This is a genomic window from Mesorhizobium sp. W067 (assembly GCF_054719525.1).
On record NZ_JBTTII010000001.1, the window covers coordinates 1 to 57671 of the forward strand.

At 63.9% G+C, this 57671-nt stretch carries 50 protein-coding genes and 3 pseudogenes; 30 read left to right on the plus strand and 23 right to left on the minus strand.

The features are described from left to right. On the minus strand, positions 1-322 hold a 322-nt coding region (locus ACYG97_RS00005; RefSeq protein WP_460221548.1), incomplete at its 3' end, for a helix-turn-helix domain-containing protein. A 166-nt stretch (positions 323-488) separates the two neighbouring features. On the opposite strand from ACYG97_RS00005, the gene ACYG97_RS00010 reads away from it, so the two are divergent. From ACYG97_RS00010 to ACYG97_RS00020, 3 genes and pseudogenes are all read left to right on the plus strand, one after another. Further along, positions 489-1937 carry an APC family permease gene (locus ACYG97_RS00010; protein WP_023732265.1) on the plus strand — a complete coding sequence of 483 codons (1449 nt, stop codon included), beginning with the start codon at positions 489-491 and terminating at the stop codon, positions 1935-1937. 764 nt (positions 1938-2701) lie between these two features. Next, a pseudogene (locus ACYG97_RS00015) lies at positions 2702-2995 on the plus strand (cytochrome P450); the annotation flags it as partial. Between the two features lie 195 nt (positions 2996-3190). Beyond that, the gene (locus ACYG97_RS00020) at positions 3191-4678 is read left to right on the plus strand and encodes an aldehyde dehydrogenase (RefSeq protein ID WP_023732264.1); all 1488 of its coding nucleotides are present in this window, start codon (positions 3191-3193) and stop codon (positions 4676-4678) included. Between the two features lie 175 nt (positions 4679-4853). Here the strand turns inward: ACYG97_RS00020 and ACYG97_RS00025 are convergent, their stop codons facing one another. Beyond that, positions 4854-7142 (minus strand): mechanosensitive ion channel family protein, encoded by a 2289-nt coding sequence (locus ACYG97_RS00025; protein WP_245260720.1) that lies wholly within the window; start codon positions 7140-7142, stop codon positions 4854-4856. A 282-nt stretch (positions 7143-7424) separates the two neighbouring features. Between ACYG97_RS00025 and ACYG97_RS00030 the strand changes: the two genes are divergently transcribed. From ACYG97_RS00030 to ACYG97_RS00065, 8 genes are all read left to right on the plus strand, one after another. Next, complete coding sequence (locus ACYG97_RS00030; protein ID WP_023667842.1) at positions 7425-8027, plus strand: ANTAR domain-containing response regulator; 603 nt, start codon at positions 7425-7427, stop codon at positions 8025-8027. Positions 8028-8029: 2 nt separating this feature from the next. Further along, the gene (locus ACYG97_RS00035) at positions 8030-9268 is read left to right on the plus strand and encodes a CmpA/NrtA family ABC transporter substrate-binding protein (protein ID WP_031261862.1); all 1239 of its coding nucleotides are present in this window, start codon (positions 8030-8032) and stop codon (positions 9266-9268) included. Positions 9269-9611: 343 nt separating this feature from the next. Further along, on the plus strand, positions 9612-10940 hold the full coding sequence (locus tag ACYG97_RS00040; RefSeq protein ID WP_031261860.1) for a CmpA/NrtA family ABC transporter substrate-binding protein: 1329 nt from the start codon (positions 9612-9614) through the stop codon (positions 10938-10940). Positions 10941-11032: 92 nt separating this feature from the next. Then, a complete protein-coding gene (gene ntrB, locus ACYG97_RS00045) occupies positions 11033-11923 on the plus strand; it encodes a nitrate ABC transporter permease (protein WP_023682697.1) in 891 nt (296 codons plus the stop codon). 10 nt (positions 11924-11933) lie between these two features. Continuing rightward, complete coding sequence (locus ACYG97_RS00050; protein WP_023732258.1) at positions 11934-12731, plus strand: ABC transporter ATP-binding protein; 798 nt, start codon at positions 11934-11936, stop codon at positions 12729-12731. A 4-nt stretch (positions 12732-12735) separates the two neighbouring features. Next, positions 12736-15186 carry a nitrite reductase large subunit NirB gene (gene nirB, locus ACYG97_RS00055; protein WP_023732257.1) on the plus strand — a complete coding sequence of 817 codons (2451 nt, stop codon included), beginning with the start codon at positions 12736-12738 and terminating at the stop codon, positions 15184-15186. Positions 15187-15191: 5 nt separating this feature from the next. Then, positions 15192-15521: a nitrite reductase small subunit NirD gene (nirD, locus tag ACYG97_RS00060; RefSeq protein WP_023686954.1), complete on the plus strand. Its 330-nt coding sequence runs from the start codon at positions 15192-15194 to the stop codon at positions 15519-15521. A gap of 3 nt (positions 15522-15524) precedes the next feature. Then, positions 15525-18362: a nitrate reductase gene (locus ACYG97_RS00065; protein ID WP_023732256.1), complete on the plus strand. Its 2838-nt coding sequence runs from the start codon at positions 15525-15527 to the stop codon at positions 18360-18362. 132 nt (positions 18363-18494) lie between these two features. Here ACYG97_RS00065 and ACYG97_RS00070 read toward each other — a convergent pair whose 3' ends face one another. From ACYG97_RS00070 to ACYG97_RS00090, 5 genes are read right to left on the minus strand one after another with little or no spacing between them, the layout of a single operon-like run. After that, complete coding sequence (locus tag ACYG97_RS00070; protein ID WP_023732255.1) at positions 18495-19790, minus strand: NAD(P)/FAD-dependent oxidoreductase; 1296 nt, start codon at positions 19788-19790, stop codon at positions 18495-18497. Further along, entirely contained in the window at positions 19787-20770 is a 984-nt protein-coding gene (locus ACYG97_RS00075; protein ID WP_023732254.1) for a branched-chain amino acid ABC transporter permease, read from the minus strand. The genes ACYG97_RS00070 and ACYG97_RS00075 overlap by 4 nt, the downstream gene beginning before the upstream one ends. Beyond that, positions 20767-21675, minus strand: a complete 909-nt coding sequence (locus ACYG97_RS00080; protein WP_023710022.1) for a branched-chain amino acid ABC transporter permease — start codon at positions 21673-21675, stop codon at positions 20767-20769. Before ACYG97_RS00080 ends, ACYG97_RS00075 begins: the two co-directional genes overlap by 4 nt. Further along, a complete protein-coding gene (locus ACYG97_RS00085; protein ID WP_023732253.1) occupies positions 21672-22421 on the minus strand; it encodes a branched-chain amino acid ABC transporter ATP-binding protein in 750 nt (249 codons plus the stop codon). Before ACYG97_RS00085 ends, ACYG97_RS00080 begins: the two co-directional genes overlap by 4 nt. Then, positions 22418-23218 (minus strand): ABC transporter ATP-binding protein, encoded by an 801-nt coding sequence (locus tag ACYG97_RS00090; RefSeq protein ID WP_023732252.1) that lies wholly within the window; start codon positions 23216-23218, stop codon positions 22418-22420. Before ACYG97_RS00090 ends, ACYG97_RS00085 begins: the two co-directional genes overlap by 4 nt. Before the next feature lie 123 nt (positions 23219-23341). Here ACYG97_RS00090 and ACYG97_RS00095 point away from each other — a divergent pair, with 123 nt between their 5' ends. The 6 genes from ACYG97_RS00095 to ACYG97_RS00120 are packed head-to-tail and all read left to right on the plus strand — an operon-like array spanning position 23342 to position 27681. Then, positions 23342-24064: a GntR family transcriptional regulator gene (locus tag ACYG97_RS00095; RefSeq protein WP_023732251.1), complete on the plus strand. Its 723-nt coding sequence runs from the start codon at positions 23342-23344 to the stop codon at positions 24062-24064. 1 nt (position 24065) lies between these two features. Further along, a complete protein-coding gene (locus ACYG97_RS00100; RefSeq protein ID WP_023732250.1) occupies positions 24066-24554 on the plus strand; it encodes a DUF3830 family protein in 489 nt (162 codons plus the stop codon). Then, positions 24555-24908 (plus strand): TIGR04076 family protein, encoded by a 354-nt coding sequence (locus ACYG97_RS00105; RefSeq protein WP_023732249.1) that lies wholly within the window; start codon positions 24555-24557, stop codon positions 24906-24908. Further along, a complete protein-coding gene (locus tag ACYG97_RS00110; RefSeq protein ID WP_023732248.1) occupies positions 24905-25960 on the plus strand; it encodes an aldo/keto reductase in 1056 nt (351 codons plus the stop codon). Before ACYG97_RS00105 ends, ACYG97_RS00110 begins: the two co-directional genes overlap by 4 nt. Then, on the plus strand, positions 25957-26385 hold the full coding sequence (locus ACYG97_RS00115; protein WP_023732247.1) for a hypothetical protein: 429 nt from the start codon (positions 25957-25959) through the stop codon (positions 26383-26385). The genes ACYG97_RS00110 and ACYG97_RS00115 overlap by 4 nt, the downstream gene beginning before the upstream one ends. A gap of 36 nt (positions 26386-26421) precedes the next feature. Then, positions 26422-27681, plus strand: a complete 1260-nt coding sequence (locus ACYG97_RS00120) for an ABC transporter substrate-binding protein (protein ID WP_023732246.1) — start codon at positions 26422-26424, stop codon at positions 27679-27681. A gap of 81 nt (positions 27682-27762) precedes the next feature. On the opposite strand, the gene ACYG97_RS00125 is transcribed toward ACYG97_RS00120, so the two are convergent. From ACYG97_RS00125 to ACYG97_RS00150, 6 genes are read right to left on the minus strand one after another with little or no spacing between them, the layout of a single operon-like run. Continuing rightward, complete coding sequence (locus ACYG97_RS00125) at positions 27763-28782, minus strand: LacI family DNA-binding transcriptional regulator (RefSeq protein ID WP_023686961.1); 1020 nt, start codon at positions 28780-28782, stop codon at positions 27763-27765. Next, on the minus strand, positions 28779-29570 hold the full coding sequence (locus tag ACYG97_RS00130; protein ID WP_023732244.1) for a transporter substrate-binding domain-containing protein: 792 nt from the start codon (positions 29568-29570) through the stop codon (positions 28779-28781). Before ACYG97_RS00130 ends, ACYG97_RS00125 begins: the two co-directional genes overlap by 4 nt. An 11-nt stretch (positions 29571-29581) precedes the next feature. Further along, positions 29582-30508, minus strand: a complete 927-nt coding sequence (locus ACYG97_RS00135; RefSeq protein WP_023732243.1) for an isoaspartyl peptidase/L-asparaginase — start codon at positions 30506-30508, stop codon at positions 29582-29584. A gap of 2 nt (positions 30509-30510) precedes the next feature. Next, on the minus strand, positions 30511-31245 hold the full coding sequence (locus ACYG97_RS00140) for an amino acid ABC transporter ATP-binding protein (protein WP_023732242.1): 735 nt from the start codon (positions 31243-31245) through the stop codon (positions 30511-30513). Between the two features lies 1 nt (position 31246). Next, positions 31247-31918 (minus strand): amino acid ABC transporter permease, encoded by a 672-nt coding sequence (locus ACYG97_RS00145; protein WP_023732241.1) that lies wholly within the window; start codon positions 31916-31918, stop codon positions 31247-31249. After that, on the minus strand, positions 31918-32589 hold the full coding sequence (locus ACYG97_RS00150) for an amino acid ABC transporter permease (protein WP_023695231.1): 672 nt from the start codon (positions 32587-32589) through the stop codon (positions 31918-31920). Before ACYG97_RS00150 ends, ACYG97_RS00145 begins: the two co-directional genes overlap by 1 nt. Positions 32590-32767: 178 nt before the next feature. Between ACYG97_RS00150 and ACYG97_RS00155 the strand changes: the two genes are divergently transcribed. Beyond that, on the plus strand, positions 32768-32944 hold the full coding sequence (locus ACYG97_RS00155; RefSeq protein ID WP_023692240.1) for a hypothetical protein: 177 nt from the start codon (positions 32768-32770) through the stop codon (positions 32942-32944). A gap of 12 nt (positions 32945-32956) precedes the next feature. Here the strand turns inward: ACYG97_RS00155 and ACYG97_RS00160 are convergent, their stop codons facing one another. From ACYG97_RS00160 to ACYG97_RS00175, 4 genes are all read right to left on the minus strand, one after another. Beyond that, the gene (locus ACYG97_RS00160) at positions 32957-34060 is read right to left on the minus strand and encodes an alcohol dehydrogenase family protein (protein ID WP_023732239.1); all 1104 of its coding nucleotides are present in this window, start codon (positions 34058-34060) and stop codon (positions 32957-32959) included. 8 nt (positions 34061-34068) lie between these two features. Then, positions 34069-35448 carry an aspartate aminotransferase family protein gene (locus ACYG97_RS00165; RefSeq protein ID WP_023726287.1) on the minus strand — a complete coding sequence of 460 codons (1380 nt, stop codon included), beginning with the start codon at positions 35446-35448 and terminating at the stop codon, positions 34069-34071. Between the two features lie 32 nt (positions 35449-35480). After that, a complete protein-coding gene (locus ACYG97_RS00170) occupies positions 35481-36974 on the minus strand; it encodes an NAD-dependent succinate-semialdehyde dehydrogenase (RefSeq protein ID WP_023732238.1) in 1494 nt (497 codons plus the stop codon). A gap of 129 nt (positions 36975-37103) precedes the next feature. After that, on the minus strand, positions 37104-37592 hold the full coding sequence (locus ACYG97_RS00175) for an Lrp/AsnC family transcriptional regulator (RefSeq protein WP_023732237.1): 489 nt from the start codon (positions 37590-37592) through the stop codon (positions 37104-37106). Positions 37593-37674: 82 nt separating this feature from the next. Between ACYG97_RS00175 and ehuR the strand changes: the two genes are divergently transcribed. The 10 genes from ehuR (at position 37675) to doeB (ending at position 47659) form a co-directional block, all read left to right on the plus strand. After that, entirely contained in the window at positions 37675-39060 is a 1386-nt protein-coding gene (gene ehuR, locus ACYG97_RS00180; protein ID WP_023732236.1) for a MocR-like ectoine utilization transcription factor EhuR, read from the plus strand. Positions 39061-39184: 124 nt separating this feature from the next. Further along, positions 39185-39970, plus strand: coding sequence for an ectoine/hydroxyectoine ABC transporter ATP-binding protein EhuA (gene ehuA, locus ACYG97_RS00185; protein WP_023682675.1), 786 nt, complete (start codon positions 39185-39187; stop codon positions 39968-39970). A gap of 63 nt (positions 39971-40033) precedes the next feature. After that, a complete protein-coding gene (gene ehuB / locus ACYG97_RS00190) occupies positions 40034-40885 on the plus strand; it encodes an ectoine/hydroxyectoine ABC transporter substrate-binding protein EhuB (RefSeq protein ID WP_023682674.1) in 852 nt (283 codons plus the stop codon). A gap of 206 nt (positions 40886-41091) precedes the next feature. Beyond that, positions 41092-41751 carry an ectoine/hydroxyectoine ABC transporter permease subunit EhuC gene (gene ehuC, locus ACYG97_RS00195; RefSeq protein ID WP_023732235.1) on the plus strand — a complete coding sequence of 220 codons (660 nt, stop codon included), beginning with the start codon at positions 41092-41094 and terminating at the stop codon, positions 41749-41751. 16 nt (positions 41752-41767) lie between these two features. Further along, the gene (gene ehuD / locus ACYG97_RS00200; protein ID WP_023732234.1) at positions 41768-42427 is read left to right on the plus strand and encodes an ectoine/hydroxyectoine ABC transporter permease subunit EhuD; all 660 of its coding nucleotides are present in this window, start codon (positions 41768-41770) and stop codon (positions 42425-42427) included. 8 nt (positions 42428-42435) lie between these two features. Next, the gene (gene eutA, locus ACYG97_RS00205; protein ID WP_023732233.1) at positions 42436-43215 is read left to right on the plus strand and encodes an ectoine utilization protein EutA; all 780 of its coding nucleotides are present in this window, start codon (positions 42436-42438) and stop codon (positions 43213-43215) included. Between the two features lie 5 nt (positions 43216-43220). Then, positions 43221-44207 carry a hydroxyectoine utilization dehydratase EutB gene (gene eutB / locus ACYG97_RS00210; RefSeq protein ID WP_023732232.1) on the plus strand — a complete coding sequence of 329 codons (987 nt, stop codon included), beginning with the start codon at positions 43221-43223 and terminating at the stop codon, positions 44205-44207. A 232-nt stretch (positions 44208-44439) separates the two neighbouring features. Further along, on the plus strand, positions 44440-45432 hold the full coding sequence (locus ACYG97_RS00215) for a cyclodeaminase (protein WP_023732231.1): 993 nt from the start codon (positions 44440-44442) through the stop codon (positions 45430-45432). 38 nt (positions 45433-45470) lie between these two features. Beyond that, complete coding sequence (gene doeA, locus ACYG97_RS00220; RefSeq protein WP_023732230.1) at positions 45471-46649, plus strand: ectoine hydrolase DoeA; 1179 nt, start codon at positions 45471-45473, stop codon at positions 46647-46649. 5 nt (positions 46650-46654) lie between these two features. Beyond that, the gene (doeB, locus tag ACYG97_RS00225) at positions 46655-47659 is read left to right on the plus strand and encodes a N(2)-acetyl-L-2,4-diaminobutanoate deacetylase DoeB (RefSeq protein WP_023732229.1); all 1005 of its coding nucleotides are present in this window, start codon (positions 46655-46657) and stop codon (positions 47657-47659) included. 24 nt (positions 47660-47683) lie between these two features. Here the strand turns inward: doeB and ACYG97_RS00230 are convergent, their stop codons facing one another. Then, complete coding sequence (locus ACYG97_RS00230; protein ID WP_023732228.1) at positions 47684-49180, minus strand: aldehyde dehydrogenase family protein; 1497 nt, start codon at positions 49178-49180, stop codon at positions 47684-47686. A gap of 542 nt (positions 49181-49722) precedes the next feature. Then, positions 49723-51240 carry a winged helix-turn-helix domain-containing tetratricopeptide repeat protein gene (locus tag ACYG97_RS00235; protein WP_031261859.1) on the minus strand — a complete coding sequence of 506 codons (1518 nt, stop codon included), beginning with the start codon at positions 51238-51240 and terminating at the stop codon, positions 49723-49725. A 252-nt stretch (positions 51241-51492) separates the two neighbouring features. On the opposite strand from ACYG97_RS00235, the gene ACYG97_RS00240 reads away from it, so the two are divergent. Both ACYG97_RS00240 and ACYG97_RS00245 read left to right on the plus strand, forming a co-directional pair. Then, positions 51493-51720, plus strand: coding sequence for a DUF1127 domain-containing protein (locus tag ACYG97_RS00240; RefSeq protein ID WP_023692229.1), 228 nt, complete (start codon positions 51493-51495; stop codon positions 51718-51720). A gap of 102 nt (positions 51721-51822) precedes the next feature. Next, positions 51823-53004 carry an MFS transporter gene (locus ACYG97_RS00245; protein WP_023732226.1) on the plus strand — a complete coding sequence of 394 codons (1182 nt, stop codon included), beginning with the start codon at positions 51823-51825 and terminating at the stop codon, positions 53002-53004. Here ACYG97_RS00245 and ACYG97_RS00250 read toward each other — a convergent pair. From ACYG97_RS00250 to ACYG97_RS00265, 4 genes and pseudogenes are all read right to left on the minus strand, one after another. After that, a complete protein-coding gene (locus ACYG97_RS00250; protein ID WP_023682661.1) occupies positions 52995-53129 on the minus strand; it encodes a hypothetical protein in 135 nt (44 codons plus the stop codon). The genes ACYG97_RS00245 and ACYG97_RS00250 overlap by 10 nt on opposite strands. Positions 53130-53341: 212 nt before the next feature. Beyond that, the gene (locus ACYG97_RS00255; protein ID WP_023667887.1) at positions 53342-53506 is read right to left on the minus strand and encodes a DUF3309 family protein; all 165 of its coding nucleotides are present in this window, start codon (positions 53504-53506) and stop codon (positions 53342-53344) included. Positions 53507-53873: 367 nt separating this feature from the next. Next, positions 53874-55759: pseudogene (locus ACYG97_RS00260) on the minus strand (ABC transporter ATP-binding protein). Next, positions 55759-57592, minus strand: a pseudogene (locus ACYG97_RS00265) (ABC transporter ATP-binding protein). Before ACYG97_RS00265 ends, ACYG97_RS00260 begins: the two co-directional pseudogenes overlap by 1 nt. Positions 57593-57671: the final 79 nt, after the last annotated feature.

The window sequence follows — 57671 nt, forward strand, 5'->3', positions numbered from 1 at the left end:
TCAGCCTGTCGACGCCGAATTCCGACAGATGCACCGTCTCGGTTGTCGAACCCGCCAAATCCTGCGCCACGGGAATTGCCGTTTGCAGGAACGGGAAGCAGGCTTCGCGGATACGCGCCAGCCGCGACAGGCCGGCGCCGAGGCGATAGTGCCGCGTGCCGGCATCCTGCTCGACGAAACCATGGCCGCCAAGCGCCACCAGCAGCCGCCGCGTCGTCGCCTTGTCGAACGCACACCGCCGCGCGAGATCGGAAAGTCCGAGCTCGGGCTCGTCCGCCGTGAACAGCTCCAGAAGTGAAATCGCCTTGCCGACCGTACCCATCCAGCCTCCCGCTCGGATAGAAACTTAATGTGTGAATTAACTTGACAGGCATCCGCATTCTTTGCAAGTCTATATTCAAAATAAGGGTTCAAATAATGAACCAATGGCATTCAGGGAACAGGCCGAGCGGCCGCGAACCCAGGGGTTCGTAAGACTGGAGGGACAAATGTCAGCAGTTTCGGAACAGGCGCCCGCCAACAGGCTGCGCAAGAACAGTCTTGGCGTCGGCGCTATCACCTTCATGGTGATTTCGGCGGCGGCGCCGCTCACCGCGGTCGCCGGCGGCACGCCGCTAGGCATGCTTATGGGCAATGGGGCGGGCTTTGCCGGCACCTATCTTATCGTGACCGTGTTGCTGCTGCTGTTTGCCGTCGGCTACGTCGCCATGTCGCGCCATGTCGGCAATGCCGGCGCCTTCTATGCCTATGCCGCGCGCGGGCTCGGCGGTTTTGCCGGCGGCGCAACCGCAATCATCGCGATCCTGTCCTACAACGCCATGCAGATCGGGGTCATGGGCCTGCTGGGGGCCGCGACCGCCGGCCTGTTCGCCGGCTGGGGCATCGACCTGCCCTGGTGGGTGTGGAGCTTCATCGCCGTCGCCATCGTCGCGGTATTGGGCTACCGCCAGGTCGACCTGTCGGCCAAGATCCTGACGTTGCTGGTGCTGTGCGAATACATCGTTGTGCTGGTGCTAGACCTCGCCATCCTCAAGACCGGTGGCGACAGTGGTCTCTCGGCGGCGCCGTTCAGCTGGAGCCAGATCGTCAGCGGCTCGCCCGCCATCGCCATCCTGTTCTGTTTCGCCGCCTTCATCGGTTTCGAGGCGACGACGATCTACGCCGAGGAAGCCCGCGACCCCAAGGTGACCATTCCGCGCGCCACCTATTTCTCAGTGTTGCTGATCGGCGTCTTCTACATGGTCACGGCCTGGCTGATGGCGGTCGGGGCCGGCGTCGACAAATTGTTGTCTGCACTGCAGGCGCTTCAGGATCCGACGACCTTCCTGTTCGGCCTGTCCGACCGCTACGCCGGAACCATGCTGTCGCACGCCATGGGCATCCTGTTCGTATCGAGCCTGTTTGCCGGCGTGCTGGCGTTCCACAACGCCGTTGCCCGCTACATCTACGTCTCGGGCCGCGAGAAGCTGTTGCCTGAAGCGATCGGCGTGACGCATTCAGTGCACCAGAGCCCGCATGCCGCTTCCGTCATCCAGAGCGTGTTGGCCGCGCTCGTCATCGGACTGTTCGCGATACTCGGCCTCGATCCGGTGCTGGCGCTGTTTTCCTGGCTGACCAATGTCGCGACGCTCGGAGTCATCGTGATGATGGCTGTGGCCTCGCTCGCCGTGGTGATGTACTTTCGCGCCAATCCGTCTGCCCAGGAAAACGCGCTGAAGACCACCATCCTGCCGGGGCTGACCTTCATCGCCTTCGTCATCATCATCTACCTGATCGTCATCAATTTCGGCAGCCTGTCCGGGGCCGGTGGCTTCCTTGGCGTGTTCCTTCCGGGACTGGTGCTGATCGCCGCGGTGGTCGGCCTGCTGCTTGCCGGTGCGTTGAAGAGCCGGGATCCGGTTGCCTTCGAAAATCTCGGGGTGCCGCTGAAGGACTAGGGACAAAGGACAAGGGGGTAGCGCGTTCGGCGCCGCCCCTTTCCATCGCAAAGGGAGTACCGGCGTTGAGCTTTGCCGAGAGCATCACCGTTGAGGCGCTGGAAGCCGATCCGTATCCGATCTATGCGGAACTGCGGCGCAGCGCGCCTGTCGCTTTCGTGCCGGCGGTCAATCTCTGGTTCGTCACCCGCTGGAAGGACGTCGAGACCGTCGCAAAGTCACCCGACATCTTCTCCGCCGTCGTCGGTACGTCTCCGGTCGAACGCTCGTTCGGCAAGCCGACCATCCTGACCACCGACGGCGAAACGCATAAACAGCTGCGCCAAGGCGTCGATCCGAAATACCGGCCGCGCACCGTCGCCGCCTATGCCGGCGACCTCGTGCGGTCTATTGCCGAACCTTTTCTCGACCGGATCGCCGAACAAGGCTCCGCCGAGCTGATGGCGGATTATTTCGAGCCGGTGTCGACGCTCAGCCTGGCGTGGTCGCTTGGCCTTGCCGACATCGACATGCCGACGCTGCGCCGCTGGTTCTATGGCCTTGCGCAGGGCGCCATCAATTTCGAGAACGACCCGAAGCGGCAAGAGATCGCCGACGCGATCAGCGCCGAGGTCGGCGCAGCCATCCGGCCGACTCTGGATAGACTGGCGCGCGCTCCCGACGACTCGGCGCTGTCGCATATGCTGCATGACGGCATGCCGGAAGGCACGACGCGGCCGATCGATTTCTTGATGCCGAGCATCAAGGTCATTCTGCTTGGCGGCATGCAGGAGCCCGGACATGGTGCCGGTTCGATCCTCGCCGGCCTGCTTGCGCATCCCGAACAATTGCGGCAGGTGCTCGCCGATCCCGAGACCTTTGTGCCCAGGGCTGTCGATGAAGGCTTGCGCTGGGTGGCGCCGATCGGAACCCAGACGCGGCAGACGACGCAGGCGGTCGAGCTTGGCGGCGTAACCATCCCTGCCGGCGCCGCGGTCGCTGCACTTGTCTCCTCGGCAAGCCGCGACGAGAGCCGCTTTGCCGATCCAGACCGCTTCGACATCAACCGCAGGGAAGGCAATCATGCCGCCTTCGGCTTTGGTCATCATTTCTGTTCGGGCCGGTTTTTCGCGCGAGCAGATGTGCCTTGCGTTAAGGCTGCTGCTCCTGCGCTTCCCCGATCTCAGCTTGGTGCCAGGCAAGGTGCCGGTGTTTCGCGGCTGGGAATTCCGCGCGCCAACCACGTTGTATGTTTTCCTGGGAGTCCGCCACCAATGATCAGCCAGAATGCCATCGACGCGCTGCGCAAGACGGAGATCGGCGAGCGGGGCTTGTTTATCGACGGCGTACAGACCGCAGCGACGAGCGGCGCGACGCTGGCGGTGATTTCGCCGATCGACGGCCGCCCTTTTGCCAGCATCGCTGACGGCAATGCCGCCGACATCGATCGCGCGGTCCGATCGGCGCGAAGAGCATTCGAGAAGGGTTTATGGTCGCGCGCCGCCCCTGCCTTTCGCAAGAAGGTGCTGACGAAATTTGCCGAGCTGATCGAAAAACATGTCGATGAGCTGGCCGTGCTTGGCGTGCGCGACAACGGCACCGAGATCGGCATGGCCTACAAGGCCGAGCCGCTGTCGGCGGCCGTCACCATCCGCTACTACGCCGAGGCGATCGATAAGGTCTATGGCGAGATCGCGCCGACGGCCGACAATGTGCTCGGGCTGATCCACAGGGAGCCACTCGGTGTCGTCGGCGTCATCGTGCCGTGGAATTTCCCGCTGATGATCGGCGCCTGGAAGATTGCGCCCGCACTGGCCACCGGCAACAGCGTCGTCGTCAAGCCGCCAGAGATCGCCTCGCTGACCTTGCTGCGGCTGGCCGAACTCGCAAGCGAGGCTGGACTTCCCGAAGGCGTGTTCAACGTCGTTACCGGGCATGGTGCTGTCGCCGGCGAAGCGCTTGGCCTCCATATGGATGTCGACGCCATCGCCTTTACCGGATCGGGGCCGGTCGGCCGGCGGCTGCTCGAATACTCCGCCCGTTCCAATTTGAAGCGGGTCTTCCTCGAGCTTGGCGGCAAGTCGCCCAACATCGTCTTTGCCGACGCTCCGGACCTGAAGCAGGCGGCGGTCGTCTCGGCCAACGGCATCTTTCGCAATTCAGGCCAGGTCTGCGTGGCGGGCTCGCGTCTGCTCGTCCAGTCGTCGGTCTATGATCTTTTCATGGACGAACTTGTCTCGGCAACCACGCGGCTCAAGGTCGGCGACCCGCTCGATCTCGCCAGCGATATCGGTGCGGTATCGAGCGCCGAACAGCTGGACAAGAATCTCGGCTTCGTCGCCATGGCGCAAGCCGAAGGCGCCCGTCTCGTCGCCGGCGGCGAACGGATACTGACCGAGACCGGCGGCAGCTACATGGCGCCGACGATCTTCGAGAACGTGACGCAAGAGATGCAGGTGGCGCGCGAGGAGGTGTTCGGACCGGTGCTCGGCGTGATGCGCTTCGAGACCGAGGAGGAGGCGGTGCATCTGGCCAACTCCACTGTCTACGGACTTGCCTCGGCGGTGTGGACCGCCAATCTTTCCACGGCCCATCGCATGGTGCGCGCCATCAACGCCGGTGTCGTCCACGTCAACACCTATGGCGGAGCCGATATCACCGTGCCGCTTGGCGGCGTCAAACAGTCCGGTTTCGGCCGTGACAAGTCGCTGCATGCGCTGGAGAAATTTGTCGACCTCAAGACCGCCTGGATTGCGCTCTGAGCCTCGCGGAAAGGCCAGCATATCTGCTCTTTTCGTCAAGCTTGGCCTCAGAACGCCACGCTGGTGCTGGTTGGCGGCGATCAGGTCGTCGCTATCGGCAGCTCGACTAGCGTGGTGTCGCGGGTCCAGGCTTTGCGCGGAAAGCCGTGTTGCGACCGGCGGGTATCACAGCGTCCTACTCCGTTGTGCCGGCTTTTTTTCTGCGCCGATTGGTGTGCGACTGGGCGACGGCCATTCGTAATTCAGGTGTGACCTCCAAACGCGCATTCTCTGTCCCATGCGGGTCTTGCAGCCTCTGGACGTGGACGGTCGGGAATGGGAGCTCGATGCCCTGCTCCTTGAAGGCCTGGCGGAGGCGCAAAAAGAATCTGCCTTTCATGCTGAAGGCGCCTCCAGGTCTGGTCGTGACCTTGACCCTCAAGACGATGCCGTACTCGCCGAACTCCTGCACCCCCTGCATCTTGATCGGTTCGATCACCCAGTGTTTGAACTCCGGATCTTCCGCCAGTTCCAGGCCAATTCGCTTGATCAGTTTGCGAGCAAAGTCGATATCGGTGTCATAGCCAACGGTGATGTTGAATTTGTCGGTGACCCAGTCACGGCTCTGGTTCTGCACGGCGCCGAGTTCGCCGAAAGGTATCGTGAACAGCGGACCACGATGGTGGCGCAGCTTCACCGAGCGCAGCGAAAAGCTCTCCACCGTACCCCTGTAGCTGCCCGATGAAATGTATTCGCCGACACGGAAAGCATCGTCGAGCAGATAAAACACGCCAGAGATCACGTCCTTGACGATGGTTTGCGCGCCAAAACCCACGGCGACGCCGACGACGCCGGCGCCGGCGATCAGCGGGCCGATCTGGATGCCGATCGAAGCGAGCATCATCAGCACCGCCATCACGATGATCACTGCTAGCAGAATGTTCTGGATGATCGGCAACAGCGTGTGCAGCCGCGCCTGATGCGGATCGAGGGTGAGGATGTCTTCTTCGCTCACCACCGCTTGCGGTATCGCGACGCCCAGCTTTCGTTCGATCAAGGCTTTGATGATCGACCAGCCGAAATCGGCAGCAAGGGCAATGACCACGACGTTGATCAAGCCGCGCAATATGAGCATGGTGGTCGTATCGCTGCCGCGCATGGATTGCATGTCCAGGCCCAGTACGCGTGCGAGAAGGTAAGCCGCCGCGAGGATGAAAATCATCCGGATACCGCGATCGATGACAGCGATCGTCACCGCCGGGATCGTCGGCCGGCCCGCATCTTCCGAACCGGGCCGCAGGACGAAATTAACCCCGCGCTCTGTCAGCACAATTGCCAAAGGCAGGAAGAATCCGGTGAAGGTAAACCAGAAGAATGTGTAGAGGCCGGCAATGCGTTCGAGGAACAGAACGACGAAATAAGCCGTCAACAACCATGTCACTGCCGTGTGACCGCTGTGGCGCGCGCCGTCTCGCTGCGTTCTTGGCCGACGCCAAATGGCCAGCAGGAAGAGCAACAGCAGGATGAAATCGGCGCCGACGGACAGGACCATCATTCCGTCCTGGTCTATGCCGAGACCCGGCAAGAGGACAAACGCGGCGGCGAAGAAGGCGAAAACGCCGACGATCCGGGGCAGCCAATAAGCCCAATGGTCAGCAGCTCCGTTGGTGATCGGCAGGGCACGAACCTCGATGGCGTGCTCGACCTCCATGAAAGAAGGGACGAGCGTGGCCATCACGTATAGGCGCACAGCCCACGTAAAGACCGCAGCCATCAGAAATGTCAGCACAATCTCGCGGATGAGCGCTGGCCAGTCGAACAGCATGAACGCACCGGCGCTGCCCAGCGCGAACGAGCCGATCATCATGCTGGAATAAAGCGTGCGGCCGCCGATCTTCTTGGCCCGCCCGATGGGCGTATCTCTGGGTTGCGCGATGATCCAAAGACGAAATGGACGGGTGAGCTTGTATATTGCCCAGGTGAGCGCCAGGCCCGCAGCGATAAAGATCGCAATCAGCACCAATATGCTGACGGGGCCCTTGCTGGACATATCGTCCATTGTCTGGGCCCTGACGCGCGCGAACTGGCCCGGCAGTGTGGGCACGGTTCGCACGATTTTCTCGATGTGATGCTTGATCCGATCGAGCGTCGAGGATGCCATTGTATTCATCTGGCTCGGTGCGGCCACGGCGTCGGCCGGCGGAGCGCCAGCCTCGGCAGGCGCTTCCGTTGATCCAGCGGCCGGATTTCGTTGCTCGGCCACCCAGGCCTTCACCGACGGATCGTCGAGAAGCTCGAACAGCTGTTTGACCTTGTCGGACGCGACGGCGGCCGGTGACTGCGCCTGTGCCGGGCCAGCCAGCAGGAGGGCGATGCCAAAGATGAGCGGCCCGGCAATCAGGGCAAACATCGTCGTCAGGCCTCCGGGACGCCGTGCCGGGCGCGCCAGCTTGCTGGCTCCCAATCGTCGTTTCATGAGCAGCATCGTGCGGTAACCTTCCGGTCAGATCGGCGAGCAAGGACAGCTATGTCCGTCGTTGCCCCCACCTTTAACAAGCCGATGTTGCGGTGCAAGTCTCATCGCACCTAGACCGTTGGGTAGGGCACCAGGCGACCGGCAAGGCTGTCATCACCAGCGCCAGCGTTGCGCTGCATTCCTTGTCCCGACCACCTAGACCGGGTCGTTGTCGGTCGTCGGTTGCTCCGCGGCGGGAGCCTGTGACCATGCCGCATTGCACAATTTTGCGACCTTGCCCACAATGCACGCATGGTCCGCAGCTCACTCGCCGTCCTGGTCATCGACGAAAACCGTATCCGCGCCGCGATCATCGAGGCAGGTTTGCGCGAGGCCGGCCATGAGCGGGTCACCGTCATCCACGACGTGACCGGCATTGCGCGGCGCATCGCCGAGATCGAGCCGGACGTCATCGTCATCGACCTGGAAAACCCGAACCGCGACATGCTGGAAAACATGTTCCAGCTGTCGCGTGCGGTGAAGCGGCCGATCGCCATGTTCGTCGACCGATCGGACCAGGCATCGATCGAAGCGGCGGTCGATGCCGGCGTTTCGGCCTATGTCGTCGACGGCCTCAGGCAAGAGCGCGTCAAGCCGATCCTGGACATGGCGGTCAGCCGCTTCAACGCTTTCTCGCGCATGGCGCGCGAGCTGGAAGAGGTTCGAGGGGAGCTTGAGAGCCGCAAGGTGATCGACCGTGCCAAGGGCATCCTGATGAAGTCGCGCGGCCTGACCGAAGAGGCCGCCTACACGCTGCTGCGCAAGACGGCGATGAACCAGAACCGCAAGATCGGCGACATTGCCCAGAGCCTGGTGACTGCCGCCGGGCTGCTCGGGCCGTCGGAGGACGAATGAGCATGAGCGCCGAGCACCAGATCACCGCCGGCTTCATGCCGCTCTTCGACAGTGCCGTGCTGGTTGCGGCGGGTGAGCTTGGATTTGCCGCACGCGAGGGCATCGATCTCACACTGCACCGCGAGACCTCCTGGGCCAACATCCGCGACCGCATCGCCATCGGCCATTTCCACCTGGCGCACATGCTGGGGCCGATGCCGCTCGCCTGCAATCTCGGGCTGACGCCGCTTGCTTCCGAGACCATCGTGCCGTTTTCGCTCGGGCTTGGCGGCAATTGCATCACCATCTCCAACGCCGTCTGGGAAGGCATGGCGGCACACGGCGCCATACCCGATCTTGAGCCCGCGCGCGCGGGCGCAGCCCTCGGTGCCTTCATTCGCGACCGCGCCGGGGCTGGCGGCGATCCGCTGCGCTTTGCCGTGGTGCACCCGCATTCGGGGCATAATTACGAACTGCGCTACTGGCTTGCCGGGTGCGGCATCGATCCGGAGCGCGAGATCGAGATCGTCATCGTGCCACCGCCCTTCATGGCCGATGCGCTGGTCGCCGGGCGGATCGACGGCTACTGCGTGGGCGAGCCCTGGAACAGCGCCTCGGTCGCCGCCGGCACCGGCCATATCGTCACCGTCAAGGCACTGCTGTGGCGCAACAGTCCGGAGAAGGTGATCGGCGTGCGCAAGGCCTGGTCGCAGGAGAACCCGGTCGCGCTGGCAGCATTGCTGCGCGCGCTGCATCATTCGGCGCGCTGGTGCCAGGATCGGGGCAACCACGCCGAACTGGCTGGTGTGATGGCTCAAGCTGGCTTCCTGGGCCTGCCACCAGCTGTCCAGATGCCGATCCTGACCGGCCATCTTGAACTGGGCGGCGGCGCCGAACTGGATGTCGACGACTTCTTCCTGCCCTTCGACAAGGCGGCGAACTTTCCGTGGAAGAGCCATGCGCTGTGGTTCTATACGCAGATGGTGCGCTGGGGGCATGTCGAGCACACGCCGGAAAACCTTGCTATCGCCCGTGACTGCTACCGTCCGGACCTCTACCGCTCGGCGCTAAAGCCGCTTGGCGTTGCACTTCCCGGCGCCAATGCGAAGGTCGAGGGCGCGCTTAAGGTCGCCACGGCTGTCGGTGCGACCGGGGCAGGCTTGGTGCTTGGGCCGGACGGCTTCTTCGACGGTCAGACCTTCGACCCCGACGAGATCGACGGCTATATAGCGCGCCAGAAAGCGGCTCGCGCGGAAGCCTGATTATTCTCGCGCCATTCTTGTGCATTGCACAAAAAATGTGCGTGCGATTGCTGTAATGAACAATCTTTGACCTGCTTGCGATGTCGCCTCGCGTGCCGGCGTCTGGCGCGTAATGTTGATTTCATTTAGGTTTTTCGTTTCACTCAGAACTGGCACGGTTCCTGCTTTGAATTAGCCAGGCCCTTCGCGGGTCACGGAACAGGCGTCCAATGGCGGGCGCCACAGGCAAAGCTGCCGCTCAGGTCAACGACGCGATCCCGGATGTACGGACGCGCGAGGCCTGGACGGCGGCTTTTTTGTTTTGGCCACTCGACTAAGCCCTCGCGTTCAACCGGAGATCACGATGAAAGAAAAAATAGGGAAATGGATCGGGACGGGAACATCGCTCAAGGATGTGACGCGCCGCGATTTTCTTGTCAGCAGCGCCATGACGGCCGGCCTGTTCGTGGCGGCCCGCAAGCTCTTCCCCTCGGGCGCCTATGCCGCCACGACCGCTCCGGAGGTCACCGGCGCCAAGCTCGGCTTCATCGCGCTGACCGACGCGGCGCCGCTGATGATCGCCAAGGAGAAGGGGCTGTTCGCCAAGTTCGGCATGCCCGATGTCGAGGTGCTCAAGCAGGCCTCCTGGGGCGCGACGCGCGACAATCTGATGCTCGGCGGCGCAGCCAACGGCATCGACGGCGCTCACATCCTGACGCCGCTGCCCTATCTCATGCACACCGGCAAGGTGACGCAGAACAACCAGCCGATGCCGATGGCTATCGTGGCGCGGCTCAACTACGACTGCCAGGGCATTTCGGTTGCGCAGGAATACGCCGGCACCGGTGTCGGCCTCGACGCCTCCAAGCTGAAGGACGCCTTCGCCGCCAAGAAGGCGGCCGGCAAGGAAATCAAGGCCGCCATGACGTTCCCGGGCGGCACCCATGATTTGTGGCTCCGTTACTGGCTGGCCGCCGGCGGCATCGATCCCGACAAGGACGTCTCGACCATTGTCGTGCCGCCGCCGCAGATGGTCGCCAACATGAAAGTCGGCAACATGGACGTGTTCTGCGTTGGCGAACCGTGGAACGAACAGCTCGTCCACCAGGGCGTTGGTTTCACCGCCGCCACCACCGGCGAACTGTGGAAGGGTCATCCCGAAAAGGCGCTCGGCCTCCGCGCCGAATTCATCGACAAATACCCTAACGCCACCAAGGCGATCGTGATGGCCATCATGGAGGCCCAGCAATGGTGCGAGGCCACGGAGAACAAGGACGAGATGGCCGCCATCATCGGCAAGCGGCAATGGATGAACGTGCCTGTCGCCGACATTATCGGCCGCCTCAAGGGCGACATCAACTACGGCAACGGCCGCGTGGCCACCGGCACTGACCTCTACATGAAATTCTGGAAGGGTGGCGTTTCCTATCCCTACAAGAGCCACGACAGCTGGTTCCTCGCCGAAAACATCCGTTGGGGAAAATTCGCGCCGACCACCGACATCACGACGCTGGTCGATCAGGTCAATCGCGAGGATATCTGGCGCGAGGCGGCGAAGGATCTCGGCGTTGCCGCAGCCGATATTCCGGCCTCGTCGTCGCGCGGCGTCGAGACCTTCTTCGACGGCAAGATTTTCGACCCGGTCAACCCGTCGGCCTATCTCGACAGCTTGAAGATCAAGGCATCGGCTTGACCAGCGCAAACGGCGCGTTGCGCCGTTTGTCGCCCCAGCGCAACGGCGCTTCGCCGTTGTCGCCCGCATCGACCCCGGAGTTATTGTCAGACATGTCCATCCAAGCAATTGAGGAAACCACGGTGAAGGCGTTCCCCGCCAAGCCTGCCGCGGTCATCGCTTTCACCGCCAAAGCGCGGCGCCGCTTCGACCCGATCGCGATCGCCGGCAGGCTGGCCACCGCCCTGGTGCCGCCGGTAATCGTTATCGCCTTCATGCTGGTCGTGTGGCAGATCGCCTGCTCGTCGCCGACCGCCAGCCTGCCGCCGCCCAGCCAGGTGTGGAACGAGGCCTATGACCTGATCGCGCATCCGTTCTTCAACAACGGCCCGCAGGATATCGGCCTTGCGTGGCGGGTGCTGATCTCTCTGCAGCGCGTCGCCATCGGCTTCGGCCTGGCGGCGATCGTCGGCGTCGCGCTCGGCGCCCTGGTCGGCCAGTCGATCTGGGCCATGCGTGGCCTCGATCCGGTGTTCCAGATACTGCGCACCGTGCCGCCGCTGGCCTGGTTGCCGCTGTCGCTGGCTGCTTTCCGCGATTCCAGCCCGTCGGCGCTGTTCGTTATCTTCATCACCTCGATCTGGCCGATCATCATCAACACCGCCGTCGGCGTGCGAAACATTCCGGAAGACTACCGCAACGTCTCGCGCATCCTGCGGCTCAACCAGTTCGAATTTTTCGTCAAGATCATGGTTCCGGCAGCTGCACCTTACATCTTCACCGGCCTCAGAATCGGCATCGGCCTGTCCTGGCTCGCCATCGTCGCCGCCGAAATGCTGACCGGCGGCGTCGGCATCGGCTTCTTCATCTGGGACGCCTGGAACTCGTCGCGGCTGCCCGACATCATCGTCGCGCTCGCCTATATCGGCGTCACCGGCTTCTGCCTCGACCGCCTGGTCGCTGCGGTCGGCGCTTTCGTCACCCGCGGCACAACGGCAAAGTGAGGAGAGGGCGATGACGGCCTATCTGAAGCTCGACCATGTCGACAAATCCTTTGCCCGCGGCGGTCAGGTCAGCGAGGTGCTCAAGGACATCAGGCTGACCATCGACAAGGGCGAATTCGTCTCCATCATCGGCCATTCCGGCTGTGGCAAGTCGACCTTGCTCAATCTGATCGCCGGGCTGACCAAGGTTTCCGCCGGCGCCGTGCTGCTTGAAAACAAGGAGGTCGACAGCCCCGGACCCGAGCGCGCCGTGGTGTTCCAGAACCACAGCCTGCTGCCATGGCTCACCGTCTACGAAAACATCAGCCTGGCGGTGTCGAAAGTCTTTGGTCGTTCCAAGAGCAGGACCGAACGGCATGACTGGATCATGCGCAATCTTGATCTCGTGCAGATGGCCAATGCCAAGGACAAGCGGCCGGCCGAAATATCGGGCGGCATGAAGCAGCGCGTCGGCATTGCCCGGGCGCTTGCCATGGAGCCGAAGATCCTGTTGCTCGACGAGCCGTTCGGGGCACTCGACGCGCTGACGCGCGCCCATCTGCAGGATGCGGTTATGGACATCCATTCCCGGCTCGGCTCGACGACGATCATGATCACCCACGATGTCGACGAGGCGGTGCTGTTGTCCGACCGCATCGTCATGATGACCAACGGTCCAGCGGCGACCATCGGTGAGGTGCTTGCGGTGCCGCTGGCGCGGCCGCGTCGCCGCGTCGAACTCTCTTCCGACCGCACCTTTTTGCGCTGCCGCGAAGCGGTGCTGAAGTTCCTCTATGAACGTCACCGCTTCGTCGAAGCCGCGGAGTAACGCCATGACCGAAAAACTCGTCATCATCGGCAACGGCATGGCCCCCGGGCGCATGCTGGAGCATCTGCTCGAACAGGCGCCGGGCTGCTACACCGTGACCATCTTCAACGCCGAGCCGCGGGTGAACTACGACCGCATCATGCTGTCGCCGGTTCTCTCCGGCGAAAAGGCCTATGAGGAAATCATCATCCACGGCGACGGCTGGTACATCGCCAACAACATCACCCTCTACAAGGGTCACAAGATCGTCGCCATCGACCGGGCGGCCAAGACCGTCACCTCCGACCACGGCGTCACCGAGCCTTACGACAAGCTCGTCATCGCCACCGGATCGGTGCCTTTCATCATTCCGGTGCCCGGTCACGATCTGCCGGGCGTGCTGACCTATCGCGACCTCGACGATGTTCAGGCCATGATGCTTGCCGCCCAGTCGCGCGCCAAGGCCGTGGTCATCGGCGGCGGCCTGCTCGGGCTTGAGGCGGCAGCAGGTTTGAACGCCCAAGGCATGGACGTCACTGTGCTGCATGTCATGCCGACATTGATGGAGCGTCAGCTCGACCCCGCCGCCGGCTATCTCCTGCAGCGCGCGGTGGAACAGCGCGGCATCAAGGTCATCACCAAGGCCAACACACAGGCGATCACCGGCAACGGCAAGGTCGGGCAGGTGGAACTGGCCGACGGCACCATCATCCCGGCAACGCTGGTGGTGATGGCGGTCGGCATCCGGCCGAATGCGGCGCTGGCCAGGGAGGCCGGCATAGCCGTCAATCGTGGTATCGTCGTCGATGCCGGCATGCGCAGCAACGACCCCGACATCTACGCGCTCGGCGAATGCGCCGAGGTCAACGGCCAGGTTTACGGGCTGGTCGCGCCGCTCTATGAGATGGCGCGCGTTGCCGCGAACCAGTTGGCCGGCAACGAGGCAGCGGCCTTCGTCCACATGGACACGCCGACCAAGCTCAAGGTCACCGGCATCGACCTGTTCTCGCTTGGCGACTTCGCCGAAGGCGAGGACCGCCAGGAGATCGTGCTGCGCGATGCCGCCGCCGGCGTCTACAAGCGCCTTGTCCTGAAAGACGACCGCATCATCGGCACCGTGCTTTATGGCGAGACGGCGGATGGGGCCTGGTTCAACGATCTCAAGAAGAAGCAGACCGACATATCGGAGATGCGCGACACGCTCATCTTCGGCCAGTCCTACCAGGGGGGTGCCCCGCTGGACCCTATGGCGGCCGTTGCAGCCTTGCCGGATGATGCGGAAATCTGCGGCTGCAACGGCGTTTGCAAGGGCAAGATCACCGGCGCGATCACGGCTAAGGGCCTGGCTTCGCTCGACGACGTGCGCGCCCACACCAAGGCATCGGCTTCCTGCGGGTCGTGCACCGGGCTGGTCGAGAAGCTGATGGTGCTGACCATCGGCGACAAATACAACCCGGCCGCCGTGCAACCGATGTGCGGCTGCACCACGCTCGGCCATGACGAGGTGCGCCGGCTGATCATCGCCAAGAGCCTGAAGACCATTCCCGCCGTCATGCAGGAACTGGAATGGACGACCTCCTGCGGCTGCGCCAAATGTCGGCCGGCGCTCAACTACTACCTCGTCTGCGACTGGCCCGATGACTATGCCGACGACTACCAGTCGCGTTTCATCAATGAGCGCGTCCACGCCAACATCCAGAAGGACGGCACCTATTCGGTGGTGCCGCGCATGTGGGGCGGCGTCACCAACGCCGCCGAACTGCGCGCCATCGCCGACGTCGTCGACAAGTTCGAGATACCGATGGTCAAGGTCACCGGCGGCCAGCGCATCGACATGCTGGGCATCCGCAAGGAGGATCTGCCGGCGGTGTGGGCCGATCTCGGCCAGGCCGGCTTCGTCTCAGGCCATGCTTACGCCAAGGGCCTGCGCACGGTGAAGACCTGTGTCGGCTCCGACTGGTGCCGCTTCGGCACGCAGGATTCGACCGGCCTCGGCATTCGCATCGAGAAATTCATGTGGGGCTCGTGGACCCCGGCCAAGGTTAAGATGGCGGTGTCGGGCTGTCCGCGCAACTGCGCCGAGGCGACCTGCAAGGATGTCGGCGTGATCTGTGTCGACAGTGGCTACGAGATCCATTTCGCCGGCGCCGCCGGCCTCGACATCAAGGGCACCGAAGTGCTTGGCCTGGTCAAGACCGAGGACGAGGCGCTGGAGCATATCGTGGCGCTGACGCAGATGTATCGCGAGCAGGGCCGCTATCTCGAGCGCATCTACAAATGGGCCAAGCGCATCGGCATCCCCGAGATCAAGCGCCAGATCATGGACGACGGTGCAAAGCGCAAGGCCTATTACGAGCGCTTCGTCTTCAGCCAGAAATTCGCCCAGGTCGACCCGTGGTCGGAACGCGTCTCCGGCAAGGACAAGCACGAGTTCCGGCCAATGGCTTCTGTCGGGTTTGCGCAGGCGGCGGAGTGATCAAAATGGACTGGATATCGATCGGCTCACTCTCCGACATCCCGCGGCGTGGCGCGCGCTGCGTCGACACACCCGAGGGTAAGATCGCCGTCTTCCGCACGCAGGACGATCAGGTCTACGCCATCGACGATCATTGCCCGCACAGAGGTGGGCCGCTGAGCCAAGGCATCGTCCACGGCACCGCCGTCACCTGTCCCTTGCACAATTGGGTCATCTCGCTGGAGACGGGCAAGGCGCTCGGCGCCGACGAGGGCGCCGTGCGCACCATTCCTGTGCGGATCGAGGGCGAGCTCCTGTTCATTGCGCTGAAAGCGCTGGCCAGCCGCGCGGCCTGAAGCATGGAACTGGGCGAAGCGCGCGAGGTGAGGACCACCTGCCCCTATTGCGGGGTGGGTTGCGGCGTGCTGGCGAAAGTCGCCGCGGACGGTGAAGTCAGCGTCCGCGGCGACCCCGACCATCCAGCGAACTTCGGCCGGCTCTGCTCCAAGGGCTCGGCCCTGGCCGAAACCATCGACCTCGACGGCAGGCTGCTCTACCCCGAAATCCACGGTCGCCGTGCGGGCTGGGACGAGGCGCTCGACCGCGTCGCTTCGACCTTTTCGCAAACCATCGCCGAGCACGGTCCTGACTCCGTCGCCTTCTATGTCTCCGGCCAGTTGCTGACCGAAGACTACTATGTCGCCAACAAGCTGATGAAGGGCTTCATCGGCTCGGCCAACATCGACACCAATTCGCGGCTATGCATGGCCTCCTCGGTTGCCGGCCACCGCCGCGCCTTCGGCTCCGACACCGTGCCCGGCACCTACGAGGATCTCGAGCTCGCCGACCTGATCGTGCTGGTCGGCTCCAATCTCGCCTGGTGCCATCCCGTGCTCTTCCAGCGCATCGCGGCGGCCCGGGAAAAACGACCGGAGATGAAGGTGGTGCTGGTCGACCCGCGCCGCACCATGACCGCTGATATCGCCAACATTCACCTGGCGATCGCGCCGGATGGCGACGTTGCTTTGTTCACTGGTCTGCTCGCCTGGCTCGGCCAGCACAACGCACTCGACCGCGCTTACATCACCGCCCACACGACCGGCTTCGGGCAAGCGCTCTTCGCTGCCTCGAAACTCGATCTTGCCGGCGTTGCCGCCGCCACCGGCTTGAGCGAAGAGGAGCTTGCCCGCTTCTATAGCCTGTTTGCCACCACCGCAAAGACAGTGACGGTCTACAGCCAAGGCGTGAACCAGTCGTCTTCGGGCACTGACAAGGTCAACGCCATCATCAACTGCCATCTCGCCACCGGCCGCATCGGCAAACCTGGGGCAGGACCGTTTTCAGTGACCGGCCAGCCCAACGCCATGGGCGGCCGCGAGGTCGGCGGCATGGCCAATATGCTGGCCGCCCATATGGAGATCGAAAACCCCGAGCACCGCGACCGCGTGCAGCGTTTCTGGAATGCGCCGGCCGTCGCCCAAAAGCCCGGTCTGAAGGCGGTCGAGATGTTTCAGGCGGTGGCCGCCGGCCGCATCAAGGCATTGTGGATCATGGCCACCAACCCGGTCGACTCGATGCCGGATGCCGATGCGGTCGAGGGGGCGATCAAGGCTTGCCCGTTCGTCGTGGTTTCGGATGTGCTGGCGAGCACGGACACCATGCGCCACGCCCATGTGCGGCTGCCCGCCGCCGCATGGGGCGAGAAGGACGGCACCGTGACCAATTCAGAGCGCCGCATCTCGCGCCAGCGCAGCTTTCTTGCTGTGCCCGGTGAGGCGCGGCCGGATTGGTTGATCGTCGCCGAGGTGGGCAAGCGGATGGGGTTTGACGAGGCGTTTTCCTATTCGTCGCCAGCGGAAATCTTCGCCGGACACGCCGCGCTGTCCGGGTTCGAGAATGACGGCGCACGGGATTTTGATATTGGCGCTTATGCTGGTGTTGATAAGGAGGCCTATGCAGCGCTTGAGCCTTTCCAATGGCCGGCGCCGAGCCCAGCCACCCCCCTCTGGCCTGCCGGCCATCTCCCCCGCAAGGGGGGAGATCAGCCGTCGCCTCGGCCTTCGCCAATTACCAACGATGCAGAAGATATGCCGGCGTCAAAGCTGCCAATCTCCCCCCTTGCGGGGGAGATGTCCGGCAGGACAGAGGGGGGTGTTCAAGCGGGACTTGACCCTTCCAGCACCCGCTTCTTCGCCAACGGCAATTTCTACAATCCCGACCGCAAGGCCCGCTTCATCGCCATTCGTCCCATCGTCGAGACACACACCAGCCCGGACTATCCGCTGATCCTCAACACCGGCCGTGTTCGCGACCATTGGCACACGATGACCCGCACTGGGAAAAGCCCACGTCTCTCCCAGCACATGGCCGAGCCCTTTGTAGAGATCCACCCGGCGGATGCCACGCATCACGGCATTGGCGACGCCGACATCGTGCGCGTCTCCAGCCCGCGCGGCGATGTGCTGGTGCGCGCGCTGGTGACGGCACGCCAGCGCCAGGGCAGCGTGTTTGCGCCGATGCACTGGACTGACCAGTTTTCGGCAAAAGGCCGGCTCGACACGCTGACCGCGCCTCTGACCGATCCGGTTTCCGGTCAGCCTGCGCTGAAACATGTCGGCGCCCGCATCGAGAAGTTCGCCGCGAGAGCCTTCGGCTTCGCCGTGGTGCGCCGCAAGCCGGTGGCGGTCGCAGCAGATTACTGGGCCGTGGCCAAATGCAAGGGCGGCTGGCGGGTGGAGCTTGCCTTTGCTGACGACGACATCGACTGGGCCGGTTTTGCTGGTTCGCTTTTCGATGTTCCCGTAGCCGATACGCTCGCTTATCACGACCGCGATACCGGCCAGCATCGTATTGCTGCCTTCGACGACCAGCACCTCGCCGGGGCTTTGTTTATCGCGTCGGGACCGGTGGCGGTTTCGCGGGGTTGGGCGGCACAGCAACTCCAGGAGGTTCACACCAGCCAGCGCGAACGCTTCAGGATCGTCGCCGGTCGCGCCGGCGCCGATCGGCCCGATGCGGGCGCGACCGTCTGCTCCTGTTTCAGCGTCGGGGTCAACCAGATCGCGGCGGCAGTGGCAGCCGGGTGCGCGACAGTCGAAGCCATAGGCGGCGCCCTGAAGGCCGGCACAAATTGCGGCTCCTGCCGGTCCGAGATCCGGGCGGTCATCCAGGCCAATCGGGTTCAGGCTGCGGAGTAGATGCGGCTGGCTGGGGAGGGGATCTGACGATATCCTCTTGGGCCACCATGGTCATCGATTGCGGAAGGTGGTGGCGGTCCTTTTCGGGCCGCCATGAGCGCGCCGGCAGGGGGGATCACCTGGCTTGGCTGTCTAATCCAGCCGGTCGCGCAGGATGCTCCAGGGGAGCAGCATATTCGGTGCATAGCGCACGAGCTTATGCAGCGGGATCGGCGCTGGCGGCGCGAAGGGGAGCGGCAGATCGCGGGCGTCCGTTCCGCTCGCCCAGTCCGCCAGCACTTTGCCCATTGCCGTGGTCATGGCGATGCCGCGACCGTTGCAGGCGAAGCCGGCGATCAGGCCCGGGCCGAGGTCGATGAGACGCGGCAGGAAATCCGGCACCACCGCCGCCACGCCTGTCCAGCTGTAGGCAAGCGGCGGCAGGTCAGGCAAATCGAGATGCCTGGCGAGCCGTCGCCAGATCGTTTGCGGCATGCGCGTCTCAGCGCCGGCTCCGACGACATGCATGCCGCCGCTGATCAGCCGGTTCTGGCCATCGAAGCGGCACGTGAACAGGTTGCGCCTGGTGTCGCCGACGCCCTGGCCGCCGGGCAGCAGGCGCGCGCGTATGGCCCGCGACAGCGGCGCAGTGGCGATCTGGAAGACTTTCAGCGGGATATAGGTCCGCGCCAGTGTCCGGTTCAGTGCCCCGCCATAGGCGTTGGTGGCGATCACCACCTTGCCCGCACGCACGGCGCCGGATGCGGTCGTCAAGGTCCAGCCATCCGCAGCGCGGTCAATGGAAGCGACGCGCGTCTGCTCGAAGATCCGCGCGCCGGCTTTTTCGGCGGCATCGGCTAGGCTGCGCGCATACTCGACCGGATTGAGGACGCCGCCAGATCTGTCCATCCAGCCGCCGGCATAGCCGTCGATGCCGGTGAGCTCCGTGACCGCCATGGCATCGAGCGCAACGGTCGGCCTGCCCCGCGCCGCCCATTGCTCGGCGCGCGATCGCGTCTTTTCCAGCGCGGCGGACGAATGCGCCGGCTGGATCCAACCATTCTGCACAGCGTCGCATTCGATGCCGTGCCGCTTGATCAGCCCGAAGACCAGGTCGGCGCTGCCGGCGGCGAAGTCAACCAGGCGCCCGCCGCGCTCGGGTCCGAGTTCGGCGATGATGTCGTCTGGATCCCGCTTGGCGAAGTTCGGAACGACGAAGCCGGCATTCCGGCCGGTCGCACCCCAGGCAAGGAATTCGGCTTCAAGGACCGCGACCGAAAGCCCTTTCTCGGCGGCATGCAATGCCGTCGAGAGGCCGGAAAAGCCGCCGCCAACGATTGCGAGATCGACGTCGAGCCCGCCTTGCAGCGTGCCCCGGTCGCGGCGGTTGCGGCTGACGGCATGCCAGAGTGAAACGCCATGCACGTCTTGCCGGATCATGGCATTCATGGTCCGGCCTCGTTCTCGCTGGCCGCCGCCTTTGTCTGTTTGCCGGGCTTCGGCCGGCGCGGCCGGTCGCCGAACAATCCGTTAGGCCGGATCAGCAGGATGACGCAGAGCATGACGCCGATGGCGACGATCTGCAGCGAGGCCGCGCGTGCCTGCTGCTCGGGCGCAAACAGCACGCTGGTCAGCGTGCCCGACCCCGCCCATATCGCCCAGACCAGGATGCTGCCGGCGATGGCGCCGGCATTGCTGCCCGAGCCGCCGACGATCAGCATCACCCAGACCTGGAAGGTCAGGATCGGCAGGTAATTGTCCGGCGCGATGAAGCCGGTGAAATGCGCCTGCAAAGCGCCGGCCAGCGCCATGATGGCGCCGCCGACGGCGAAGGCCTGGACGCGGTAGAAGCGCGCGCTCTTGCCTAGCGAAATCGCCGCTCGCTCGTCCTCGCGCAGCGCCTTGAGCACGCGGCCCCACGGACTGCGTGACAGGTGCTCCAGAGCGAGATAGGCCATCAGCGTCACAGCCGAAACGACCGCGAGGTTCGACAGGTTGAACAGCAGCGGCGTCTCGGCAAGGCTGCCGAAAGGACGCGGAATGAAGCCGATGCCGAACGGGCCGCCCGTGAGTTTCTGCGCGTTGAGCGCGACCAGCTGCACGACGACGGCGACGCCGAAGGTGGTGATCGCCAGGTAGTCTGATCGCAGACGCAGCGTGGCCATGCCGGTAAGTGCTGCGGCGATACCGCCGACGATCATGGCGCCCGCCCAGCCGGCCAGGATCGGCAGACCGAAGCCGCCGAAGCGCGCGGCATCGTCCGGGGTCGTGAGCAGCGCCGATGTATAGGCGCCGATGGCGACGAAACCGGCAAGGCCGACATTGAACAGGCCGGTCAGCCCCCACTGCAGATTGAGCCCCAGCGTGACCAGCGAAAAGATCAGCGCGGTGGTCAGGAAGAAGGCGCCGTAGCCGAGCAGGTCCATCAGCGTTCCCTCACACCAAACAGGCCGATCGGCCGCACGAACAGCACCGCCATCAGGATGATGAAGGAGATTGCGGCGCGCCATTCGGCGCCGATCAGCTGCACTGCGCCGGCTTCGGCGAGGCCGATGATCAGGCCGCCGAGCACGGCGCCTGGAATGCTGCCTATGCCGCCGAGAATGGCGGCTGCGAACATCGGCAGCAGCATGTCGAAGCCCATGAACGGGCGGATCTGCACCAGAATGCCGATCATCACGCCGGCCACGCAGGCCAGCGCCCCGCCGATGATCCAGGTGACGCGCACCACGGAGGCAACATCGATGCCGACGATGCGGGCCAGGGCCGCATTCTGGCTCAGCGCCTGCATGGAGCGGCCGGTCTGCGTGCGGGTCATCAACAGATGCACGCCGAGCACCAGCACTGCGGTCAGCAGCAGCAGCGCGATCTGATCGGGCGTGATGCGGATGCCGAAGCCGACCGGCATGGCGATCTGGATCGCCCGGCTGAAATAGGTCGGGCGTGAGCTGAAGGTGAATTCGAGCAGGCTGCGCAGCGCCATCGAGGCGCCGAAGCTCGCCATCACCACGATGATGGCTTGCCCCTGCGAGCGCAGCCGCGAAAACAGCACCTTGTCGAGCAACAGCGCCAGCAGGGCGGTGAAAGCCATGCCGACAACCAGCGCAACCAGCAGCGGCCAGCCGAAGGATAGCGGACCAATGGGCGCCACCTTGCCGAACATCGCGCCGATGGCGCTGACGACGGCGAGCGTCGCATAGGTGCCCCAGGCCATGAAGTCGCCATGGGCGAAGTTCGAGAAGCGCAGGATCGAGTAGGTCAGCGTCACGCCGATGGCGCCAAGGCCGATCATCGAGCCGGTCAGCAGCCCATCGACGACAAATTGCAGGCTCATGCCGCGCCTCCCTTGCCGACGGGGGACGGGCGTTGGCCGAGATAGAGTTCGGCGACGACAGGATCGTTCCACAGTTCGGAAGCAACGCCCTCGTGCCGGTCCTTGCCGTCGACCAGCACATAGGCGCGGTCGCCGATGGCAAGCGCTGCCTTGGCGTTCTGTTCGACCAGCAGGATGGTGACGCCGGACTTGCGGATGCCGGCCAGCATCTCGAACACCGTCGATACGAATTTCGGCGACAGGCCGGCCGACGGTTCGTCGAGTACCAGCACCTTGGGATGGACGATCAGGGCGCGCGCGACGGCAAGCATCTGCCGCTGTCCGCCCGACAGATTGCCGGCGGCGGTGCGGCGCTGGCGGACGAGGTCGGGGAAGGCCGTGTACATTTCCTCGATGCGGGCAGGGATTTCGCGTCGCTCGAGGATGCCGCAGGCGACTTTCAGATTGTCCTCGACCGACATCAGCGGGAAGATGTTCTCCGTCTGCGGTACGAAGGCCAGGCCGAGCCGAACCATGGTGTGGGCGGGAGCAGCAGTTATGTCCTTGCCGTCCAGGAACACCGCGCCGCCGGTGATCGGGACAAGGCCGGCGATCGCCTTGATGAAGCTCGACTTGCCGGCGCCGTTGGGACCGAGCACGACGACGATCTCGCCCTTGCCGACGGTGATCGAGGCGCCGCGCACGATCGGCACGCCGGGCTCGTAGCCGGCTTCGAGGTTGCGCACGTCGAGGACGGTCTCGTTCATGTGGCGCCCCCGAGATAAGCCTCGATGACGCGCGGGTCGCGGGCGACCTCTTCCGCCGTGCCTTCGCTGAGCAGTTGACCGCTCGCCATGACGAGGACGCGATGGCAGAGCCGCGTCACCATGTCGATATTGTGCTCGATCAGCAGAAAGGTGATGCCGTGCGCGTTGATGTCGCGGATGCGGTCGATGATGATCTCGAGCAGCGTCGCGTTGACGCCGGCGGCCGGTTCGTCGAGCAGGATGATCGCCGGATCGGCCATCATGACGCGGGCGAGTTCGAGCAGCTTGCGTTGACCGCCGGAAAGCACGCGCGCAGGTTCGTGCGCCAGCCGAGCGAGCGAGACGAGCTCGAGCAGCTCGAGGGCCTTTGCCCTGGCTGCTCTTTCCTGTGCCGCCACTCGCCAAGGCGTGACGAAGTTGGCGAGCAATTTTTCGCCGGCTTGGCCCTGCGCCGCCAGCATGATGTTTTCGATCAGCGTCAGATTGGGCAGGGGGCGCGGGATCTGGAAGGTGCGGCCAAGACCACGGCCGATACGCAGATGAGCGGCTTCGCCGGAGACGCGCGTGCCACTGAGCAGGATATCGCCGCTGGTCGGCAATATGCTGCCGGCGAGCAGGTCGAACATGGTCGTCTTGCCGGCGCCATTGGGTCCGATCAGGCCGAGGATTTCGCCCGCTCTGACATCAAACGAGACATTGTCGACGGCGACAAGGCCGCCAAAACGCCTGATGACGTTTCGTGCCGTCAGAACCGGTGGACGGGTCTCCTGCCCTTGGCGCTGCGCGGCATCGCTCATCAAACCCTCTGGCCGAAGACGATCGTTGTCGCCTCTGATTTTTGATTTGTGATCACACTTGCGTTGATCACGCTATTCGGCTTTAATTTCATTCGCAAGCCGAAAACGGGGCAAATGCCGGTAATGCAGAAGGCTGCCATCGACAAGAACAACGGGACGATCGCAGCCCAGCTTACGCCGGTCGGCCGCGAGACGGTGCAGGATCGCGTCTATTCCGAGTTGCGCCGTGCTCTGATCGGTGGCCTTTTCGAGCCGAACCAGGTGCTGACTATCCGCGGTCTCGCCGATGCGCTGGTCACCTCGACCATGCCGGTACGCGAAGCGCTTGGACGGCTGATCACGGAAAAGGCGCTGGAGGCGCTGCCCAACCGCTCGGTGCGCGTGCCGCCGATCACGCTGGAGCGCATCGACGACCTCCTGCGCGCCCGCTCACTCATCGAAGGCGAAGCGATCGCGCTTGCCGCCACGCGTATGAGCCCGCGCCAGATCGCTTCGATCGAAGCCATGCTGGGCGAGTGGGACGAGATGCGGGCCCTGAAGCACAAGAAGGATATCGACCGCGAAGCGACGCTCAACCAGAGCTTCCATTTTGAGATCTACCGCTGCTGCGGCTCGGCTGTGCTGATCCCGATGATCGAAAGCCTCTGGCTTCAATCGGGACCCTGCATCCGCGTCGCCATCTATGCCTTCTCCGAGGCCGGCGAGGTCGATACCGCGCACTATCACCGCGGCATTGTCGCGGCACTTGCCAAACAGGATGCGCAAGCGGCGCGCGAGGCGCTGGTAGCCGACATCAGCCGCCCCTTCGCCTTCCTGCGCGACAAACTTCAATCGGCGAAGGACTGACATGCCCAAGCCCGCCATCGGCATCACAGAACCACGCTCGAAGCTTTCCGTGACGGCGCTGCTATTGCCCGAAAAGGCGCCGGAGAATGCCGCCTTCCTGCTGGCGTATCTGGCGCAGCCACGCATCATCCCAGGCATCCATGCGATGTGGACAGGACCGGAAATCTCGTGCCCGGTTCCGTCAGCCGATCTCCACGGCCAGGCCTATGCCCAGTCTTTGCCACCGGAGAATGCAACGCTGACGCCGCAGCCCGGCGATGTCGTGCTGTCCTATGTGCCGCCACGCGTGTGGGGCGGCAATCCCAATGCCATCTTCGATATCGGCCTGTACTACGGGCAGGGGGCGCGGCTGCTGTTCCCGATCGGCTGGCTGGCCGGCAGCGTGGTCGCGCAAGTGCTTGCCGGAGAGCGCGATCAGTTTGCCGCCGCCTGCGGCGTCATCCGCCGCAACGGCGCCTGTGACATCACCTTCAGCCTGGTGGAGGCCTGAATGGCCGACGACAGTTTCGAACTCTTCGATCTGCGCGTCGAAGCGGTCATCCCCGAGGGCAAGCCGGTCTATTGCGGCGCCAGGGCCGGGGACTATTTCGAACTCAAGGGCGAAATGCTGTCGCTGCCGGCGGGGCAGGGTTTTTCGATTTATTCGATCTCCGCCGTGTTGCCGCTCCTGGCGGCAAAGCAGCGCCCGACGCATGCAAATGACTGGATGACCTCGGATGCCGAGATCGCCTGTCCCGATCCCAATTGCGCCAGCCGGCTCCGCATTGTCAGGCTTGCCAAGCGGCGGTTCAGCCATGCCGAAACCACAGCGGTGCCGCTGCCGAAGGAGACCGACAAAAGATGAGCGCCAGGACGATCGAACTCAGCCCCGGCTATACGATCTCGCGCGTCATCCGTGGCGGCTGGCAGCTCGCCGGTGGCCATGGCGCCGTCGACCGCAGCCAGGCGGTGACCGACCTGATCGCCACTTTCGATGCCGGCATCTGGACCTATGACTGCGCCGACATCTACACCGGCGTCGAGGAACTGATCGGCGCCGCGCGCCTGCGGCTGGCCGGCGAGCGCGGTCTCGATGTCGCGGCCAGGATGAAGGTGCACACCAAGCTGGTGCCGGACCTCGAACGACTGGCAGGCATCAGCCGCGACTACATCAGGGGCATCGTCGATCAGTCGCTCCGCAGGCTCAAGACGGAGCGGATCGACCTCGTGCAGTTTCACTGGTGGGATTATGACCAGTCTCGTTACGTCGAGGCGATGGGTTGGCTCGACGAGCTTCGGCTGGAAGGCAAGGTGCGCAATCTCGGCACCACCAATTTCGATACGTCGAGGCTCGCCGAAATCCTCTCCGCGGGCATCCCGCTGGTCAGCCAGCAACTGCAATATTCAGTGCTCGACCAGCGGCCGGCAAACAGCCTTGCGGGCCTTGCCGCTAAGAACGGTGTCCGCTTCCTCTGCTACGGCTCGGTGGCGGGGGGCTTCCTCAGCGACAAATGGCTTGGCGTGGCCGAGCCCTCCACGCCGCTCGAAAACCGCTCGCTGGTCAAATACAAGCTGATCATCGACGACTTCGGCGGCTGGGAGCTGTTCCAGTCCTTGCTCAAGGCGCTGAAAGCCGTCGGCGATCGCCACGGCGTCGACATCGCCACCATCGCCTCGGCATGGGTGCTCGAGCAGCCGCAGGTCGCGGCCGTCATTGTCGGTGCGCGCAACCAGGCACATGCGCTGGCCAATACGAAAATCATGGACGTCGCGCTCGACGCCGACGATCGCGCGCGGATTGCTGCCGCCATCGCACAAGGCACCGGCCTCGCGGGCGATGTCTACACGCTGGAGCGCGACCGTCACGGCCGCCATGGCTCGATCATGCACTACAACCTCAATGCGGGGAAGAAATGAGCGGCGAGCCCTCCCTTTTTTCGCGTGCCAGCGCTGAAATCGTCGACCTGCATCGCTTCTTCGTCGACTGGTTTGTCGTCGCGCGAGCCGACGCTGTGGAGTTCGGCCGCTTCGAAACTGTCATGGGCGAAGGCCTCACCATGGTGGCGCCGAATGGCCAGATCCTCGATCGCGACGCGGTCGTAGATCATGTCCGGACAAGCCGCGCCACTTGCGACGACGGTTTTGCCATATCGATCGAGGACATCAGGCCGGGTTGGCAGGACGCGGACACGATCGTCATCTTCTACATCGAGGCGCAACTGCGCGCCGGCAAGCACAGTCGCCGGCAGTCCAGTGCGGTCTTCACCACCAGTTCATCGGCACCAAACGGCGTCGAATGGCGGCATCTGCATGAGACCTGGCTGCAGGCGCCGGAAGGCTGAACAGGCAAAAGTTCAAACAAGAAAAGGGGAACGGCAATGAAGAAGACGATACTTCAAATCACCACAGCACTGGCTCTCGTGACGATGGCCGGCGCCGCACACGCAGCGGACTGCAAGATCACCGTCGGCCTGGTCATGGAGCTCACCGGTCCGGCCGGCGAATACGGCCAGGCCGGCGCGAAGTCCGTCGAAATGGCCTTCCGCGACATCAATGAAGCCGGTGGCGTACGCGGCTGCGATCTCGCAACCGACACGCGCGACAGCCAGAGCCAGGGCAATATCGCGGTCGATGCCGCGACCCAGCTGGTACAGGTCAAGAAGGTGCCGGTGATCATCGGCGGCATCATCTCCTCGGTGTCGATCCCGATTTTGACCTCGGTCACCGGGCCGGCCAAGATCGTGCAGGTGTCGCCGGCTTCGTCCTCGCCGACGCTGACCGCCCTTGGCCGCGACGGCAAGACCAACGGCATCTTCTTCCGCACCATCACGTCGGATGCGCTGCAAGGCGTGGCCGCCGCCAAATACGCCATCGACAAGGGCTTCAAGAAACTGTCGATCATCCATGTCAACAACGACTTCGGCGTCAACATGGTGGCCGAATTCTCGCGTGCCTACAAAGCGCTCGGCGGCACCATCGTCTCCGACACGCCCTATAATGAAAAGCAGTCGAGCTATGCTTCGGAAGTGACGGCGGCGATGGGAGGCGAGCCGGACGGACTCTACCTCGTCAGCACGCCGGTCGACGGCGCAACGGTCGCCCGCACCTGGATATCGCAGGGCGGCGTGCAGAAATTCCTGCTCAATGACGGCATGAACAGCCCGGACTTCATCGAATCCGTCGGCGCCGATTATCTGAAGGATGCCTATGGTACCTCTTCCGGCACCAGCCCGACGGCATCCACCGACTATTTCCTGAAAAACTACAAGGAGTTTTCGGGCATCGAACCGTCGAACCCGGCAGCCGACCGTTCCTATGATGCCGGCGCCATTGTCGGTCTCGCCATTGCCATTGCCGGCTCCGAGGATCCAGCCAAGATCAAGGATGCCATGTACAAGGCGGTCGATCCGACCGGCACACCGATCTATGCCGGCAAGGACGAGTTCGCCAAGGCGCTCGGCCTGATCAAGGACGGCAAGCCGATCCGCTATGAAGGCGTCATCGGTCCGGTCAGCTTCGACAAATATGGCGACATCACCGGTCCGTTCCGGCTGTGGAAGATCGTCGACGGCAAGGTGACGACCGACGGTGAAATGACAACCGACGACGTCAACGCGCTGCAGGCGAAATTGCAGTAGGCGCCGGTACATTGTCCGGCGCGATCTCCGTTCGATCTCTGGGAGATCGACGCCGGACAAGCAGTCCAACATCGGCGCTAGTTACGCGGTCAAGCGCGAAATCAGCCGGGTCAATATAACGACAGGCGGCTGGCCGGGCATGAAGACCTGCGGATTGGAGAGGGCGCCGACGATATGACCCACATAGTCTGATTTGTCGTAGCCGATTGACGATATCGGGTAGGCGTCGAAATTGGTCAGGGACACATTGTCGAAGCCATAGAGGCGGAAGCGGCTGGGCCGGTTGTCGGGGAAATCCGCCCGGCAGACATCCAGAACACCCATGGCCATCGCGTCGGACGTACAAAAGACCGCATCGGGACAGCCGCGTCCCGTCAGGCCGGCGGCTGCCGCATAGCCCGACTCGTAGGAATAGTCTCCCTGGACCGTCTGCAGCAGTTCAATTCCATGATGCCGGAACGCTTCGAGGTAGTGGCCGATGCGCAGCTGTTCGACCCGCGAGGACGAACGGCCGGTCAGCAGGCTGGCCGTGCGCGCGCGCTTGGCCGCCGCATCCGCCACAGCCTCGGCGATGCCGACGCCTTCATCGGGAATGACGGTGGGTGACAGATCGTCATGCAGTCCGTTCAGCATGATGACCAGGTCCGAGCGAAACATGCGCCGCACCGTCGCTGCATCGGCAAAGTCGGAGAACACCACGGCGGCATCGACATGATAGGCAACGCCGTTGCGCAGAAAATCCTCGACCCCTTCCGCCGAGCCGATGCGGATGAGGATGACCTGCTTGCCGATCGACTGGATTGCGTCGAGCAGCCGGTCGAACAGGTCGAGATCTGAAAGGTCGTGAATGTGGTTGACCACGACGGCAACCAGATTGACGGTCTTGGTGGTCAGGCTTTGCGCCAGGAGATTGGGTTTGTAGCCGAGCTGCGCGGCGGCCTGCACGACACGTTCGCGTTTGTCCGCCGAGACCGGTCGCGGTCCGCTCGACAGCGCACGGCTGGCCGCGGCACGCGACACGCCTGCCAGCCGCGCGACATCGGCGATCGTTGCGACAGCGCCTCGAGTGTGCGCCGATCGGTTACCGGTAGTGGGTGTCACCACAGCGGGTTGAGCGCCGGCGGGTTGGAGTCCGGCCCCCACCACTTCTTGTAGGTCGTCTCATAGGTGCCCGACTGGATGAAGTCGGACACGAACATGTCGAGCCAGCGGACGAATTCGGGATCGCCCTTGGCGACCGCGATGCCGATCGGATCGTTGGAATAGAGGCCAGGCAGCGTCACCAGGCTCGGTGTCTTGGTCGCGAGGTAATCGAGCAGCGAGGAATCCTCGATCGCCGCATCGACGCGCTTCTGTTGCAGCTGCAGAACCCCGTCGGGCGCGAACTGGTCGACATAGACGAGCTCTGCTTCCGGCACGGCCGCCTTGAGGAAGGTTTCGCCCGTGGTGCCGCGGCCGACGACAACCTTCTTGCCGGCGAGCCCCTTGAGGTCGGTTATCCCGGCATCCTTCTGGACGATGACGCGCAGCCCGGCCCGGTTGTAGGGGATGGTGAAGTTGACGGTCTTGGCCCGCTCGAGCGTTGCCGAGGTGTTTGCGACCGCGACATCGATCTGTCCCGACACCAGCATGGAAATACGGGCATCGCCCGAGACGTCGACGAACTCGACCGGCACCCCGAGCTTTTGCGCCAGCAGCGTCGCGACATCGACATCGTAGCCGACAGGGTTGTTTTGTGCATCGCGAAAGCCGATCGGCTCGCCGCCGAGCGATACGCCGATGCGAATGGTGCCGCGTGAGCGGATGTCGTCAATCACGCCGGCAAGGGCCGGAAAAGCCGAACCGGCCACGATGGCCAGCGCGGCGAAGGCACGCAGTACGGTTTTCATGGTTCCTCTCCTTATTTTCTAGTGACACGTTTTGCTGCCCGCAATTCGGGTGCGGGCATGGAATCCTTCCAGAGCCAGTAGCGGACCTCGCCCTCGCATCTGAAATTCACCACCTCGTGGTTCTGCTCGGCGTCGACGGCGTGGATGACCACTCCGGCCAGGAAGCCGGTGTCGAGTTCAGCCAGTTCCTCGACCGCCAGCGCGACCGCATCCGACAAGGATCGGCCAAGCTTCATGGCCAGCACGACGGTCCGTGCGGTCGCACAGCGCATCGTCATCTCGCCGGTATGGGTGCAGGCCGCCGCACCATAGCGGCTGTCGGCGTAAAAGCCTGCGCCGGGAATGGGAGAATCGCCGAGCCGGCCCGGATATTTCCAGGCCCAGCCCGAGGTCGAAGTCGCTGCATGGATGCCGCGCCGCGGATCCGCCGACAGGAAGACGGTGGTGTCGCGGACGCGCTCGGGATCGGTTATAGTACGGCTGAGCGGCGCCAGATCGATATCGGGGAATTTCGCCAGCTGTTGCGGTGTGAGTTCCTGTTGCAGCCGCTCCCACCAGACGCGCTTGCTGTCCTCGAACAAGACTTCGTCTTCGGCAAAACCGATTTCGCTGGCAAAGCGCCGCGCCCCTTCGCCGGTCAGCATCACATGCGGCAGGCGCTTCATTACCTGCTGCGCCAGGGCAGCGACCGCCAAGGTCCTTGGCACGGCGCCGACTGAACCGACCTCTCTTGTATTGCCGTCCATGACGCCGGCGTCGAACTCCATCTCGCCCAGCATGTTCGGCCAGCCGCCATAACCGACGCTGCGAACCTTGACCTCTTTCTCCACCATGCCGATGCCGGCAACCATCGCGTCTAGGCTGACGGCGCCATCGCGCAGCATTTGCACCGAGGTTTCGAATCCCGGCCATGCTTCGTTGTTGGCTAACAGCAGCATTCCTATTCCTTGCGCATCTTGGAGAGAAACTGCGCAACCCGCGGCTGCGCCAGGCCGCCGTCCGCGGCGAAGAAACGATCCGTTGGCAGATCGACCACCAGCCTGCCCTTGTCGAGGAAGACGATGCGGTTGGAAATCTCGCGCGCGAATACGATCTCGTGGGTGACGAACAGCATCGTCGTGCCTTGCGCGGCGAGCTTTGCCAGGATGGCCAGCACCTCGGAAGTCATTTCCGGGTCGAGCGCGCTGGTCACTTCATCGAGCAGCAGATAGCGCGGCTGCATGGCGAGCGCCCGGCAGATGCCGACACGCTGGCGCTGCCCGCCCGACAACTGCGCCGGGTAGGCGTTGGCCCGATCGGCGAGGCCGACGGACTCGAGCAGCTTGCGCGCCAGCGCCTCGGCCTCAGGGCGCGGCATCTTCAGCACCTCGATCGGGGCGAGCGTAATGTTCTGAAGCGCGCTCATATGCGGATAGAGGTTGAACAGCTGGAAGACGGTGCCAGAGCGCTTGCGCGCCTCGGCCAGCTCCTTCGGCTTGCTGACATCGAAATCGTCGACCGTGATGCGCCCCGACTTCAGCTTTTCGAGGCCGTTGATGCAACGGATCAATGTCGACTTGCCGGACCCTGACGACCCGAGGATCGAGACCACTTCGCCGGGCGCGATCGTCAGGTCGACGCCGTCCAGCACAGTGACCTCGCCGAACGCTTTGTGCACGTTTTCGATCTTGAGCATGTTAAAGCCCCCGCCAGGCGCTGTGCGCCCGCAGGCGGTTTTCAAGACGCTCGCCAAGCAGGGCGACCAGCTTTGCCGCGCCATAGTAAAGCAGCCCGACGACGGTCCAGACCACGAACGGCTTCAAGGTCCGCATGTTGAGGATGTGGCCGATCTTGGTCAGGTCGACGACGCCGATGACAGAAATCAGCGACGTCACCTGAAGCTGGTTGACCAGCAGCGCGACGAGCGGGCCCACGGCGAAGGCGGCAGCCTGGGGCGAAACGATATGGCGCAGGACCTGCCACCGGGTCAGGCCGAAGACACGCGCGGCCTCGACCTGCTCGCGTTCGATCGACTCGACCGCCGAGACCGCGATGACATAGACGAATGCCGCGGTGTTCGCCGACAGAGTGATGGTCGCTGCGGTGACCGGCGTCACCCTTATATGCAACAGCGCCGGCAGGCCGAAGAACACCAGGAACAGCTGCACCAACACCGGCGAGTTCTTCAACAGCTCCGACAGGAAGGTGACGACCTGGGCCAGAACCGGCACACGGTAGAACCGCACCAGCGCCCAGCTCAGGCCAATCAGCAGTCCGATCAGAGAGGTGACGAGAAACAGCGCGACGTTGGTGCCGAGACCTTGCGCCAGCAGGATCAGGTCGTAGGAGGTGAAATCGCTGAACCGCATCAGCCGACCGCCTCCATCATGTCCCGATTGAGATGGCGGTGGAGCAGGGTGACGCCCAGCGAAACCAGATAAGTCAGGGCCGCATAGGCACAGAGCAGCACCACATAGACCTCGAAGGGCCGATAGGTCTGCGAGACCACGATCTGGGCTGAGCCGGTGAGCTCGTTGAGCGTGATGGTCGAGAGGATCGAGGACGTAAGGATCATGTTGATGAGCACGGATCCGAGCGGTCGCACGGAGGTGCGCAGCGCAATCGGCAGCACGATGCGGGTAAAGATCTTGCGCCTGGACAGGCCGCTCACTTCAGCGGCGTCGATGATGCCCTGGTCGATGGCGAGGATGCCGGCTCGAATGATGTCGGAGGCATAGGCGCCGCCGGCAATGGAAAGCGCCACGACGCCGGTGGTGAAGGCGTCGATGTAAATGCCGAGCTCGGGCAGGCCGTAATAGAAGAAGAACAGCTGGACGATGAACGGCACATTGCGGAAGAGATCGACGTAGACGAAGGCGATCCGTCGAAGCAGTGCCGAGGCGGAGGTGCGTGCGATCGCCACCAACGCGCCCATGACGACGCTTCCCACCAGCGACAGCGCGCAAGCCGCCGCCGTAAGTTCGGCGCCGCGCGCCAGAAAACCCAGATGCGGGAGCAGAATGGACAGATCGAAATGCACCGGCGATCCCCAGTGAAACCGGTTTCACTCTTTTGGCTTTCGCCTCGTCTGTCAAGATGCAGGGTCTGGTTGCCGGCCTGTGGCTTGCATTCGTTGCGATGATTCCGGTTCGCCTCATGCGCGCTATGTCTCAAGCGCCGGCAATTCGCCGCCGGCTTTCAGCTCGAGGACGCCGCCTATGCCAGCCGCGCGTCGCCGCAATCCCTCGGCCATGGCGGCTGGGGGCGGCGCCCTCGATTTTGCCGATCCCGGCGCCGGTGTCGGATTCGGCTACGTCACCAACCGCATGCTGGGTTTCGACGACGTCGATCCACGCCGCAAGGTGTTGATTGATGCCGTTTACGACGCGCTCTGACGTTGGGAGCCGTTATGCGCGGATGTTCCACATGGCGTCCGGCACAACCACCAGCTTGCCGACGAAATCCTTGGCGATGAAGTCGGCCTGCGCCTTGTGGAAATCGGACAGTTTGTAGACACCGCCGACCAGCGGCCGGATTTTCTTCGCTTCGATGTATCCAACGATGCGGCGGAAGTCGGCGCGCGTCCCCTGGCTCGATCCGTGCAGTTGCAGCTGCTTCAGATACATGGTCCGGAGATCGAGCTGCACAACCGGACCGGCAATCGCGCCGGCGGTGGTGTAGCGGCCTTCAGGTCGCAGGATGCGCAGCAGGTCGTTGAAGATCGCGCCGCCGACGAGATCAGCGACCACATCGATCGGCTGGTCGCCAGTGGCTTCATTCACGGCGGCGGGAAGATCGGCAACCCCACGGGTAATGACCGCTTCGGCGCCGATGTCGCGCACCGCCTGCTCCTTGCCCTTGCCGACGACCGCATAGGGAATGGCGCCGCGCGCCCGCGCCAGCTGCACGATGCCGGAACCGACGCCGCCTGAGGCGCCGGTGACCAGCACGCGTTCGCCGGCTTTCAGCCCGGCGCGCTCCAGCATCTGTTCGCCGGTGAGGTAGGCGCAGCAGAAGGTGGCGAGTTCGACGTCGCTCATGTCAGTATCGACGAAATGCGCATTCTCGCCCGGCACCGTCTGGTACTCGGCGTACCCGCCGTCGCGACCGTGGCCCATATAGTCAATGTCGGCGAGGGAATCGTCGTCGCGGTTGTAGATCGAAAAATCGACCATTACCCGTTCGCCGATACGGCCCGGGGAAACGCCTTCGCCGACGGCAGCGATGGTGCCGACCGTGTCGGTGCCCTGGATGCGCGGGAAGGTAAGCGTGTTGCCTTGCCGCCGCCACGTCGACACGGCGGCAGCGTCCTCCTCCGTGCCATAGGCGCCCTGGCGTACCCAGACATCGGTGTTGTTCATACCGCAAGCGCTGACCTTAACCAGCACCTCGCCGGCGGCAGGCACAGGCACTTTCACATCGCTGCGATAGACGAGCTTTTCCGGCCCGCCATGCCCGGTGAGCAGCACGGCGGCCATGGTGGCGGGGAGGGTCTTGGTCATGGCATTCATGGTCGATCTCAGAGATTGGAAAACACGCTGTTGACGGCATCGGCGGTTTTCGAAACGACGATGTCGGCTTCCTCACGCGTCAGGCAGAGCGGCGGCGCGAAGCCTAGTATGTCGCCCTGCGGCATGGCGCGGCCGATGACGCCGCTGGCGGCAAGTGCTGTCGCCACTTGCGGCCCGATCTTGAGCGAGGCGTCGAAGAACACCCGGTCGTCCTTGTCGGCGACAAATTCGACCGCCGCCAGCATGCCATCGCCGCGCACGTCGCCGACGTGTCTGTGCCCGCCGACAGCCTTGGTCAGTTCGGCGCGGAAATAAGCGCCGGTCTCACCGGCGTTCGTTACCAGGTCCAGTTCGTCGATCAGTTCGAGATTGGCGACACCTGCGGCGACGCAGATCGGATGCGCGGCATAGGTCCAGCCATGGCCGAGCGAACCGAGCTTGTCGGAGCCCTGCACCAGCACCTGCCACATCTTGTCGGCAACGATGACACCCGACAGCGGCGCATAGGCCGAGGTCAGCCCCTTTGCGATGGTGATGAGGTCCGGCTTGATGCCGTAATGGTCGGAGCCGAACATGGTGCCCAGACGGCCGAAGCCCGTCACCACCTCGTCGGCGACCAGCAGCACGTCATACTTCTTCAGCACCGCCTGGATCTTCTCCCAGTAGCCGGCCGGCGGCGGCACGATGCCGCCAGTACCGAGGATCGGCTCGCCGATGAAGGCGGCGACGGTTTCGGGACCTTCGGCCAGGATCATCTCTTCAAGCTTGTCGGCGCAATGCTGCGAGAACTGCTCCTCGCTCATCGAGCGGTCGGCGCGGCGGAAATAATAGGGCGCCTCCGTGTGCAGGACCGGCGCGCGCGGCAGGTCGAAAGCGTTGTGGAACAGGTCGAGCCCGGTCAGTGATCCCGTCATCACGCCCGAGCCGTGATAGCCGCGCCAGCGCGAGATGATCTTCTTCTTCTCCGGCCGTCCCAGCACATTGTTGTAGTACCAGATCAGCTTGATGTTGGTCTCGTTGGCATCCGAACCCGAGAGGCCGAAATAGACCCTCGACATGCCCTTCGGCGCGCGGTCGATGATCATCTTGGCCAGCGTGATCGAGGCCTCGGTCCCGTGGCCGACATAGGCGTGGTAGTAGGCGAGGTTCTTCGCCTGGGTGGCGATCGCGTCGGCGATCTTCTGGCGGCCATAGCCGACATTGACGCAATAGAGACCGGCAAAGGCATCGATGCTCTTCCTGCCATTGTTGTCCCAGACGGTGACGCCTTCGCCGCCGGCCATGATGCGGGTCGGCGATTCACCCCGCGCATGCGTGCCCATATGGGTCGAAGGATGGAAGAAGTGGTCGCGATCCCAGGCATTGAGTTCGTTGGATTGGTCGAGCATTTTTTGACTCCTTGAGAGATGGCCGGACGGACTTATGCGACGTCCAGGCAGAGGTACTTCAGATCGGCGAAAGCTTCGAGCCCATGGCGCGAGCCTTCGCGGCCGATGCCGGATTGCTTGACGCCGCCGAATGGGATCGGCGCGCCGGTGATCTTGACGCGGTTGATAGCGACCATGCCGTAGTCGAGCGCGCGGCCCAGGCGCTGCTGGCGGGCGCCGTTCTCGGTAACGATATAGGCGACCAGGCCATATTCTGTGGCGTTGGCACGGGCGATCACTTCGTCCTCACTGTCGAACGGCGTGACGGCGGCGACCGGCCCAAAGGTCTCCTCGCGCATGATCAGCGCTTCGTCGCTGACATCGGCCAGCAGCGTCGGCTGGTAGAACAGCGGCCCGGCCTGATGCCGCTTGCCGCCGGTGAGACAGCGCGCGCCACGAGCGATGGCATCGGCGACCTGCTCTTCGACCTTTGCGACGGCACGCTCATGCATCAGCGGCCCGATGTCGATCTTGTCGGTAAGGCCGTTGCCGGTGCGCAGCGCCTCGATACGCCTGGCAAAAGCGGCGCAGAAGCGATCGTAGATCGGGCGCTGGACGTAGATGCGGTTGGCGGCGAGGCAGTCCTGGCCGGAGGTGGCGAATTTGGCATCGATGGCGATGCTCACCGCCTTGTCCAGATCGGTATCGGCAAAGACGATCAGCGGCGCGTGGCCCCCAAGCTCCATCACCAGCCGCTTCATCGTCGGCGCGCTTTGCGCCGCGATCAGCCGGCCGATCTCGGTCGAGCCGGTGAAGCTTATGGCGCGAACGCGCGGGTCCTCGCACATGCGACCGACAATGGCAGCAGCCTTGCCGGTGATGACATTGAAGACGCCGGCGGGCAGGCCGGCGCGCTCGCCGAGTTCAGCCAGCGCCAGCGCCGACAGCGGCGTCTCCGAGGATGGGTGTGCGACGATGGTGCAGCCGGCGGCGAGTGCGGCGGCCGCCTTGCGGGTCAGCATCGCCGCCGGAAAATTCCAGGGCGTGACGACGCCGACAACGCCGAGCGGCTCGCGCCGCACCATCATTTCGGCATCAGGCAGATGACTGGTGACGCTCTCGGCGTTGAGGCGCTTTGCCTCTTCGGCATACCATTCGACGAAGGAGGCGGCGTAGTCGATTTCGCCAAACGATTCCTGCAGCGGCTTGCCCTGTTCCAGTGTCATCAGCAGGGCCAGATCATCCTTGGCTGCAATGATCAGCTCGAACCATTTTCGCAGAATTTTGGACCGCTCCTGCGGCAGCAACGAACGCCAAGCCGGAAAGGCACGTGCGGCGGCGTCGATTGCTTTGGTCGTCTGCCCGGCATCGAGCGCCGCGACAAATGCGACAGTGGTGCCGGTCGCCGGATCGGTAACCTCGAAACTCTTCGCCGCTCCGCTTGCCGTCCAGTGACCGTCGACATAGGCGAGCTCGCGCAGCAGCCGGCGGTCGGAGAGGCGGTCGAGCGCCTCATGGCGATGCGAGCGGGCAAAATGCGCGGACATGGTCGAGGCCTCCCGGTTCGGACGATGCGGGAAGACTATCCGTCACATACAGACAGAGAGACTGTTTCGACGCCCTGAAGGAGAGAGACTCTCTCTATTGTGCCGTCCCGACAGACATTCTCTCCGGGCTTATGCCGACGCCGGCAGCAGGTCGGATATCGGTAGCACGATTTCGTCCTTCACCGTCTTGGTGACGATGTAGGTGAAGTAGCGGTCGATGCCGATCTCGCGCTCCAGCAGGCCGTCGACCAGCCGCTGATAGGCGTCGATGTCGCGCGTCATCACCTTCACCACATAGTCGACGCCGCCGCCCACCGACCAGCAGGCGACGATTTCGGGGATATCGCGGATGACGCGTTCGAAGCGATCGAAATCGGCCTGGCGATGGCTGGCCAGCGTCACCTCCATCAGCACGGTGGCGACCGGCGCCACGACGCGCATGGCGATCCTGGCGTGGTAGCCCGAGACGATGCCGGCCTTCTCCAGCTTGCGCAGCCGCATCCAGCACGGCGTCGGCGACAGCCCGACCTGTTCGGCCAGCGCCAGCTTGGTGATGCGCCCGTCGCGCTGGATGGCGTCGAGTATCCTGAGGTCGACCGCGTCGAGTTTCGATGTCATCGGCGTCCGCTTTTTGTCGGCATCACCATGACGGCGCATTATTTCGATTGTCAATTGCACTGATTTCGATCTCTATTAAGTCATGACATTATGGCAACCCGACCCTGCGCTCCTCCGCCGGCCAGCCTATCAATCGCTGGCCGACCAGTTCGCCCGCGCCATTCATGACGGGCGGCTGGCCAATGGCGCGCGGCTGCCAACGCATCGAAGGCTGGCAGACGATTTAAAACTGTCGGTGCAGACGGTCAGCCGCGCCTACGAAGAACTGATCCGGCGCGGCCTGATTTCGGGCGAGATCGGCCGCGGCAGCTTTGTCCAGACGCAGCGCCGTGAACCGGAGCCGCCCTATCTGCCGGAGCGCCTCGGCGAGGTCATCGACCTATCGATCCTGAAGCCGGTCTGCGAGCCGATGCATCTGGAGCGGCTGAAGCAGGCGCTGGGCTGGCTGGCCGAAAACCTGCCATCGAGTTCGGCGCTGTCGTTTCGGCCCAACATGGTGTTTCCGCGCCACCGCGCGGTGGCGGTCGAATGGCTGAAACTGTGCGGGCTTGACGTCTCCGCGCAGAATATCAGCCTGACCAACGGCGCCACTGCTGGGATGACCGTAGCGCTGATGAGCGTGGCGCCGCCGGGCTCGACCGTCGCCACCGAGGCTATCGGCCACCACACGCTGGTGCCGCTGGCGCGCTATCTCGGCTTCAACCTGGAAGGCCTGCCGATCGACGGCAATGGCCTGATCCCGGAGGCGTTGGACGAGGTCTGCCGGCTCACCGACATTCGCGCGGTATTCGTGCAACCGTCGGTGATCAACCCGACGGCGACGCTGATGGACGCTCGGCGGCGCGAAGAGATCGCCGCGGTCGCGCGCAAGCACGACATCGCCATCATCGAGAACGATGTGCTGGGTCCGCTGGTCGAGGACCGGCCGCCGCCGGTCGCCGCCTTTGCGCCGGAGCGCACGCTCTACGTCACTTCCTTCACCAAGATCACCGTACCTGGCCTGCGCATCGGCTATCTCGCGGCGCCCGACCGCTATGTCGCCGCCGTTGCCAACCGGCATCTGGTGTCGAACTGGATGGCGACGCCGCTGGTGGCCGAGATCGCCACCAAATGGGTGACCGACGGCACGGCGATGGAACTCGTTCGCTGGCAGCGCGCGGCATTGCGCCGCCGCCAGGACATCGCAGCCGAGGTGCTGGGCGGGGTTGGTTATCGCGCCAGGCGCGACGGGCTGCATGTCTGGTTGCAACTGCCCGCGGACCGTGCCGAGGAAAGCTTCGTCGCCCAGGCCCGCCTGCAAGGCGTGGCGATCGCGCCCGGCACCTCCTTCCGCATCTCCGATGCGCCCTGGCATCCGGCGGTGCGCATCTCGCTCGGCTCGACCACCGAGGGGGAACTGCGCGCCGGCCTCGGCGTTGTCACCAAGTTGCTGCTTGGCGATCCGGAGCATCTGCTGCTCGCAATCTAAGCGGGAATTGCTCTGGAATCATGCAGTGCCGGAAATATTGTCATGATTTTATTTTCCCAATTGACATGATTTGGCGCGTTCCGCATCGTTAAGGGCACAGGCTTCTCCAGCAGGGGAAATTCATTTGTCCTCACCCATCATCAAGGTCGACGCCATTTCGAAGAGCTTCGGCTCGTTCAAGGTACTGGACGGCCTGTCGATGCAGGTCATGCCCGGCGAGAAGCTGGCGCTGATCGGCCCGTCCGGCTCGGGCAAGACGACGATCCTGCGAATCCTGATGACGCTGGAGAAGATCGACGGCGGCCATATCCAGATCGATGGCGAGCAGCTCTATCACATGGAGCGCAACGGCCAGCTGCTGCCCGCCGACGAGCGGCACCTGACCAAGATGCGGCAGAAGATCGGCATGGTCTTCCAGCTGTTCAATCTGTTTCCGCACAAATGCGTCATGGATAACGTCACGCTGGCGCCGATGCTGACCAAGGGCACGCCTCGCGCCGCCGCTGAAAAGCGGGCCATGGAACTGCTCGACATGGTCGGCATGGCCGACAAGGCGAAGTCGATGCCGGCGCAATTGTCCGGTGGCCAGAAGCAGCGCGTGGCGATTGCCCGCGCGCTGGCCCTGTCGCCCAAGATCATGCTGTTCGACGAAGTGACCTCGGCGCTCGATCCGGAGCTGGTCGAGGAGGTGATGAACGTCATGCGCAAGCTCGCGGCCGAGACCGACATGACCATGCTGCTGGTCACCCACGAGATGGGCTTTGCCCATGACTTCGCCGACCGCGTGCTGTTTTTCGACCGCGGCAAGATCGTCGAAGAGGGCAAACCCGACGAGATTTTCCGCCATCCCAAGCAGGAGCGCACGCAAGGCTTCCTGAAGAAGATCATCGCGGCCGGACATCGTGTCTGACCGCTTTGCGGGGCGGAAGACCGCCCCAGACAAAACCAAGAAGACAACAAGGAGTTGGGAACAATGAAGAAACTTGGCATTCTGGCCGGCGTCGCCGGTCTCGCACTGACGGCGGTGCTCGCCGCGTCGAGCACCGGTTCGGCCGATGACAGCAAGCTCGAGCAATTGAAGGCGCAGGGCTTTGCCCGCGTCGCGATCGCCAACGAGCCGCCCTATACGGCGGTCGCCGCCGACGGCAAAGTTTCGGGTGCGGCGCCCGACGTGGCGCGCGAGGTCTTCAAGCGTCTCGGTGTTGCCGACATCGTCGCTTCGATCTCCGAATATGGCGCGATGATCCCCGGCCTGCAGGCCGGCCGCTTCGACGTCGTCACCGCCGGCCTGTTCATGAAGCCGGAGCGTTGCGCGGCGGTCGTCTATTCCGAGCCGGTGCTGTGCGACGCCGAGGCGATGCTGGTGAAGAAGGGCAATCCGAAGGGCTTCAAGAGCTACGAGGACGTCGCCAAGGACACGTCAGCCACCATCGGTGCGCCCGGTGGCGGCACCGAGGAGAAGCTGGCGCTCAACGCCGGCGTGCCGCGCGAGCGCGTCATCGTCGTGCCGGACGGCCAGAGCGGCCTGAAGATGCTGCAGGACGGTCGCATCGATGCCTATTCGCTTCCCGTCCTGTCGATCAACGACCTCGTCAAGAAAGCCAACGATCCGAACCTCGAAGTCATCGCCCCGGTGGTCGGCGCGCCGGTCTATTGCGACGGCGCCGCCTTCAAGAAAGGCGATGAGGCCCTGCGCGATGCCTTCGATGTCGAGCTCGCCAAGCTGAAGAAATCCGGCGAGTTCGCCAAGATCATCGAGCCCTACGGCTTCTCGGCCGCAGCCGCGATGTCGACCACGCGGGACAAGCTCTGCGCGGCGAAATAGCGCCGTTTTTGCCTTCTCCCTGTTCACGGGGAGAAGGTGGCCCGAAGGGCCGGATGAGGGGCGGCGCCAGGTTCTGAGAATTTAGCGCTGCCCCTCATCTGCCTGCCCGTCCTCCGCAGCAGCTGCGCTGCAGCTTCGGAGGGTGGACTGGCATCTTCTCTCCGTGAACGGGGAGAAGGAAGCTAACCGCCAACGTTGGAACCCGAATGACCCAGTGGTCCGGCTACCTCGGCCTGATATTGCAGGGAGCGCTTGTCACCATCGAGCTGACGCTGATGGGGTCGGTGCTCGCCCTGATCATGGCCTTCCTCGCCGGCATGGGCCGCGTGTCGCGCTTCTTTGCGCTGCGCTGGCTGGCCACCGCCTATATAGAATTCTTCCGCGGCACCTCGATCTTCGTGCAGCTGTTCTTTGCCTATTTCGTGTTGCCGTTGATCGGCCTCGAACTGGCCCCCCTGCAGGCGGGTGTGCTGGCGCTGGGCCTCAATGTCGGCGCCTATGCGGCCGAGGTGGTACGCGGCGCCATCCAGTCGGTCGGCCGCGAACAATATGAGGCCTGCATCGCGCTCAACCTCGGCCGCTGGCAAGGCATGCGCCACGTCATCCTGCCGCAGGCGCTGCTGGTCATGCTGCCGACCTTCGGCAACAATGCCATCGAACTGCTCAAGGCGACCTCCGTGGTGTCGCTGATCTCGCTCGCCGATCTCACCTTTCAGGCGCAGGTCGTGCGCTCGCAGACCGGCAACACGCTGGCGCCGTTCACCACCATCCTGATCATCTATTTCGCCCTGGCGCTGATCATCTCCTGGGGCGTGCGTTCTCTGGAACGCCGCATGGCGCGCGGCCTCGACGGGGTGCGCGTCTGATGGCCGGAGCTTCCTGATGGATTGGGATTGGAACTTCGTTTGGGAAATCCTGCCAACGCTGATCCAGGGCGTGAAGATCACCATCCTGGCGACGCTGCTCGGCTCGGTGCTGGCCGCGATTGTGGGGCTGGGCATCGCGCTGGCGCGACGCTCGCTCAACAAGGTCCTGTCACGCAGCATCGGCTGGGCGGCCGAATTCATCCGCGGCACGCCACTTCTGGTGCAACTTTATTTCATCTTCTATGTCCTGCCGGATTTCGGCATCCTTTTGCCGCCCTTGGTCGCCGGCGTCATCGGGCTCGGCCTGCACTACGGCACCTACACGGCGGAAGTTTATCGCGCCGGCATCGACAACGTGCCGCGCGGCCAGTGGGAGGCGGCCAAGGCCTGCAATCTGAGCGCCACGCAGACCTGGACCAACATCATCATTCCGCAAGCGATCCCACCGATGATCCCGGCTTTGGCCAACTATTTCATCGCCATGTTCAAGGAGACGCCGCTGCTGTCGGCGATCACCGTGCTGGAGCTGATGAACCAGGCCAAGAGCGTCGCCAACACCTACTACCGCTACATTGAGCCGATCACGCTGGTCGGCGCTTTCTTCCTCGTCATCAGCCTCTTCTCGGTCGTGCTGCTGCGCTGGCTGGAACATCGCTACGGCAAGATCGAAAGGTAATTCTCAAGATGAAACCGCTGCCCGAAATCAGGCTGATGCCGACAAGGCCGGCGCTCGATGCGCGCCCGCTGGAAAAGCGCGTCGGCCTGATCATCCTTGCCACCGACCACACCAGCGAACCGGATTTCCGCCGCATGGTGGCGAGCGAGCGGGTCGGCGTCTATGTCGCGCGCATTCCCTACAAGAATCCGACGACGCCGGAAAACCTTCGCAAGATGCAGCCCGAGCTGGCGGCGGGTGCGGCGTTGATCCTGCCCGACGAAAACCTCGACGCGATCTGCTACTCCTGCACCTCGGCCTCGGTAGTGATTGGCGACGCTGAAATCGAGGCCGCGATCCAGTCTGCCAAGCCGGGTGTTCCCGTGGTCACGCCGCCGATGGCCGGCGTGCGCGGGCTGCAGGCGCTGGGCGCGAAAAAGATCAGCATCCTCACCCCTTACACCGTCGAAACCTCCAGGCCGATGGCGACGTATTTCGGCGAGCGCGACTTTGAGATCGTCAGCTTCACCTGCCTCGGCTTCGAGGACGATCGCGAGATGGCGCGCATTGCGCCGGCAGCGATCGTCGACCTGGCTCGTGAGGCGACGCATGCGCAGGCCGATGCACTGTTCGTGTCCTGCACCGCATTGCGCGGAGCGCTCGCGGTTCCCGGCATTGAACAGGCGATCGACCGCCCGGTCGTCACCAGCAATCAGGCGAGCGCCTGGAATTGTTTGCGGTTGTGTGGCGACGGGACGTCGCATCCCGAATTTGGCCGTCTGATGACGCTGCCTTTGCCGCGCGGTTGACGATCATGACGACAGTCACCCTTAACGATATTCGTGCCGCCCGGGAGCGAATTGCCGGCAAAATCGAACGCACGCCGACAGGGTTATCTCACAGCCTTTCCGAACGACTGGGCATCCCCGTCCACCTCAAGCTTGAACACCGCCAGACCACCGGCAGCTTCAAGCTGCGCGGCGCCTCGAATGCCATTGCTTCGCTGAGCGCCGAGGAGAAGGCGCGCGGCGTGGTCGCGGCGTCGACCGGCAATCATGGCCGTGCGTTGGCCCATGCCGCGAAGCTGGAAGGCATGCGCGCGGTGATCTGCATGTCGCGACTGGTGCCGGGCAACAAGCTCGACGAAATCCGTCGGCTTGGCGCGGATGTCCGCATCATCGGCAACAGTCAGGACGAGGCGCAGCAGGAGGTCGAACGGCTGGTGGCGCAGGAGGGACTGGTGATGCTGCCGCCCTTCGACCACCCGGCCATCATCGCCGGGCAAGGCACGCTCGGACTGGAGATGATCGAGCAGGTCCCGGACGCCGCTCTCGTCCTGGTGCAACTCTCAGGTGGTGGACTCGCCTCGGGCATCGCCGCCGCCGTCAAGGGCGTCAGCCCCGGGACAAAAATCATCGGCGTTTCGATGGCGCGTGGTGCTGCGATGAAGGCGAGCCTAGATGCCGGTCGCCCGGTCGAGGTGGAAGAACTGCCGACGCTGGCGGATTCGCTCGGCGGCGGCATCGGTCTCGACAACCGGTTGACCTTCGCCATGTGCCGCGATCTGCTCGACGACGTCATCCTGCTCAGCGAGGACGAGATCGCCGCCGGCATCCGCCATGCCTATGAACAGGAGCGCGAGATCGTCGAAGGCGCCGGCGCGGTCGGCATCGCCGCGCTGCTTGCCGGGAAGGTCAAGGCGACCGGGCCGGTGGTCGTTCTTCTCTCGGGCCGCAATATCGACATGAACACGCATCGCAAGATCGTCTGCGGTGACGCAATCGCGGAGCGCGCGGCATGAAAACTCTCCCACGCCGAATTCCCGCCCACCCCCCTCTGTCCTGCCGGACATCTCCCCCGCAAGGGGGGAGATCGGCAGCTTCGATGCGGTCGCTATTCTTGCTGCGCTGGAGATTGGCGAAGGCAGGAGTGCAGTCCAATCTCCCCCCTTGCGGGGGAGATGGCCGGCAGGCCAGAGGGGGGTGTGACGGAACACTATCCTTCGTGGTGCGCGCTAGTACGGAGCGCGACACATGAGTCCGATGACCATCCTCACCGAGAAGGAACTGCGCACAATCGTGCCGCTCGATCTCGACGCGGTCGCCTGCGTCGAAAACGCTTTCCGCGCGCTCGCCACATTGCCGGTGGCGATGCCGCCGATCCTGCGGTTGGACATTCACGAGCAGCGCGGCGAGGTGGATGTGAAGTCCGCCTATGTGCCTGGAATAGACGGTTTCGCCGTCAAGATAAGCTCCGGCTTCTTCGACAATCCGAAGCTCGGTCTGCCCAGCGGGGGCGGCATGATGGTGTTGCTCTCGGCAAGAACCGGTGTGGTCGAGGCGCTGCTGCTGGACAATGGCTATCTCACAGATGTCCGCACCGCTGCTGCCGGCGCCGTCGCGGCGAAGCATCTGTCGCGGCCGGATTCGTCCGTCGCCGCAATCTTCGGCGCCGGCGTGCAAGCCGGGCTGCAACTCGAAGCACTCATGTTGGTGCGGCCGATCGCCGAGGCACGTATCTGGGCGCGCGATGCGGTCAAGGCGCAGACGGCCGCAGGCGCGCTGCGCGAAAAGCTCGGCATTCTCGTGCGCGCCGAGCCGGATGCAGCCAAAGCAACCATCGGCGCCGACATCATCGTCACCACCACGCCGTCGACCGAGCCGCTGATCAAGGCCGGCTTTGTCGTTGCCGGGCAGCACATCACCGCCATGGGCTCGGATGCCGAACACAAGAACGAGATCGCGCCGGCGATCCTGCGCATGGCCGATCTCTATGTCGCCGACAGCGCCAAGCAGACACGGCGTCTGGGAGAACTGCATCACGCCATCGCATCGGGCGTGATGGGAGCCGATGCCGCGGTCACCGAACTCGGCCAGATCATCGCCGGCGAACGGCACGGAAGGCGCTCACCCAGCGATATCACCATTGCCGACCTCACCGGCACCGGCGTGCAGGATACGGCGATCGCCACGCTCGCTCGCGACCGGGCGCGGGCGGCCAATGCCGGAACCATTTTTGAAAGCTGATGCTGGTCGCAAGGCCCAACAAACGAGGACCAAGAACAATGCAACCGAACCTGAAATTCTCGCGCGCCGAATTTGCGGATCGCCTCGCCAAGACGCGCAAAGCCATGGAGGTGAAGGGCGTCGATCTCCTGGTTGTCAGCGACCCATCCAACATGGCCTGGCTGACCGGCTATGATGGCTGGTCGTTCTATGTGCATCAGGCGGTGATCGTGCCACCATCGGGCGAGCCGGTCTGGTACGGCCGCGGCCAGGATGCCAATGGCGCCAAGCGCACCGCCTATCTCGCGCATGACAACATCGTCGGCTATGCCGACCACTACGTGCAGTCGACCGAGCGCCACCCGATGGATTTTTTGGCCAGAGTGCTCAGTGATCGCGGCTGGGGCAAGCTGACCATCGGGGTCGAGATGGACAATTACTGGTTCTCGGCTGCCGCCTTCGCCGCGTTGCAGAAGCACCTGCCCAACGCCCGCTTCGTCGACGCGACAGCGCTGGTCAACTGGCAGCGCGCCGTGAAAAGTTCAACCGAGATCGACTATATGCGCAAGGCGGCTCGGATCGTCGAAGCCATGCACCAGCGCATCGTCGACAAGATCGAAGTAGGCATGCGCAAATGCGATCTGGTCGCCGAGATCTACGATGCCGGCACGCGCGGTGTCGATGGCGTCGGCGGCGACTATCCGGCGATCGTGCCGCTGCTGCCGTCGGGCGCCGACGCCTCGGCGCCGCATCTCACCTGGGACGACCAGCCGATGAAGTCGGGCGAGGGCACCTTCTTCGAGATCGCCGGCTGCTACAACCGCTACCATTGCCCGCTGTCGCGCACCGTCTTTCTCGGCAAGCCGACACAGGAATTCCTCGATGCCGAGAAGGCGACACTGGAAGGCATGGAGGCGGGGCTGGCGGCGGCAAAGCCCGGCAATGCCTGTGAGGACATCGCCAACGCCTTTTTCGCCGTGTTGAAGAAATATGGCATCGTCAAGGACAACCGCACCGGCTATTCCATCGGTCTCTCCTATCCGCCGGATTGGGGCGAACGCACCATTAGCCTGCGCCCCGGCGACCGCACCGAACTCAAGCCCGGCATGACCTTCCATTTCATGACCGGGCTGTGGCTGGAGACGATGGGACTGGAAATCACCGAATCCATCCTGATCACCGAAACCGGTGTAGAGTGCCTCGCCAATGTACCGCGCAAACTGGTGGTGAAGAATTGAGCCCGATGCCTAGCCTCCGCCCATCTCCGATCGCGCCGACCGTCGATTTCGACAAGGACGGCGTGCAACATGGTTTCCTGCGCCTGCCCTACAGCCGCGACGACTCGGCGTGGGGCTCGGTGATGATCCCGATCTGCGTCATCCGCAACGGCAAGGGGCCGACTGCCCTGCTCACCGGCGGCAACCATGGCGACGAGTATGAGGGGCCGCTGGCGCTCTACGATCTCGCCCGCACGCTCAATCCCAAACAGGTCAGCGGCACGGTGATCATCGTGCCGGCGATGAACTATCCGGCCTTCCGCGCCGGCACCCGGACATCGCCGATCGACAAGGGCAACATGAACCGCAGCTTTCCCGGCCGTCCCGACGGCACGGTGACCGAGAAGATCGCCGACTACTTTCAACGCGAACTGCTGCGTCGCGCCGACCTCGTCTTCGATTTCCACTCCGGCGGCAGGACGCTGGATTTCGTGCCCTTCTGTGCCGCCCACACGGTGCCCGACAAGGCGCTGGAGCAGAAAGCCTTCGACGCGGTCGCCGCGTTCTCGGCCCCGTTCTCGATGCGCATGATCGAGATTGACTCCGTCGGCATGTATGACACGGCGGCCGAGGAAATGGGCAAGGTCTTCGTCAGCACCGAGCTTGGCGGGGGCGGCACCTCGCGTGCCCAGACCGTGCGGATCGCGCGGCGCGGCATCAGCAATGTGCTGCGCCATGCCGGCATTGTTGATGGTGCGGTCGAGAAGGGCAGAACTCAGTGGCTCGACATGCCGTCAGGCGATTGTTTCTCCTTCGCCGAGGAGGACGGCATGATCGAAACCATGGTCGATCTCGGCGAGCCTGTGAAAGAAGGCTCGGTGCTGGCGCGCATCCATTCCACCGGCCGCACCGGCATCGCTCCGCAGGAAATCCGGGCAAAAATGTCCGGCATTCTGGCGGCGCGGCATTTCCCCGGCCTGGTCAAAGCCGGTGACTGCGCCGCCGTCCTGGCCGTTGTGGTTTCATCGTGATTCGCAGAGTACGCCGCGCGAATATCAGTCGGTCTGGATCCAGACCGACTTGGTCTCCAGATACTCGTGCAGATGCTCGATGCCGCCCTCGCGGCCATAACCCGACATCTTCGTGCCGCCGAACGGCACCGCCGGGTCGATGGCATGGTACATGTTGACCCAGACCGAGCCGGCCTTGACGCGGCGCGCAAGCTTGTGCGCGGTGCCCAGATGTGTCGTGAAGATGCCGGCGGCCAGGCCATAGGGCGTCGCATTGGCACGCGCCACCGCTTCGTCGAGCGTGTCGAAGGGCATCGCCGAAATGACCGGGCCGAAAATCTCCTCGCGCGCGATGGTCATCTGGTCCGACACGGCGCCGAAGACCGTCGGCGCAATGAAGTTGCCGCCATCGTAGAGCTCGCCGGTCAGCCGCGAGCCGCCGGCGACCAGTTCGGCGCCTTCGTCGCTGCCGGCCCTGATATAGCCCTCCACCTTGGCTGCCTGCCTGGCATTGATGAGCGGTCCGATTTCCGTCTCTGCCTCGATGCCATGGCCGATCCGCAGTCTGCCGGCGAAATCGGCGAGCCGGCGGACGAACTCGTCATGGATTTCGCGCGCCACGAACAGCCGCGAGCCGGCAATGCAGATCTGGCCCGAATGCACGAACACCGCCATCGCCGCGATCGGAACAGCCTTGTCGATGTCGGCGTCGCGGCAGACGATGATCGGCGACTTGCCGCCGAGTTCCAGCGAAACGCGCTTGAGGTTGGCCACGGCTGCCCGCGCGATGGCCTGGCCGGTCAGCGTCGATCCGGTGAAAACGATCTTGTTGACGTCTGGATGTTCGGCGAGCCGCGCACCGGCTTCGGCCCCGGTGCCGGTGACGACGTTGACGACGCCGTCGGGCACGCCGGCTTCCTGCATCAGTTGCGCGATCAGCAGCGGCGTCAGCGACGCATCCTCGGACGGTTTCAGCACGATGGTGCAGCCTGTCGCCAGCGCCGGCGCGATCTTCCAGATCGAGGCGGCGGTCGGCGCGTTCCAGGGAATGATCGCACCAACGACGCCCACCGGCTCGCGCCGGGTGAAGGTGACGATCTCGCCGGGAATCGAATTGTCGATCGTCTCGCCATGCAGCGCCGTCGCCATGCCGGCATAGAAGCGCAGCATGCCGATGACGCGGCGCCGGTTGGCGAGCGTGCGCGTGATCGGCAGCCCCATATCGAGCGTGTCGGAAACGCTGAGCTCTTCCCAATGCGTCTCGAAGAGATCGGCGATCCTGAGCAGCACGCACTGCCGCTCGTAGGGCGAGAATTTGGACCATGGGCCTTCGAAGGCCGCGCGCGCGGCGGCCACCGCCGAGTCGATATCGGCAGCCCCGCCGCGCGGCACTGTCGCCAGCACCTCGCCTGTTGCCGGATTGAGTGCCTGCATGCCGTGGCCGGACTGCGCCGCGACCCACTTGCCGCCAATGAACATCGGTCGGAATTCGCCATGGTAAAGCGCCGTGGCCTTCGCCTTCGGGTCGAAGTTCAGCGTCATCTCTTCCTCCTCGCAATTCCGTGGCGACTATTACTCCCGCCGCCGACCTCAAACAAGGAAAGCTAAAGGGCGCTCAGATAACCAGGTTGTGCGGGTGACTTCCGATCACGCGAGCAACAAGAAACAGACAGCCGCTAGAGCATGATCCCGAAAAGTGGGAACCGGCTTTCGGAAAAGATCGTGCTTCGACAAACGGCATCTAGAAAAATCATCCGGCATCTAGAAAAATCATCGCGAGTTGTCGGAGCGCGTCGCTGAAAGCTCAACGAGGCAAGCCGATCATTGCCCACGGCGACCGCGATGCCGGCATTGCAGACGAGAGCGCAACAGGTAGTCGCCCGCCGCCACCCAGCGCTCACCCGCGGCCGGATCGATCGTTCCAGCCGGCTTCACCGTGACAGAGGTTTCGCGCGCCGCTTCGCTGCAATCGCTGTTGGATGACTGCTCGCGGAAGCAAGATCGGTCAGCGGCCTCGCGACTTGCAAACATTGGCAGTTGAGCCGCAACCGACGGTGCCTGCATCGATCGAGCACGCCGGTCCGTCACTCCGGAAGTCCGGCCTTTCGGAAGCCATCGACGAAATGGTCGAGCGTGGCAGTGTCGCGGAACGGCTCCGTCTCGACCCAGTGGCGGGTGGTGAAATGTGGGTTCGCGACAAGGAACAGGTCGACCTCGGCGCGCGCCTCGTCGATCCGGCCGAGTTGCGCAAGGCTTGCCGCAAGGAAACGGCGCGAGCTTGTCCGATACGTCTCGTCCCGGCGCGTCGTCTCGACGGCGGCTTCATAGTCGCGCGCCGCATATTGCGCCTGGCCGAGCGTCAGATAGTACCAGCTTGCCGGAAACGGGTTCAACCGGAACGCCTTGCCGATATAGTCGAGGCCGTCCTCGACGCGCCCGGCCAGGACCGCGATGTCGGACAATGTCGCCCAGGCATCGGCCTCGTTCGGGTCGAGCTCGAACGCCTTGGCAAATCCCACATCCGCTTCGTCGAATCTGCGCTCATAGGCAAGCAGGTTGGCAAGCACCCAGTGGCAGCCGGCATCGTTGGGATCGATCGCCACAGCCTTGCGCGCCAGTTCCAGGGCAAGGCCGCGGGCAGGCTCAATGGGCTCTCCCCAATGCACCCATCCCATCCAGTGGTTCATGGCAAGCCAGCGATAGGCTTCGGCATAGTCCGGATCGAGCGCAAGCGCGCGCGTCAGCAACAGATGCGCTTCGCGCGCCGTCTCCGGCGAGACGTCGATCAGGTTGCGGGCTCGCACGCACAGATCGTAGGCCTCGAGATTTCGGGGCCGGTTGCGCGGCAGCGGCGCGCGCAGCCGGCCAAGCAGCGCCTCGACGATCTTGGCCGTCACCTCGTCCTGAACGGCAAAAATATCTTCCAGGCCGCCATCGAAGCGGTCTGCCCACAAATGCTCGCCGCTCAGCGCGTCGACCAGCTGGGCGTTGATGCGCACGCGCCCGGCGGCGCGTCTGGCGCTGCCCTCCAAGAGATAGCGCACGCCAAGTTCCCTGGCGACCTCGCGCACATCCACCGCCTTGCCCTTGTAGGCAAAGGTCGAGTTGCGCGCGATGACGAACAGGCCGCCGATCCTCGACAGGTCGGTGATCAGGTCTTCGGTCAACCCGTCGGCGAAGGCTTCCTGCTCGGGGTCGTTGCTGAAATTGGCAAAGGGCAGCACGGCTATCGACGGTTTGGCGGGCAGCGGCAAAGCCTGTCGCTTCTCGTCGCCGAGCTGTTCGATGGCGCCGGCGAAGCGATAGCCGACGCGCGGAACGGTCGATATCCATTCTCCGCCGTTCGTGGCCGGACCCAGCAGCTTGCGCAATTGCGCAATCTGGACGGTGAGGTTGCCTTCCTCAACGGCGGTGCCTGGCCAGGCCGCATCCATCAACTCGGCCTTGGCCACGATCTCGCCGGGCCGGGCGACGAGCGCCGCCAGCAGCTGCAGTCCGCGGTGGCCGGCGGCGACGGGAACTTGGTCCCGAAGGAGCGTTCCCGCACCCGGATCAAGCACGAACGGACCAAAGGCAAAGCGCGATCCCTGCATAACGCGCATCTATAGAGCAATTCCAGGAAAGGTGTGAAGGCGGTTTTCCCACGGGAAAGCGCAGAGCGCTTCACGGACGTATGGCGTCAAAACAAGGAGTTGAGCACCTCGTCGTTTCGATGAATCGGCGAGGTGCTCTAACTGCTTTGGAACTTTTGAGAACTATTTGGCCGCGCTTAATTACGGCGCCGTCCGCATGCGGCAGAATTCAACCTCTTTCAAGCCGAGGGCTGTCGCCCCTCAAACCGAATGGAGGTTGCCATGAACGATACCCTTGCTTCTGCTCGTGCAGCCTTGCCGGAAAAGGCGGTGTCATCGGGCCGGCGTCCGACGGGCCCGCGGGGCATGATCGCGGCCTGGCGCGAGCGGATACGCTTTCGCTGGGACCTCAAGCAGATGGCGGAGGCCAATCCGCACCTGATCGACGATATCGGTCTGACCAGACGCCAGGTCGAGGCCGAAATCGTCAAACGCTTCTGGCAAGTGTGAGCTGATGTCGCGGATAAGACCCGCCCGCCTGTTTGGGCGTACCGCGGCGTTTTGCCGGCATTTGCACTTGCCGGAACGTGCCGATCCTGCTTCGAAGTCGGCATGAGCGCCGAAGACGCGACGTCACCGCCGGAGAACCTCATCGCATGGGCCGCGATGGCCGGCATCATCGCGACAGTTACGGTGTTCGCCATAGCACAGGGGCTGACGTATCCGCTGCTCAGCTTCATCCTGGAACGGCAAGGGACGACACCGGGCCTTATCGGCCTCTCGGCCGCGATGACGCCTCTGGGTTTCATTATATCGTCGCTCTTCACGCCGGCGCTGGTCCGGCGGGTGGGCGCGGCGCGCTTTGCGGTTGTGTGTTCGATCCTGGCAGCAACCGTCCTGATCGCGATTGCCTGGACGCAGGATGTATGGGCCTGGATGCCGTTGCGCTTCCTGCTCGGCTTCTTTGCCAATCCGCTTTACGTGATCAGTGAAACCTGGCTGGTCTCGATCACACCCGCCGCACGCCGAGGCCGCATCATGGGCCTATACTCCTCCATCGTTTCCGCCGGCTTTGGCCTCGGCCCGCTGTCGCTAGGCTTGGTCGGCACGCAAGGATGGCCACCCTTCATCATCGGCAGCGCGGCCTTCCTTGTCTGCGGCCTGATCGTGCTTGCCGTCGCGCCACGCCTGCCCGACATGCCGCGTGAGGGCGAAGCGGTGTCGGTCGGCGGCTTCTTCGCGCTGGCGCCGCTGCTCTTGTTCGCAGTCTTCACGGCTGCCGCCTTCGAGCAAGTCCTGCTTTCGCTGTTCGCGGTCTATGGTGCCGCGCTCGGCAGCACTGAGCAGCGCATCGCTTCGCTCATCACCTGTTTCATCGCCGGCAATGCCGTGCTGCAGGTCGTGCTTGGGCGCGCCGCCGAACGGTTTGGCTCGAAGCCGATGATGCTGTTCTGTGTCCTGGCTTGCCTGGCCGGTTGTTTGCTGTTGCCGTTGCTCTTCGCTACATGGCTTGTCTGGCCGCTCTTCTTCGTCTGGGGCGGGGTCTCGTTCGGGATCTACACGCTGTCGCTGATCCAGCTCGGCGAGCGTTTCACCGGTCAAGCCTTGATCTCCGGCAATGCCGCCTTCGCGTTCGTATGGGGGGTAGGCGGCATCGTCGGCTCACCCGTGGCCGGGCTGGCGATGCAACTGACCGGACATCAGGGACTGCCATTGTCGCTTGGCCTGCTGTGCTGCGTGCTGGTGGTGTTTCTGCTGGCGGAGTTACGGCGGGTTGACCGCGTTCAGGCGTAAGGCGTGCCTGCCATTGCGGCCTTCAGGCCGATGCTGCCCTTGTCGACAATAGCGAGAAAGGCCGGACCCGCCTCGTCGCCGTCCTGGGTTTCTCGAAGCGTCCGATCCGCCTCGATGAACGCCACGGCCGCCAGGCGGGTGTCGGGGTCTGCAGCTTACGCCCGCCGCCTTCGGATAGTGCCACCATTAGGATATCCCAGCTCGTCGCGTTCGCTCTCGCTCGCGCCGACGCCGGCCCAGTCCGGACCAGCAATGTCTTCAGCTGCCATGTCTTCAAACCTCGATGTCAGGCGAAAACGCGGCCGCCGTAGAAACTCGGCGGCCGCCAATGGCGACGCTATATTCGCCCGAGAACAACCAGAATGATCACGATGATCAGCACCAGCCCGAGGCCACCGCCGCCATAGTAACCAGTGCCGTAGAACGGGCCGCCGCCGAGGCCGCTGAAGCCGCCGAGCAACGCGATGATCAGGATGATAATAAGAATGGTACCCAGGCCCATATGCCGTCTCCTTCGCTGCCGCGCCGTTCACGGCGCGGCTCGAAGAACTAAACTCCCAGCAAGCCTTCCTGTTCCCCGGCGATTTTCATCCGACGGCTAAGGAACGAAAGCCATCATCACGGCGTTTGCTGAGGTTCAGGCGCAAGCTCGGCGTGCCATCACGCGCGCTGGGCGGCGCGTAGAATTCAGAATTTGCGCGGGATCGCCCTTAAGGCGGCCGGCGGCTCGTCCACCCGAACGCGCCGGCAGGCGTGACGCCGAGCTTACGCTGGAAGGCGAGCTTAAACGTGTCGACATCTGAAGCCGAATTGGTCGACGACGAGTTTTGGCCCCGCACCATTTCCAGTCGAGCCGAACCGGCAGCAGCTCACGTCGCCTTGCCGGCCAGCGCGCCTATGTCTTCCTCGGCAATATCGTCGAACGATGCGTAGTTCATGTTGTAGAGCCTGGCATAGAGGCCCTTGGCCGCCATCAGCTGCTCGTGGTTGCCGCTTTCGACGATCTCGCCGTTCTGTAAAACGATGATGCGGTCGGCGCCGCGTATGGTCGCCAGCCGATGGGCGATGACCAGGCCGGTGCGCCCCTCCAGCAGCGTGACCAGCGCCTTCTGGATCAGCATCTCGGTGTAGGAATCGATGCTCGCCGTGGCCTCGTCGAGCACCAGGATCTTGGCGTCCGCACCAGCGCGCGGGCAAAGCTGATCAGCTGGCGCTGGCCGAGCGAGAGATTGCCGCCGCGCTGCTCGAGCTCGGTGTCGTAGCCATCGGGCAAATGCTCGATGAAGTCGTGCGCGCCGACGGCCTGCGCGGCGCGCACCACTTCTTCGCGGGTGGCCTCGGTCTTGTGGTAGCGGATATTTTCCAGCACCGTGCCTGAAAACAGGAACGGCTCCTGCAGCACCATCGCCACCTGGTCGCCGAGCGAATCCTGCGTGACGTCACGGACATCGTGGCCGCCGACCCGCACCTCGCCCGACCAGACATCATAGAAGCGGTGCACCAGCGCCATGCAGCTCGACTTGCCCGAACCGGTCGGACCGACAAGCGCAACCGTCTCGCCCGGATTGACGCGGAAGGAGATGTTTTTCAGCACCGGCTGGTTCTGCCGGTAGCCGAAAGTGACGTTCCTGAACTCGACCGAACCGTCCATGTCGCGCGTCAGCGCCACCGCGCCTTGTCGGTCGCTGACGTCGACCGGCACGTCCAGCACTTCGGAGATGCGTTGGCCCGACGCCATTGCGCGCTGCATGACACTGTACTGCATGGTGAGCGAGCGGATTGGGTCGAAGAAGCGCTGGATGTAGAACAGGAACGCCACCATGACGCCGATGTCGAGGCTGTGCGACAGCACCATCGAACCGCCAACGACGATCACGGTTGCCATCGCAATGCCGGTCAGCGTGTCAACGATCGGCACCATCACCTGCGCATATTTGGCCGAGGTCAGGTGAGCCCTGAGATTGGCCAGCACCTTCTCGTCATAGAGGTCGAAATTGACGTGCTGGCGTTCGAGACTCTGCACCGTGCGCACGCCATGGATGCCTTCCGCCAGCGCCCCATTGGCAATCGAGTTGGTCTCGTGCGCGGCCATGAAGGCGACCTTGGCGCGCGGCAGCCAGAACAGGCGCACGATGAACAGCGCCGGCATGGTCGACAGCGTCAACAGGCCGAGACGAAAATCGAGCCACAAAAGCACGCTGACAATGCCGAAAAGAAGCACGATGTCGCCCACCGACATGACCGACGTCTCGAGGAATTCCTGCATCGAATTGACGTCGCCCTGCAGGCGCGACATCAGCCGGCCCACCTCGGTCTTGTCCATGAAGCTCAGCGAGACGCGCTGCAGATGGCTGAACATGGCGCGGCGCAAATCCGACAGCACATTCTCGGCCACCTTGCCGACGACGCTTTCCTGGACATAGCTGGCGGCATAGTTGATCAGGATGATCAGGGCGAAGGCACCGATCGCCCAGTTCATGACGGAGCTGTCGGCCTTGCCCGCCGCCATGCCGTGGTCGATGGCGTAACGGATGACCAGCGGGATCGCCAATTGCGTCAGAGTGAACACCAAAACGGCGGCCACCGAGATGAAGATCCGGCCCTGATACGGTCTCACGAAGCTCCAGATGCGGCGCACGATGCGCGGATCGTAGACCTTGCCGAAGACCTCTTCCTCGTCGCGGTGCGAACCGACGACGGCCCTGGTGGGCCGCCGGCTGGTGTCTTCTTTTTCGTCGTGACCCGGTGTCGACATTATGCGGCTCCCACCGCCACCGGCAAATCGTCGTCCGGCCGCAGCTGCAGGTCGTAAAGCGCGCGGTAGCGACCACCCAGCGCCAGCAATTCCTGGTGCGTGCCGCGCTCGGCGATGCGGCCATTCTCGATGAACAGGATCTGGTCGGCATGCATCAGCGAACTCAGCCGGTGCGAGATGATCAGCGTCACGCGGTCCTTGGCGAAACGCTTCATCGCGGTGCGGATTCGCTGCTCGGTGCCGGCGTCGACAGCCGCGGTGGAATCGTCGAAGACCAGCACCGAAGGCCGCAGCATCAGGGTGCGGGCGATGGTCAGGCGCTGCCGCTGGCCGCCGGAAAGCGATGACCCGCGCTCGCCCACGACCGTGGTGTAGCCGGCCGGAAGCCCGATGATGTAATTGTGCAGCTGGGCGTATTCAGCCGCCTGCCCGATGCGGGTCTCGCGCGCCCACGGATTGCCATAGGCGATGTTGTTTTCGATCGAGGTGGTGAACAGGAAGGCGTCCTGCTGCACGACGCCGACCGCCTTGCGCAACGATTGCAGCGTGACCTCGCGTATATCCTGCCCGTCGATGGTGATCGCGCCTGACCTCACATCGTAGAAGCGCGGGATCAGATGCGCGATGGTCGACTTGCCGCTGCCCGGCGGGCCGACAATGCCGACCGTCTCGCCGGACCGGGCCTCGAAGGAAATGCCCGACAGTGCCGGCCGGCCGCCGGCGCCCGCGTAGCGGAAGCCGACATTGTCGAAGCGCAGCATGCCTTCGGTCACCACGAGATCCTTGGCATCGGGCGCATCCTGAATGTCGAGTTCGGTGTCAAGCAGTTCGAACAGCCTTGTGCCGCAGGTCGAGGCGCGGGCGAACGAGTTGACCATCAGCCCGAGCTGGCGCACCGGCATTTGCAGGATGGTCATGAAGGTGAGGAACTGCGCCAGCGTGCCGACGCTGATCTGGCCCGCCATCTACCTTCTGGCCACCGAACCACAGCACCAGGCCCATGGCCGCCAGGAAGGAAAAATTCATGGCGCTGGTGTTAGAGACGCGGATGTCGACGCGCTGGTCGGCAAGCTCCAGCGCCGACTTCTTGGCGCGGTCGAATTTTTCCAGCTCATGCCGCTGCGCCGCAAAGGCGCGCACGACGCGGATGCCGCCGAGGTTCTCGTCCATCACCCGGCTCAGCACCGACAGCCGCTCCTGCAGCGTCAGCCAGGTGCTGCGCAGCCTGAGCTGTGTGACCGAGGAGCGCCAGGCGACGAACGGCACGAAACTGAGACTGAGCAGCCCGAGCTCGAGATCGGTGCTGATCAGGAGATAGGAGCCGACGCCGATCAGCACGCCGAGCAGCACCACGCGCAATATGCCGGTGGAAAAGAACATGCGCACGCCGTCGAGGTCGAGCAGGCCAAGCGTAATCAGGTCGCCGGTATGCACCCGGTCATGGAAGGAGAAGCTCAGCCGCTGGATCTTCTCGTAGAAGGCCAGGCGCAGCTCATAGCCGGTGCGGTGGCCAACGGCCTCGCCATAATAATTCTGCGCCATGGTGAAGAGGCCGCGCAGAATGCTGACGACGAGCAAGGTGATCGCCGTCGTCCACAGCGCCTGCTCAGCCGCCGCGCCGCCGCCTCCAGCCATCACGCCTTGCGCCTGGTCGATGGCGTGGCCGAGCAGGCGCGGGATGAACAGCTGCAGCGTCGCGGCAATGAAGGTCGAGGCGATGGTGATCGCAACTTGCCAGGGATGGCGCAGCGTCATGCGCACGATGCGCAGCAGCGTGCTGAGGCCCTTGACCCAGGACGCCTCCGCCACATGGGCAAACGATTTGCCGCGCATCGCTGCGCCGCGGGTTGCATCCATTGCCAAGGAAAATACCCAATCCGATCCGGACATTAGCCCAGACGAATGAAAACAG

Coding starts and splice junctions, on each gene's coding strand:
- ACYG97_RS00010 (WP_023732265.1), top strand. CDS start 489: ATGTCAGCAGTTTCGGAACAGGCGCCCGCCAACAGGCTGCGCAAGAAC.
- ACYG97_RS00020 (WP_023732264.1), top strand. CDS start 3,191: ATGATCAGCCAGAATGCCATCGACGCGCTGCGCAAGACGGAGATCGGC.
- ACYG97_RS00025 (WP_245260720.1), bottom strand. CDS start 7,142: ATGCTGCTCATGAAACGACGATTGGGAGCCAGCAAGCTGGCGCGCCCG.
- ACYG97_RS00030 (WP_023667842.1), top strand. CDS start 7,425: ATGGTCCGCAGCTCACTCGCCGTCCTGGTCATCGACGAAAACCGTATC.
- ACYG97_RS00035 (WP_031261862.1), top strand. CDS start 8,030: ATGAGCGCCGAGCACCAGATCACCGCCGGCTTCATGCCGCTCTTCGAC.
- ACYG97_RS00040 (WP_031261860.1), top strand. CDS start 9,612: ATGAAAGAAAAAATAGGGAAATGGATCGGGACGGGAACATCGCTCAAG.
- ntrB (WP_023682697.1), top strand. CDS start 11,033: ATGTCCATCCAAGCAATTGAGGAAACCACGGTGAAGGCGTTCCCCGCC.
- ACYG97_RS00050 (WP_023732258.1), top strand. CDS start 11,934: ATGACGGCCTATCTGAAGCTCGACCATGTCGACAAATCCTTTGCCCGC.
- nirB (WP_023732257.1), top strand. CDS start 12,736: ATGACCGAAAAACTCGTCATCATCGGCAACGGCATGGCCCCCGGGCGC.
- nirD (WP_023686954.1), top strand. CDS start 15,192: ATGGACTGGATATCGATCGGCTCACTCTCCGACATCCCGCGGCGTGGC.
- ACYG97_RS00065 (WP_023732256.1), top strand. CDS start 15,525: ATGGAACTGGGCGAAGCGCGCGAGGTGAGGACCACCTGCCCCTATTGC.
- ACYG97_RS00070 (WP_023732255.1), bottom strand. CDS start 19,790: ATGAATGCCATGATCCGGCAAGACGTGCATGGCGTTTCACTCTGGCAT.
- ACYG97_RS00080 (WP_023710022.1), bottom strand. CDS start 21,675: ATGAGCCTGCAATTTGTCGTCGATGGGCTGCTGACCGGCTCGATGATC.
- ACYG97_RS00085 (WP_023732253.1), bottom strand. CDS start 22,421: ATGAACGAGACCGTCCTCGACGTGCGCAACCTCGAAGCCGGCTACGAG.
- ACYG97_RS00090 (WP_023732252.1), bottom strand. CDS start 23,218: ATGAGCGATGCCGCGCAGCGCCAAGGGCAGGAGACCCGTCCACCGGTT.
- ACYG97_RS00095 (WP_023732251.1), top strand. CDS start 23,342: ATGCAGAAGGCTGCCATCGACAAGAACAACGGGACGATCGCAGCCCAG.
- ACYG97_RS00100 (WP_023732250.1), top strand. CDS start 24,066: ATGCCCAAGCCCGCCATCGGCATCACAGAACCACGCTCGAAGCTTTCC.
- ACYG97_RS00105 (WP_023732249.1), top strand. CDS start 24,555: ATGGCCGACGACAGTTTCGAACTCTTCGATCTGCGCGTCGAAGCGGTC.
- ACYG97_RS00110 (WP_023732248.1), top strand. CDS start 24,905: ATGAGCGCCAGGACGATCGAACTCAGCCCCGGCTATACGATCTCGCGC.
- ACYG97_RS00115 (WP_023732247.1), top strand. CDS start 25,957: ATGAGCGGCGAGCCCTCCCTTTTTTCGCGTGCCAGCGCTGAAATCGTC.
- ACYG97_RS00120 (WP_023732246.1), top strand. CDS start 26,422: ATGAAGAAGACGATACTTCAAATCACCACAGCACTGGCTCTCGTGACG.
- ACYG97_RS00130 (WP_023732244.1), bottom strand. CDS start 29,570: ATGAAAACCGTACTGCGTGCCTTCGCCGCGCTGGCCATCGTGGCCGGT.
- ACYG97_RS00135 (WP_023732243.1), bottom strand. CDS start 30,508: ATGCTGCTGTTAGCCAACAACGAAGCATGGCCGGGATTCGAAACCTCG.
- ACYG97_RS00140 (WP_023732242.1), bottom strand. CDS start 31,245: ATGCTCAAGATCGAAAACGTGCACAAAGCGTTCGGCGAGGTCACTGTG.
- ACYG97_RS00145 (WP_023732241.1), bottom strand. CDS start 31,918: ATGCGGTTCAGCGATTTCACCTCCTACGACCTGATCCTGCTGGCGCAA.
- ACYG97_RS00155 (WP_023692240.1), top strand. CDS start 32,768: ATGCCAGCCGCGCGTCGCCGCAATCCCTCGGCCATGGCGGCTGGGGGC.
- ACYG97_RS00160 (WP_023732239.1), bottom strand. CDS start 34,060: ATGAATGCCATGACCAAGACCCTCCCCGCCACCATGGCCGCCGTGCTG.
- ACYG97_RS00165 (WP_023726287.1), bottom strand. CDS start 35,448: ATGCTCGACCAATCCAACGAACTCAATGCCTGGGATCGCGACCACTTC.
- ACYG97_RS00170 (WP_023732238.1), bottom strand. CDS start 36,974: ATGTCCGCGCATTTTGCCCGCTCGCATCGCCATGAGGCGCTCGACCGC.
- ACYG97_RS00175 (WP_023732237.1), bottom strand. CDS start 37,592: ATGACATCGAAACTCGACGCGGTCGACCTCAGGATACTCGACGCCATC.
- ehuR (WP_023732236.1), top strand. CDS start 37,675: ATGACATTATGGCAACCCGACCCTGCGCTCCTCCGCCGGCCAGCCTAT.
- ehuB (WP_023682674.1), top strand. CDS start 40,034: ATGAAGAAACTTGGCATTCTGGCCGGCGTCGCCGGTCTCGCACTGACG.
- ehuC (WP_023732235.1), top strand. CDS start 41,092: ATGACCCAGTGGTCCGGCTACCTCGGCCTGATATTGCAGGGAGCGCTT.
- ehuD (WP_023732234.1), top strand. CDS start 41,768: ATGGATTGGGATTGGAACTTCGTTTGGGAAATCCTGCCAACGCTGATC.
- eutA (WP_023732233.1), top strand. CDS start 42,436: ATGAAACCGCTGCCCGAAATCAGGCTGATGCCGACAAGGCCGGCGCTC.
- eutB (WP_023732232.1), top strand. CDS start 43,221: ATGACGACAGTCACCCTTAACGATATTCGTGCCGCCCGGGAGCGAATT.
- ACYG97_RS00215 (WP_023732231.1), top strand. CDS start 44,440: ATGAGTCCGATGACCATCCTCACCGAGAAGGAACTGCGCACAATCGTG.
- doeA (WP_023732230.1), top strand. CDS start 45,471: ATGCAACCGAACCTGAAATTCTCGCGCGCCGAATTTGCGGATCGCCTC.
- doeB (WP_023732229.1), top strand. CDS start 46,655: ATGCCTAGCCTCCGCCCATCTCCGATCGCGCCGACCGTCGATTTCGAC.
- ACYG97_RS00230 (WP_023732228.1), bottom strand. CDS start 49,180: ATGACGCTGAACTTCGACCCGAAGGCGAAGGCCACGGCGCTTTACCAT.
- ACYG97_RS00235 (WP_031261859.1), bottom strand. CDS start 51,240: ATGCGCGTTATGCAGGGATCGCGCTTTGCCTTTGGTCCGTTCGTGCTT.
- ACYG97_RS00240 (WP_023692229.1), top strand. CDS start 51,493: ATGAACGATACCCTTGCTTCTGCTCGTGCAGCCTTGCCGGAAAAGGCG.
- ACYG97_RS00245 (WP_023732226.1), top strand. CDS start 51,823: ATGAGCGCCGAAGACGCGACGTCACCGCCGGAGAACCTCATCGCATGG.
- ACYG97_RS00255 (WP_023667887.1), bottom strand. CDS start 53,506: ATGGGCCTGGGTACCATTCTTATTATCATCCTGATCATCGCGTTGCTC.